At 63.2% G+C, this 57,671-nt stretch carries 40 protein-coding genes and 3 tRNA genes (2 of these 43 only partly in view); 7 read left to right on the forward strand and 36 right to left on the reverse strand.

Annotated elements, in window-relative coordinates; translation table 11 throughout:
• Together P273_RS0102050 and rpsO are read right to left on the reverse strand one after the other, a co-directional pair.
• A protein-coding gene (locus P273_RS0102050; protein ID WP_024626834.1) for a polyribonucleotide nucleotidyltransferase crosses the window boundary here: on the reverse strand, positions 1-1,936 show its 5' portion. The gene continues 818 nt to the left of window position 1, outside the view; 1,936 of the gene's 2,754 nt are visible here — the first part of the coding sequence; it begins with the start codon at positions 1,934-1,936; the stop codon falls past the left edge of the window.
• A 250-nt stretch (positions 1,937-2,186) separates the two neighbouring features.
• Positions 2,187-2,456, reverse strand: coding sequence for a 30S ribosomal protein S15 (gene rpsO, locus P273_RS0102055; RefSeq protein ID WP_024626835.1), 270 nt, complete (start codon positions 2,454-2,456; stop codon positions 2,187-2,189).
• A 318-nt stretch (positions 2,457-2,774) separates the two neighbouring features.
• Between rpsO and P273_RS0102060 the strand changes: the two genes are divergently transcribed.
• Positions 2,775-3,104: a DUF4176 domain-containing protein gene (locus P273_RS0102060; protein WP_051354084.1), complete on the forward strand. Its 330-nt coding sequence runs from the start codon at positions 2,775-2,777 to the stop codon at positions 3,102-3,104.
• Positions 3,105-3,740: 636 nt separating this feature from the next.
• Positions 3,741-4,967, forward strand: coding sequence for a hypothetical protein (locus P273_RS0102065; RefSeq protein WP_024626837.1), 1,227 nt, complete (start codon positions 3,741-3,743; stop codon positions 4,965-4,967).
• Positions 4,968-5,128: 161 nt separating this feature from the next.
• Here P273_RS0102065 and P273_RS0102070 read toward each other — a convergent pair whose 3' ends face one another.
• The 9 genes from P273_RS0102070 to P273_RS0102125 all read right to left on the reverse strand — a co-directional run bounded on the left by P273_RS0102070 (position 5,129) and on the right by P273_RS0102125 (position 24,612).
• The gene (locus P273_RS0102070; RefSeq protein ID WP_024626838.1) at positions 5,129-5,845 is read right to left on the reverse strand and encodes a hypothetical protein; all 717 of its coding nucleotides are present in this window, start codon (positions 5,843-5,845) and stop codon (positions 5,129-5,131) included.
• A 498-nt stretch (positions 5,846-6,343) separates the two neighbouring features.
• Positions 6,344-6,610 (reverse strand): hypothetical protein, encoded by a 267-nt coding sequence (locus tag P273_RS0102075; protein ID WP_229131898.1) that lies wholly within the window; start codon positions 6,608-6,610, stop codon positions 6,344-6,346.
• 256 nt (positions 6,611-6,866) lie between these two features.
• Positions 6,867-7,130, reverse strand: a complete 264-nt coding sequence (locus tag P273_RS0102080; protein ID WP_253269551.1) for a hypothetical protein — start codon at positions 7,128-7,130, stop codon at positions 6,867-6,869.
• A gap of 740 nt (positions 7,131-7,870) precedes the next feature.
• Positions 7,871-8,341, reverse strand: a complete 471-nt coding sequence (locus P273_RS0102085; RefSeq protein ID WP_024626841.1) for a holo-ACP synthase — start codon at positions 8,339-8,341, stop codon at positions 7,871-7,873.
• 291 nt (positions 8,342-8,632) lie between these two features.
• Positions 8,633-8,706, reverse strand: a tRNA-Gly gene (locus tag P273_RS0102090).
• A 2,272-nt stretch (positions 8,707-10,978) separates the two neighbouring features.
• On the reverse strand, positions 10,979-20,332 hold the full coding sequence (locus P273_RS0102110; protein ID WP_024626843.1) for a type I polyketide synthase: 9,354 nt from the start codon (positions 20,330-20,332) through the stop codon (positions 10,979-10,981).
• A gap of 51 nt (positions 20,333-20,383) precedes the next feature.
• Positions 20,384-21,955, reverse strand: coding sequence for an acyl-CoA carboxylase subunit beta (locus P273_RS0102115; protein ID WP_024626844.1), 1,572 nt, complete (start codon positions 21,953-21,955; stop codon positions 20,384-20,386).
• Entirely contained in the window at positions 21,952-23,787 is a 1,836-nt protein-coding gene (locus tag P273_RS0102120; RefSeq protein ID WP_024626845.1) for a biotin carboxylase N-terminal domain-containing protein, read from the reverse strand. The genes P273_RS0102115 and P273_RS0102120 overlap by 4 nt, the downstream gene beginning before the upstream one ends.
• Before the next feature lie 63 nt (positions 23,788-23,850).
• The gene (locus P273_RS0102125; RefSeq protein ID WP_024626846.1) at positions 23,851-24,612 is read right to left on the reverse strand and encodes a biotin--[acetyl-CoA-carboxylase] ligase; all 762 of its coding nucleotides are present in this window, start codon (positions 24,610-24,612) and stop codon (positions 23,851-23,853) included.
• Positions 24,613-25,134: 522 nt separating this feature from the next.
• Here P273_RS0102125 and P273_RS0102130 point away from each other — a divergent pair.
• Both P273_RS0102130 and P273_RS09480 read left to right on the forward strand, forming a co-directional pair.
• A complete protein-coding gene (locus P273_RS0102130; RefSeq protein ID WP_024626847.1) occupies positions 25,135-27,027 on the forward strand; it encodes a DUF6020 family protein in 1,893 nt (630 codons plus the stop codon).
• A complete protein-coding gene (locus P273_RS09480; protein ID WP_024626848.1) occupies positions 27,024-28,256 on the forward strand; it encodes a CdaR family transcriptional regulator in 1,233 nt (410 codons plus the stop codon). Before P273_RS0102130 ends, P273_RS09480 begins: the two co-directional genes overlap by 4 nt.
• A 74-nt stretch (positions 28,257-28,330) precedes the next feature.
• On the opposite strand, the gene rplA is transcribed toward P273_RS09480, so the two are convergent.
• The 12 genes from rplA to dapE all read right to left on the reverse strand — a co-directional run bounded on the left by rplA (position 28,331) and on the right by dapE (position 40,038).
• The gene (rplA, locus tag P273_RS0102140) at positions 28,331-29,020 is read right to left on the reverse strand and encodes a 50S ribosomal protein L1 (protein ID WP_024626849.1); all 690 of its coding nucleotides are present in this window, start codon (positions 29,018-29,020) and stop codon (positions 28,331-28,333) included.
• Between the two features lie 64 nt (positions 29,021-29,084).
• Positions 29,085-29,516, reverse strand: a complete 432-nt coding sequence (gene rplK / locus P273_RS0102145; RefSeq protein ID WP_015022451.1) for a 50S ribosomal protein L11 — start codon at positions 29,514-29,516, stop codon at positions 29,085-29,087.
• A 138-nt stretch (positions 29,517-29,654) separates the two neighbouring features.
• Positions 29,655-30,497: a transcription termination/antitermination protein NusG gene (gene nusG, locus P273_RS0102150; protein WP_024626850.1), complete on the reverse strand. Its 843-nt coding sequence runs from the start codon at positions 30,495-30,497 to the stop codon at positions 29,655-29,657.
• A gap of 30 nt (positions 30,498-30,527) precedes the next feature.
• Positions 30,528-30,752 carry a preprotein translocase subunit SecE gene (gene secE, locus P273_RS0102155; protein ID WP_024626851.1) on the reverse strand — a complete coding sequence of 75 codons (225 nt, stop codon included), beginning with the start codon at positions 30,750-30,752 and terminating at the stop codon, positions 30,528-30,530.
• 44 nt (positions 30,753-30,796) lie between these two features.
• Positions 30,797-30,872 (reverse strand) — tRNA-Trp (locus P273_RS0102160).
• Between the two features lie 129 nt (positions 30,873-31,001).
• Entirely contained in the window at positions 31,002-32,210 is a 1,209-nt protein-coding gene (locus tag P273_RS0102165) for a pyridoxal phosphate-dependent aminotransferase (RefSeq protein ID WP_024626852.1), read from the reverse strand.
• 43 nt (positions 32,211-32,253) lie between these two features.
• Complete coding sequence (gene proB / locus P273_RS0102170; protein WP_024626853.1) at positions 32,254-33,396, reverse strand: glutamate 5-kinase; 1,143 nt, start codon at positions 33,394-33,396, stop codon at positions 32,254-32,256.
• Positions 33,393-35,051: a GTPase ObgE gene (obgE, locus tag P273_RS0102175; protein WP_024626854.1), complete on the reverse strand. Its 1,659-nt coding sequence runs from the start codon at positions 35,049-35,051 to the stop codon at positions 33,393-33,395. The genes proB and obgE overlap by 4 nt, the downstream gene beginning before the upstream one ends.
• A gap of 128 nt (positions 35,052-35,179) precedes the next feature.
• Positions 35,180-35,431, reverse strand: a complete 252-nt coding sequence (rpmA, locus tag P273_RS0102180) for a 50S ribosomal protein L27 (protein WP_015022457.1) — start codon at positions 35,429-35,431, stop codon at positions 35,180-35,182.
• Positions 35,432-35,463: 32 nt separating this feature from the next.
• Positions 35,464-35,772, reverse strand: a complete 309-nt coding sequence (gene rplU, locus P273_RS0102185) for a 50S ribosomal protein L21 (protein WP_024626855.1) — start codon at positions 35,770-35,772, stop codon at positions 35,464-35,466.
• Positions 35,773-35,926: 154 nt separating this feature from the next.
• Positions 35,927-38,524, reverse strand: coding sequence for an Rne/Rng family ribonuclease (locus tag P273_RS0102190; RefSeq protein WP_253269554.1), 2,598 nt, complete (start codon positions 38,522-38,524; stop codon positions 35,927-35,929).
• Positions 38,525-38,808: 284 nt separating this feature from the next.
• Positions 38,809-40,038: a succinyl-diaminopimelate desuccinylase gene (gene dapE, locus P273_RS0102195; RefSeq protein ID WP_024626857.1), complete on the reverse strand. Its 1,230-nt coding sequence runs from the start codon at positions 40,036-40,038 to the stop codon at positions 38,809-38,811.
• A 143-nt stretch (positions 40,039-40,181) separates the two neighbouring features.
• On the opposite strand from dapE, the gene P273_RS0102200 reads away from it, so the two are divergent.
• Complete coding sequence (locus P273_RS0102200; protein WP_024626858.1) at positions 40,182-41,126, forward strand: AEC family transporter; 945 nt, start codon at positions 40,182-40,184, stop codon at positions 41,124-41,126.
• A gap of 22 nt (positions 41,127-41,148) precedes the next feature.
• Here the strand turns inward: P273_RS0102200 and P273_RS0102205 are convergent, their stop codons facing one another.
• The 8 genes from P273_RS0102205 to P273_RS0102240 form a co-directional block, all read right to left on the reverse strand.
• Entirely contained in the window at positions 41,149-42,498 is a 1,350-nt protein-coding gene (locus tag P273_RS0102205) for a Maf family nucleotide pyrophosphatase (protein ID WP_029676030.1), read from the reverse strand.
• Entirely contained in the window at positions 42,488-43,540 is a 1,053-nt protein-coding gene (gene thrB, locus P273_RS0102210; protein WP_029676031.1) for a homoserine kinase, read from the reverse strand. The genes P273_RS0102205 and thrB overlap by 11 nt, the downstream gene beginning before the upstream one ends.
• Positions 43,540-44,880, reverse strand: a complete 1,341-nt coding sequence (locus P273_RS0102215; protein WP_081709211.1) for a homoserine dehydrogenase — start codon at positions 44,878-44,880, stop codon at positions 43,540-43,542. The genes thrB and P273_RS0102215 overlap by 1 nt, the downstream gene beginning before the upstream one ends.
• Positions 44,881-44,975: 95 nt before the next feature.
• Positions 44,976-46,547, reverse strand: a complete 1,572-nt coding sequence (locus P273_RS0102220; protein ID WP_024626861.1) for a diaminopimelate decarboxylase — start codon at positions 46,545-46,547, stop codon at positions 44,976-44,978.
• A gap of 27 nt (positions 46,548-46,574) precedes the next feature.
• Positions 46,575-48,332, reverse strand: coding sequence for an arginine--tRNA ligase (gene argS, locus P273_RS0102225; protein ID WP_024626862.1), 1,758 nt, complete (start codon positions 48,330-48,332; stop codon positions 46,575-46,577).
• Positions 48,333-48,375: 43 nt separating this feature from the next.
• Positions 48,376-48,765, reverse strand: coding sequence for a Rid family detoxifying hydrolase (locus P273_RS0102230; protein WP_024626863.1), 390 nt, complete (start codon positions 48,763-48,765; stop codon positions 48,376-48,378).
• A 103-nt stretch (positions 48,766-48,868) separates the two neighbouring features.
• Positions 48,869-50,623 carry a pyruvate oxidase gene (gene spxB / locus P273_RS0102235; protein ID WP_024626864.1) on the reverse strand — a complete coding sequence of 585 codons (1,755 nt, stop codon included), beginning with the start codon at positions 50,621-50,623 and terminating at the stop codon, positions 48,869-48,871.
• A 286-nt stretch (positions 50,624-50,909) separates the two neighbouring features.
• Positions 50,910-50,985: transfer RNA gene (locus tag P273_RS0102240), tRNA-Arg, on the reverse strand.
• A gap of 359 nt (positions 50,986-51,344) precedes the next feature.
• On the opposite strand from P273_RS0102240, the gene P273_RS0102245 reads away from it, so the two are divergent.
• Entirely contained in the window at positions 51,345-51,986 is a 642-nt protein-coding gene (locus P273_RS0102245; protein ID WP_024626865.1) for a hypothetical protein, read from the forward strand.
• A gap of 12 nt (positions 51,987-51,998) precedes the next feature.
• Here the strand turns inward: P273_RS0102245 and P273_RS0102250 are convergent, their stop codons facing one another.
• The 3 genes from P273_RS0102250 to P273_RS0102260 form a co-directional block, all read right to left on the reverse strand.
• Entirely contained in the window at positions 51,999-52,964 is a 966-nt protein-coding gene (locus tag P273_RS0102250) for a tetratricopeptide repeat protein (RefSeq protein ID WP_024626866.1), read from the reverse strand.
• Positions 52,965-53,081: 117 nt separating this feature from the next.
• Positions 53,082-54,095: a hypothetical protein gene (locus P273_RS0102255; RefSeq protein ID WP_253269555.1), complete on the reverse strand. Its 1,014-nt coding sequence runs from the start codon at positions 54,093-54,095 to the stop codon at positions 53,082-53,084.
• A gap of 14 nt (positions 54,096-54,109) precedes the next feature.
• The gene (locus tag P273_RS0102260) at positions 54,110-55,189 is read right to left on the reverse strand and encodes a hypothetical protein (protein WP_029676034.1); all 1,080 of its coding nucleotides are present in this window, start codon (positions 55,187-55,189) and stop codon (positions 54,110-54,112) included.
• 82 nt (positions 55,190-55,271) lie between these two features.
• Between P273_RS0102260 and P273_RS0102265 the strand changes: the two genes are divergently transcribed.
• A complete protein-coding gene (locus tag P273_RS0102265) occupies positions 55,272-56,210 on the forward strand; it encodes an FKBP-type peptidyl-prolyl cis-trans isomerase (RefSeq protein WP_024626869.1) in 939 nt (312 codons plus the stop codon).
• 94 nt (positions 56,211-56,304) lie between these two features.
• Here P273_RS0102265 and P273_RS0102270 read toward each other — a convergent pair whose 3' ends face one another.
• A complete protein-coding gene (locus P273_RS0102270; protein WP_024626870.1) occupies positions 56,305-57,216 on the reverse strand; it encodes a cysteine ABC transporter substrate-binding protein in 912 nt (303 codons plus the stop codon).
• Positions 57,217-57,302: 86 nt separating this feature from the next.
• Positions 57,303-57,671: the end of an amino acid ABC transporter ATP-binding protein gene (locus tag P273_RS0102275; protein WP_024626871.1), read on the reverse strand. Its footprint extends 504 nt past the window's final position; 369 of the gene's 873 nt are visible here — the last part of the coding sequence; the start codon falls outside the window, past its right edge — the gene reads right to left on this strand; it ends in the stop codon at positions 57,303-57,305.

The raw sequence follows: 57,671 nt of genomic DNA on the forward strand, positions 1-57,671 counted from the left end.
TGACCTCCTTGGCCTTGGCCGCTGCCTCGCCGCCCTCAGAGGCGATGTAGACCGTGCCGTCGTCCTCAATGGAGACGTCGGCACCGGTGTCCTCCTGGATCTGGTTGATCATCTTGCCCTTGGGTCCGATGACCTCACCGATCTTGTCAACCGGAACCTGGGTGGTGATGATGCGCGGCGCATAGGGGCTCATCTCGGCAGGCCCGTCGATGCACTCGTTGATCACGTCGAGGATGGTGGCCCGGGCTTCCTTGGCCTGCTGCAGGGCGGCGGCCAGGATGTCGGCGGGGATGCCGTCCAGCTTGGTGTCCAGCTGCAGGGAGGTGATGAACTCGGAGGTGCCGGCCACCTTGAAGTCCATGTCGCCGAAGGCATCCTCGGCACCCAGAATGTCGGTCAGGGTCTTGTAGGTGGGCCGACCGTCGACCTCGCCTGTGACCAGACCCATGGCGATGCCCGCCACAGGGGCCTTCAGAGGCACGCCGGCAGCCAGCAGGGACAGGGTGGAGGCGCAGACGGAGCCCATGGAGGTGGACCCGTTGGAGCCGATGGCCTCGGAGACCTGACGGATGGCGTAGGGGAACTCCTCGCGGCTGGGCAGAACCGGGATCAGCGCGCGCTCGGCCAGGTTGCCATGGCCCACCTCGCGGCGCTTGGGCGAACCCACGCGGCCGGTCTCGCCGGTCGAATAGGGCGGCATCTCGTAGTTGTGCATGTAGCGCTTGGTGGTGGGGCCGGACAGGGCGTCGATGGTCTGCTCCATCTTCAGCATGTTCAGGGTGGTGACGCCCAGCACCTGGGTCTCGCCGCGCTGGAAGAGGGCCGAACCGTGCACCCGGGGCACCACGTCCACCTCGGCGGACAGGGTGCGGATGTCGCGCAGGCCGCGGCCGTCGATGCGGTAGTCCTGGGTCAGGATGCGGCGGCGGACAATCTGGCGCTGAAGCTCCTTGAAGGCGTTGCCCAGTTCCTTGTCCTTCTCAGCCTCGTCCATGTCGGTGAACTCGTCGGCCAGGGCCTCGCGGACCTTCTCCTTGATCTCGTGGATACGATCCTGGCGGGGCAGCTTCTCCGCGATGGAGAGGGCCTGGTCCAGGTCGGCGTGCGCCACCTGGTCGATGCGAGCGTAAAGCTCGTCAGTGTACTCGGGGAAGAGCTGGAAGTCCTTGGTGGGCTTGGCGGCCTTGGCCTTGAGCTCGCTCTGGGCCTCACACAGAACCTTGATGAAGGGCTTGGCGGCCTCAAGACCCTGGGCAACAACCTCTTCGTCGGGCTTGATCTGGCCTTCGTCATAGATCAGGCTCCAGGCGTTCTTGCCGGCGCCTGCCTCGATCATGGCGATGGCGACATCCCCGCCCTCGACCACACGGCCGGCCACGACCAGCTCGAAGACGGCGCGCTCGCGCTCGCTCCAGCGGGGGAAGGCCACCCACTGACCATCGATCAGGGCCAGACGCAGACCCGAGACCGGCCCCTCGAAGGGCAGTCCGGAAATCAGGGTGGAAGCGGAGGCCGCGTTCAGGGCCAGCACGTCGTAGGCATCCTCGGGGTTAACAGCCAGGATGGTCTCCACAACCTGGACCTCGTTGCGCAGGGTGTGCGGGAAGAGGGGGCGCAGGGGGCGGTCAATCAACCGGCAGGCCAGGATGGCCTCGTTGGAGGGCCGACCCTCGCGGCGGAAGAAGGAGCCGGGGATCTTGCCCGCAGCGTACATCTTCTCTTCCACATCGACGGTCAGCGGGAAGAAATCGTAGTTCTCCTTGGGGCTGGACCCGGCGGTGGTGGTGGACAGCACCATGGAATCGTCATCAAGATAGGCGGCTACTGCCCCATCCGCCTGCTGGGCGAGACGACCCGTCTCGAAGCGCACCGTGCGCTTGCCATATGATCCGTTATCGATCGTGGCTTCTACAGCCGTGATTTCGGGACCCTCCATAGGGTTCCTCCTTTTGTTTACTGCTTGTTTACTACCTGATGTCAGGATGCTCGGCATCAATTGACTGCCGGAGATCCTTCTACTTCGGTCTGGTCCTGCCGAACCCCATGTCCGGCTATCTTCATTCCTTGCGGACCAACCTTGCATTTCAACTCGGCACCATCTTCTACAACCCCATCCCGGGGTTAACGGTGCCTGGTTCAGTCATGCAAAAGCGCCCGAGCGCTAGGCCCGGGCGAAAGCATGCATATTAGTGGCGCAGTCCAAGACGCTCCACCAGGGAACGGTAGCGGTTGATGTCCACCTTCTTGAGGTAATCCAGCAACCGGCGACGATGGCCGACCATGAGCAGCAGACCGCGACGCGAATGATGGTCGTGCTGATGCTGCTTGAGGTGCTCGGTCAGGTCGGAGATGCGCTTGCTCAGCAGAGCCACCTGGACCTCGGGGGAACCGGTGTCACCCTCGTGGGTCGCGTATTCCTTGACGATTGCCTGCTTCTGCTCACTCGTAAGAGCCACGGCTCCTCCTCTTGCATTCTTCCGTTACGCGGTGCACCAGCCCTATGCTGAAGCGCTCTCGATCCGCGGGCGAAACACGCCAAAAGTCCATTATACACATTTTTCGGACCAAGCAAACAGCGACGGAATCAACAAAATGAAGGAAAGCATAACGAAAATTTGATTAGCGCCAATGAGAAATCAGCCATTTCACTCCCATGTAGCGAAGATGTCGCACTGTGTTGCACGAACCGATCGTGATTTACCATGTATCCCTACCATAGGTTTTAGAGAAGTTGAGGGAATGTAACTTCATTCATCCACCAAAGAGGGCACCTAATGAAACAATCCGAGCAGAACTCCATCAAATCAGAAAATACCATTCTTCCTTTGGGATCCGTGGTGAAAACCAGAAGAGACCCGGGTACCCTGCTAGTTATCATCGCCCGTGCTCCGTTGACAGTCATGCATGGAACAACGGGTTACTTTGACTATGGTGCCGTACAATTTCCGTATGGCATGACTGATCCGGCCAAGTTCGTTTTCTTCAACCGCCAAGACGTGACGGAAATAGTGTTCATGGGATATATCAACGCCGAGGAACGATCCTATGAACGAAGGTTTGATGAAGTCACCAAATCAACCTCCTACCCCCACCTTCATCTTTGATTCAGTTACCGGTCACATAGGACATACTCGATAAAAGGGATAGAGGGGAGAAGACCAAAAACGACCTTGACGGATGCGTTAATGAAGCAACCGCCTAGGCTATGCAACTCAACACATTGAACCGCTCTTTCATAGTCGGCGATTTTCTTTCTGGCGGTTTTGAATCATTGAGCGGCATTGCTGATTCCTTCGGCACATACTGACAACAGGCAGCTACCCAAGATGCTATGGCTCATGGCCTGATCACTGCCTCTGGTGGTGTTATCGGTGCTGCAGCATGAGCTGCCGCTGGAGCAGTTGTGGGATTCAATCGCCCCTGGACCAGGTACGATTGTAGGAAGTGGAATTGGTTTAGTCGTAGGATACCTCGGTACAGTAGCCGGCAACACTTTTTACGACGATTCCGCCAATCGCGGGAATGGAGATGACAGTGGGGCCACATGAAGGACAATCTATGGTAGCTTTCCCGCTGTCTTCTGCATCGCCATGTGCGCGGCTCGGATTGAAACCAGGGATGATATTAGTGGGTGCGTACTGATGGTGTACCTATTGATAGATGTCGTATTAGGCTCTCCGGCGATGCTGGTCTGGTTGTTTGTGTTGATGTCGTTCAATGCGTGGAGGTCGAGGCGGCTGATGGACCGCGTCCTGGCGCCCTACCTCCTGGCGCGGGGCCTGTGCCTGCAGACCTTCCAGGGGTATGTGTGGCGGCGGCGCGGCAGGATCGGCCGGCCCCGGCCCGGGCAGGTCCTGCCCCTGGGCTCGCTGGTTGTCCTGGCCGACGGGCCTGCCAGCGTATCCGGGGCCTACAGAGGCACCGGATGGTTCGACGGGCTGGGAGAGGACGGGCTGGTGGTCCGCCTGGTCGGCCAGTACGTGCAGCCACCCGAACAGGCCGCCGGGTCATCCGGTCCATGGTACGCAGGCAGGATCTGCTCCGTGGGCGGCCTTGCCTGCGGACCCGGCGTGGTCCCCGGCGACGACGCCCCCCTGCCCGAGGTCGGCGTCGGCCACACCCCCGACCCCGACCTGGTCATCTTCACCCAGGACCAGGTCAGCCTTCTGGCCTGGAAGGGGCCCGACAACCCCGTCACCAGGCTCCTGCGCGCCCGCCAGGTCCGCGCCCTCGCCCGCGACCACCGGCGTGAGGACCAGGTTCGCCGCCGGGCACGGCCGACACCGAGCTGGCACGCCAGCCGCCCCGCATGGTGGCGCTACGAAGCCATCGGCTTCCTGCCCGACCGGTTCACCCGCGTCTACTGGGACCGCGTCCGCAACCAGCCCGTTAAGGCACCCATGCGCTACCGGACCCCGGAAGCCAGGGAATACAACAGAAGACACTACTCCGTCCCCTTATCCATCATCGCGCTGATCGTCATCATCTTCATATCCGCCTTAAAAATAGCCCACGCATGGCACCGCTTCGAACCGTACCATCCACTCCAGGGCGGCGATGTCCTCCTGGGCATGCCCCGTCGGACCACAGCGATCGTCAGCTGCGTCCTAGGCCTCGCCATCGGCGTCGGCGCATGGGTTTGGGCCACCCACCGGCAATTCCCCCAACACCAAATGACCCCGGCCAGCAGCCGCGAACTCCAAATCGCCCTCGACAATTACTGGATCGGCATGCGATACATCACAGGAACTACCATTCCCTACACCATGCATGTCCTCGGCTACAGCGTTTACATCCTGTTGCCGCTCATGCTCCTCACTGATTTCTTCACCCTTCCCGAATGGGTCCATACCCTCATGGGCTGGCCCTTCGTCGCTCTGTTTGTGACCTGCGGGAGCCTAATCATCATAGATACCTCCTACGCCGAGCGGATAGCCAAACGCCTGGATCGGGAATTAGCCGAGTAAAGCCCATATGCATCAGCCCCCCTCCCCCGTGGTCAATTGCGCTTTGGTCTTACGTTCGCACCTCTTGACAGCGTGCGGACAGGAATCAACCCAAAACCACAACTGACAGTTACCGACACCCATCGTGCAGCATATTCTGGTAAATTCAGCGATCCTATGATTCATGCCGCGGTGATGAGGCCTCCGAAGAGGACGATGGCGATGGCAATCAGTTCAATGATGAAGAACATGGACAGTGCCGACCAGCTGTGAGTCAGCGTGTTCCAGGGGGAATCCTTGCGCACGCAGACCAGGATAGCCACAAAAATAACGGCAAAGACCGCCACGCCCAGCCCGGCCGCGATGATGCCCAAGTTGGCCGCGTTGGCCAAGATGGCCTGATGCTGGTAGACCACGAAGGTGCTGTACCAGAAGTTCATCTTGAGCAGACAGAGGCCGGCGATCAGCTGTTCGGCAGCCAGGCCCAGCACGAAGACCACCCGCCAGAACCAGGAAGACGACTCGATGATGGACATGCCGATGCCCATAAAGGTCAGCACAGTCACGGTCCAGGCAATCAGGGCAATGCCACGCGGATCCAGAACCGAGGCATAGTGAAGCACGCCCTGGGTGTGGTTGATGGCCAGCGAGCGCCCATATCCATAAGGAATGACGATGGCCAGGAGAATCGCCAGCGCGAAGACCACCCAGCGGACCGGGCGAGCACGGCGCTGCTCAATCTCAGCCAGGGAGTATTCAGAGTCCGGAATGGTCGCCTCAGGATGAGCCGAAACCTTGTTCACTGCGGTCGCCTCATCCGGGTGCGGTTGCACGACTGAGGAACCCGTTGCATCGCTTCTTCCGGATTCCGCGCCATCCGCATCGTCGAATTGCTCCATCGGCGACCACACCTCCAAGTCCGCTGCTCGTGGACACATCGCCTACAAGCTTATACCGGGCGACGCACCCGCGCCCAAGAATGCAAAAGGTCAATTCGCAGGCACTCGGCATCCAGGCGTGCCAGACGATAGCGGATAAGTGGAGTCATCCTGCAAGCGGTATAGTTCATCCCCTCAGACGTGGGGAACACCTGATTTCCGCGACCAAAAATGCTGCAGGCCCAAACTCATCCCCCACGTATCCGATGCGCACCCGGGCCGCATCTTCTGACCAGCCGATCATGCGCATCTGGAAACCATGACAATCTGTGTTCAAGCACCCTGCTAGTCATCTGCAAAGCAGACAAAACCCTCAATCAGGGCACACCAATGCGATTACTCCGGCTGGAGAGAATCAAACACTCATGTACGGACTATGAAGCGGTTATGGATTTTCCCCGGCGCTCCAGTGGCGATTCTTTTGCTGATTGCAGCAGCCTGTGGAGCTTGGTGGGTGAATCAGTCGAACTGCCTGATGCCGATGACATCGCGGAAACTCACATACTCGTCACCGGGACCGCAGCCTGTACCGTAATTTGTACCGTAGTACACGCGATCCGACTGGATCATTCTCCTATCCTCATCATCCAGCGAATCCCAGACCCGACGCTCAGCTTCATCCATTTTCTCGGTGATGGGATGCCTCGACGCATAACTGTCGATCAGATCCTGGGGGATGTTGTCATGAGTGGTGCAGGCCTTGTCCTTGGTTGCCATTTCTCTCATGAAATCCTCATCCATGGCCATTCGTCTCCTCTCATCTTTGTGAACCTGCAGGGCATCCATCCGATGTCCCGCAGGATCATCCCCGCACCTTCTGGGGACACAGAGCATTCTCATTTTTCGCCGAACAGATGGCTGGACCATCCCCAGAGAATTAGACACTCATGTAAGAACTATGAAGCGGTTATGGACTCTCCCCCAGCGCTCCAGTAGCGATTCTCTTGGTGATTACAACAGCATAAAGGAATCCGGGGATGAATCAGTCGAACTGCCTGATGCCGAGGACATCGTAGAAACTCACCTTGGTGTCGCCGCCGAAGCCAGCTCCATAGTTTGTCCCATAGTATGTACGATCCGACTGGATCATTCGCCTGTCCTCATCATCCAGCGAATCCCAGACTCTGCGCTCTGCATCATCCATGTCATCAGTAATGGGATACTTTGACGTATAGTCATCAATCCTCTTCTGGGGAATATGGTCATAAGTGCTACAGGCCTTATCCTTGGTTGCCATTTTTCTCATGAAATCCTCGTCCACAGCCATTCATCCCCTCTCATCTTTGCGGACATGAGTGCATCCATCCGATGCCCTGCAGGATTGTCCCCGCATCTGCAGGGAGGGCCAGCAGTATTTCTATACTACGAAAAGTCCCGGTCACTGCTTGGGATCATTCTCGCGAATGCCGGGAGCACAGCACTCTTGCAGCTAGGGACAAGAGAATGGCATAAAAAGATTGACACTATACCGGAGCAGCAACTCATACTCATGTTTAGAAGGAATACAATTCTTAACAGAGTTCTGAGGAAAGAACAGTTTTAATGCATGTTCCCGCTAAAAGACAGTGTTGTCTGGTTGATTCAGAGTAACATAATCGGTTTTCCAATCCAAGCTTCGTACGGGGGGGGGGGGTATACCGCAGGCAGAAAACCATACGTAGTGGCATTCCTAATCCACGCTCCCACGAAGGGAGCGACCGAGAGTTGGAGACCAGCGCCGCCTGCCTTTGCAATTTCAATCCACGCTCCCGTGAAGGGAGCGACGAATGGCGAGACTTAACATGACTAGCATGTTCCAATTTCAATCCACGCTCCCGTGAAGGGAGCGACGAATGATCCGCGTCTCCTCCCGCTGCTCCGCCCCATATTAAACCGTCACGAGCTCATAACGATCTCGCTCTGCGCCGACTACGGTAACTTTTGTCTCAGATGACTAACAAGACAGCTAAGAATTCACGTCTCACAACCGCAGGTTCCAACCCAATTTCAGACGCACCTACACAAAAGCACAACCGCTGAAGCTACTGGCCCATCATGGCTGAGAGCGATATGCCAGAGCAACTCCACCTGGTCGACCTGACTATCGGTCAGAGGCAAAGATTCATGAAGCTTGGCCCGTACGGAGGACTTTAGGTTGACGCTTGGCCGACCCCGACCGTCGTCCAGAATCTCCACCCCGCTCCAGGGGAAATCATCTAAACCATAGGGCGATGGCTCAGGTCCCAGCGCCTGAGACCAGGCCTTGAGCACCGACTCCTTGCCGGCCCAGCGAGCCGCCAAGTGCGCCGCCGTGTCGTCATGCTTGAGCTGGGCCCGTTGCTGGGCCTGCCGCCGCTCCCGTGGCGAAAACAAACTTGTCATGCGCGTGCCCGGCATGGCCAGCTGCCGGCCGAACTCCTTCAGGTCGACCAGGTCATGACCCAGCCCTAGTACCTGTCCAAAACCGGCATCATCCATAGGCCCGAGTATGCCCCTTATCGGCCCCTGCAGCAAATCATCCGATCAGAACTCGAAGACTCCGCAACGTCCCAACTGCGTCAGTAGCAGGAGTCACAACGCTGGCATGACGCTGTTGACCCGCCTGGCAACCGCCACTATCTAACAGTCCTCGACGAGTACCCTATCGTGTACCCATTTAGACCGTAAAGTGCCGAAAACTCGGGAAAATCTCGCTCGGTAAGGCCCGATCCTGATCGCTCCAGGAGGTTAGGAAACCCGCCAAGAATGGCGGAATATCAGCGATTATCGTGGAGCGGGCGACGGGAATCGAACCCGCGTAATCAGTTTGGAAGACTGAGGCTCTACCATTGAGCTACGCCCGCAAAGCCGTTGGCTCGGTACAGAGCATAGCACATGGGCCGGCCGGAACATGCAGCACATCGGTCATCGCCCGGTTGAACTTGGCAATAAACGTACGTATACATCACTGTGGAGAACCCCTCGGCGCCATGGAAACCGGCGCTGATTACCCCTGCTCTGCGAATAATCGTGAAGATCCGTACAGAAATTCTGATCCCTCGGCAGGTGGACTAGTCTCAGGCGGTTCATCCACCTTGAACAAGAGATCGCGCCGTCGCCAGTATCGCTTCTTTGCGTATCCATGGATCAATCCCGTGGATCCAAGGAACACCTTGTGCGTACCAGTGACTGCCGGAGTACTGCGGGATCATCCATGCTCACGCGGTGACCACTCCTTTCGAAGGATATGCATGGAAAGAATAAACGTTCTGCACGGAACTTGGCTGACAGATTTCCGCAAGATTATTCATTCTTGCAGAGCAAGGGGGAATCAGACTGATAACGTGCTGCCATCCGATGTTAGAGAACGAAAATCAGAGATAATTGACATTGGCGTCGACAAATTCTCCACACACAACAACTTTATCTTTCGAGAATGGGAGTTCCACTATGCCCGAGCATTGATTGCAAAAGTTAAAATCACGTTGGCGGTAACAGGATGAGCATGAATTCTTCTGATAGCATTTACAGCAACATCAGTAGATATCTATTATGCGGTTCTCAAAAACGAGAATGGCAGAAAACAAGTAGTTGACCATAGTCGAGAAGGGAACTATAGCCAAACATAATTGACGAGAAGTTAGCCAGGTTCTTCTGCTTTTAATAATGAAGAGATGAAATTTGTTTGCAGATAAGGTCAGATGCTAGCTTGCTGATGCGGAGCTACCACCATAACCTATGCCACGACTTGTTCTGCTTTAGCGTCGACGATTTGACCCTACCTATTTTGACAGTCTTGCATCTTGCAGCTCCTTCTTAAGAAAGGGAATGAAATGATATCGGTGATTAAACATTGTCTGTCAGCATGTTCGGATGACCTCAAAAACAATTGGGGCAAGCCGGATTACATGAAGCAACTCGCTGGGGCTACGATATTCGGATTGTGCGGTGTCGCTTTCTGTATCGCGATGTTCCTTGTATTCCCTTAGACATGAACGATAACTTGCTGCAATATGACTATGCACGCGAGTGCAGTGAGCACCGATGAGTGCGGTTCCTGAGCGGAAACGCTCGGTCAGTACGAGTTACCCTTATTCACTGGCTGCCGCTTCCCATGAGGGGCACCTATCCGTGTGGCGTCAATAATTAGTGAGAGCTGGGCGACAACATCGTGCATACGCGGGGTATTATGCCTGCCTTTGTTCCGAATAATAAAGCGGTACTCCTTACAAATCACTCCATGCAGCATAGGTGCCTTCCATTCCCAGGACCTGGCTGCAGGCATAAAAACTCATGTCCAGGAAATCAATCCGAATAGACCACTAGAAACAGGCAATCCCCTCAATGCAGTCAATCGCTTTACCGCCGCAATTCCTTTTCTCTACAAGCGGTGTGTCCGCTGAGATGCTCCTTGAGCAGAAGCAGAGAACCTGACTGATACGAAACGGCGATGACACCTGGAATGTCACCCCCAACCCCCGCATACAACCAATTATGGCGACAGTGGCCATCCGCTAAACGTTCAATTCGATCGACCGATCCGGCGACATCAACAACCAGCGACTCCCCCTGACTGTAGGCGTCCTGCCCACAGCTGAAGGGGAAAATATCGGCGTGGCTATGATAATCGGGCTTCTTGCCATGAGTATTATGGCAGCAAACCTCAGCAGTAGGAATTCCATTACAGCGATCACTAGCACTAAAACTTCGCACGAGTAAGAGGCCGGACACTCCCCCAAGACGAGTTCGGCCATTTGGGTGGCCCAGCAATAATCCCAAGTAAAATCTGGGTCACCCATCTACTTTTTATACCTTTTTGCGAAAAGGCTCCAATCGCAGCCTGGCAATAGCACACCGCCGGTTGAGCAACATACGGGCAATGCTCAGACAAAATCCCTTATATGCGGCCAATACGACAGCTCTGATGACCAATAAGTCCTGACGACCAGATAGCTCGCATACCTGCAAGGGAGCCCTTGTACATAAGGCATGGAGACAAGGGACAGCCACACCCAATGGCAAGACAATAAGGGAGGCGAGCCGTCTGGCCCACCTCCCCGATCATCGCAATGACTGTTCCCTCACCGGACTCCCGCCTATTGCTTCAGACGGAAGTCCAGCTGGTTCACGCCGCTCTCATCCCCGGTCGTAGTAGCCGTCGGCACCCAGGCGAGCCTGGGGATCCAGCAGCATAGCCTTCTCAATCTCGTGGCCCACATACCCGTGTCCGTCCTCATGGAAGCGGCGGTTGTCGATGGGCTCATAGAGCGGGGCCCGACCCATGCGGCCCTCCTCCAGATGGCGCTGACCAGCGGCCAGACGGTCGTTGGCCCGGCGACGCCACTCATCCAGAGCCTCCTGGCCAGAGGTCTGGAGCACGGCTGCCTCAAAGGCTCCAGGGCTGACGATGACTCCGATGCCGGAGACATGGCCAAAGCCCAGGGAAGTAACCAGCCCAGCCTTGATCCTGCCCACCTTCAGAGGCTGCTCCAGCCAGACCAGATGGTCGTCACGCCTCAGGACCGGATCCACGCAGTCCAGGGAGGCATTGGCCGGGATGACACCGGACCGGAAGAGCTGGGTGAGTCCGTTGATCTGGAAGATGCAGGCACCACCCTTGGCATGGCCGGTCAGGCTCTTCTGGGAGATGACGTAGAGCGGGTTGCCGTCCGTCCGCCCGATGGCGTGGGCCAGGGTGTTGTGCAACTCGGACTCGTTGGGGTCATTGGCATTGGTGGAGGTGTCATGCTTGGAGACCACGGCGATGTCGTCGGGGCTCACGCCCAGCTTGGCCAGCGAGCGCACCAGATCCGAGTCCTTGCCGCCCATACCCGCGGCCAGAGCCCCCAGCCCGGGTGCGGGGATGGAGGTGTGGGCACCATCCGCGAAGGAGTGGATGTACCCGACCACGCCGGCCACAGGCAGACCCATGCGCAGGGCGATGTCGCCGCGGGTTAGCAGGATGGTCCCGCCGCCCTGGGACTCCAGGAAGCCCCCGCGCCGACGATCGTTGGCCCTGGAGAAGAACCGGGGCTGGATGCCCTTGGCGTACATCTCGGCGGAGTCGGCTGTGGCGTTCATGTTGCCGAAGCCGATGACCGACTCCACGCCGATGTCGTCGATGGCGCCCGTGACTACGAAGTCCGCCTTGCCCAGGGCGATCTTGTCAGCGCCCTCCTCAAGGGAAACCGCAGCCGTGGCGCAGGCCGAGACCGGCTGGACCATGTTGCCGTATCCGCCGATGTAGGACTGCATGACGTGCGCAGCCACCACGTTGGGCAGGGCCTCCTGGAGGATGTCCGTGGGGATTTCCTTGCCCAGGAACCGGTCCAGGTAGAGCTTGCGCATGGAGGCCATGCCGCCGAAGCCGGTTCCCTGGGTGGAGGCCACCTTGGAGGGGTGCACGGCCTGCAGGATCTCGACCGGGGTGAATCCAGCCGACAGGTAGGCATCCACGGTGGTCACGATGTTCCAGAGGGCGATCTGATCCACGTCCCCGACCATGGAGGCGGGAATGCCCCACTTGACCGGGTCGAAGCCCTTGGGGAACTGGCCGCCCACGGTCCTGGACATGGTGGCCCGGCGCGGCACGCGGATGCGGGAGCCGGGCAGGCGGGTGACGGTCCACTCGCCGGACTCCTCGTCGCGGGCGATGCTGGTGTGGTCAGGATCCTGGGCCACGTACTCCTCGGCCATGTCCTTGGTGGGCACCGAGAAGGCCACGTCGTGATCCAGGAAGACGTCCACCTCCTCCTCGTTGGTGCCTTGGCGGTAGTCAGAGCCCATGCCGTCGTCGAAGGGACGGATGCCGGAGCGGGCCACCACCTGGTCGTGGTAGCGCTCGGCGATGTCCTGCTCGGGCACCAGCTCGCCGTCCGTGTCGTACCAACCCGGCTTGGGGCTGTCCTGCCACTCGACCAGACCCATGTTCCAGGCCAGCTCGAGGACAGCGGCGGCGCTCAGGTCAACCTGGCCATCCGAGTGGATGCCCATCTCGGCCTCGAAGCGGGTGCGGCCGGAGCCCCAGGGACCCATCTCGCCAATGGAGACAATGACGATCTGATCCTCGGGTCGAGCGGTCACGCCCTGCCAATCCTGCATATCCACCGGGGCCTGGGCGGGCACCCGGGGTGTGGGCAGGGCTTTGATGACCCGGTCCGGATCCTTGTCGGCATCTGCGGGCGCATCACCGGGCTTTCCGGCTGGAGCCGGTGTCGACGCATCGTCATCCTGGGCAGCCTCAGCTTTCAGGGCCTTCAGGTCCAGCGGACTGGAGCCCAGGCCACCGGTCAGGTCGGCCTTAAGCGGGGCCTTGAGAGCCTGCTGGCGGGCCTGCACAGTGCAGAGCTCCAACAGGGAATCAGCCATCTGCTCAGTGGAGTAGGTGCGGATGCCGTGGCGCTCCACCACCTGGACCAGCGGGTCGTTGCCGCCCATGAGTCCGGTGCCACGGACCCAGCCGATCAGCGGGTGGGCAAAGGTGACCCGGCCGGACCAGTCCTGCTCGGGACGGGACCGGTTGACGATGGCGTCCAGGGCGGCCTTGACCTCCCCGTAGGCTCCGTCGCCGCCGAACATGCCACGGTTGGGCGAGCCAGGCAGGACCACATGCAGACGGTGATCAACGTCGGTATCCGCCCCGATGCCGGCGAACCCGGCGATCTGGCGTTCCAGGCTCCAGAGCATGAGCCGGGCCTGGGACTCGAAGAGCCTACCAGAGTCGGCCATGGTCCCGTGCATGGCGGGGGCTGCGAAGGGCAGCAGCAGGGTGGGCTCGTAGGCGGGCTTGAGCACGGTGGTCGTAGCCCCCGTGGTCTTGCGCTGCTCATTGCCGACCCAGTCGACCAGGGCATCCACATCCCGGTAGCTGGACAGGTTGGCGGGCACGATCCAGAGACGGGCACCACCTACGGCATGGCGACGGTAGAGGTCGCGGGCCCAGATCACGGTCTGCGGCTTCAGAGAATGGCAGACGGCGATGACCGTCGCCCCGCCCTCCAGCAGGCCCGCAGCCAGAGATCCTGCGATGGACTTGGGGGCTACGCCGGTGACCACGGCCACATCCTTGGCGAATCGTGCGGCGGTCTGGTCCGAGTCGGCAGGGGTCATGGCCTGGTCAGCTATGCCGCTGAAGACCTGGGCCAGATCCTGCTCGCCGCGGTTGCGCGCCTGTTCGGCGTACCAGACGGCCTGATCATGCACCTCGCGTCCAGCTCCTACGAAGCTCAGGCGGCTGCGGTCGTCGTCATGCTCGTGGTAGATGTGAGCCAGATCCTCGCGGGCGCTGGCCCAGCGATCGTCGAAGAGGACGGCGCGCGAGGCCTCGAACCGTGGCGCCACCTGCTCGGGCCAGTCGCTGCCCAGCTCGGCATCGACGGCGGCCACGACGGCAGCGTCCTCATTCTCGCCAGGCTGGACGGTCGGAGGCTTAAGCCCCAGCTTGTCCAGGAGGAATCGTGCAGTAGAGGCCAGCACACCCTCAGAGCCGGTCACCTGGGCCGCGAAGGCATCCAGGGCGGCGGAGTCAACCACGGCACCGCCGGCAGCACCACCTGCAGAAGGCATGGAGACCGTGACGCCGTGACGCTGGGCCACCTGCTGAACGGCCTGGTCGATCAGCGCATTGGCTGCAGGCACAGTGGAGACGGCTTCGGTGGGCAGGAGCGCCAGGTCGCCGCCACGCGAAGATGCACCCTCACGGGTGTCCAGGACCAGGCTGGCCACGGTGGCCGAAACCCAGCCCGCACCCAGCTGCCAGACATCGGAGACCCGCTGCTCAACCTGCTGCAGCTTGAGGCCGGAGGGGCCGAAGAGGTCGCGGATGCGCTCACGAACGATGTCGGAGAGCACCGGGCCGAAGGGCCGATAGTTGGGGGCCACCTTGTTCACCAGGGCGCTCAGGTCGGTCATGCTGGCTTCGGCTGCGCCATCCACGCTGGCCACGCCCAGCTCGGAACTGATGTCCATCAGCAGCTGGTTGCGCCTGGAGGAGACGCCGTTGGTCAGGGTGTCGGTGGTGTCGGTCTGCCCGATCTGCTCGGGACGGATCTTGGTGGAGTAGGCCAGCAGGACGGCGATGGCATCCGAGGCCTTGAAGGGCAGGTCGGCTACATCAGCACCCGATGGACCGCCGGTCGCCGGGGCCGGAGCAGGAACCGAATCCTCGGATGCTGCAGGGGCCGGAGCCGGAGCTGGAGTCGATGCAGGTGCGGGCGCAGCAGCCTGAGCAGGTTCAGGGCTGGAGACCTGGACTGGAGCTGCGGGCTCCTCCTGAACCGGGGCCATGGGATCAGTGTCGGTCAGATAGACCCGGCTCTCGTCCCTGCCCAGGTTGTAGACGCTCACATGACGCTCGCGGAAGTCGGGCAGCTTCAGGGTCTTGGTGCCCAGGTTGGCCAGGGTGGGCGAATGGCCCAACCCTACCTCGATCAGCTGCTCCACGCCCAGGCCGCCCTGCTCGGGGGCATCGAACATGATCGCCTGGGTCTCGATCCAGCGCACAGGAGAGGCGAACTGCCAGGAGAGCAGCTCGGTCAGCAGCAGACGGCCCAGCTTCTGGTCGTCGGCCGCGTACTGATCCCAGACCTGGGGATCATCCAGCGCCTGCTTGATGCGCTCGGAAGGAACCACCTCCAGAATGGAAGCCGCGAACTCCTTGGTCATCTGGAAGGGCCGTGCAACCAGGTTGGGTATGTAGCGACCCTCCAGGCGGGAGTAGTCGATGTGCTCGGGCAGCAAGGCATCCAGGGTGTCGCGGAACTCGGGCACCCCCTTGCGCAGCAGGGTGGAGTGGAAGGGCACGTCGATGCCGGGCACGTACATGAAGGCCGGCTTGCCACCTGCCTCCTTGGCCCGGCGGTTGGCGTCGGCACGCAGATACTCCAGACCGGCGATGGTTCCGGCTATAGCATACTGCTGGCCGGCCAGGTTGTAGTTGACAATCTCCAGGAATTCGCCGCACTCCTTGGATACGGACTCCACATACTGCTTGACCCCGGAGTCGCCCACGCCGAACTGGTTGGGACGCAGGGCGCCCATCCGGTAGTTGCTGCGCCCCTGCTCGTCGCGTTCGATCAGGGAGTGCATGGTGGAACCGCGGTGGAAGACCAGCTCCAGAACCGTCTCCAGGGACATGACCCCGGCGAAGGAGCTCAGGGCGTTGTACTCGCCCAGGGAGTGGCCGGCGAAGTAGGCGGGCCAGATGTCCATGCCGGACTCGCGCAGGCGGGCGGTTTGGGCGAAGGCCACGGTGGCCAGGGCCACCTGGGTGAACTGGGTCAGATTGAGCAGACCCTCCGGATGATGATAGGTGACCCCCTTGGCCGTCAGGGTGTGCGGGTTATCACGTACCACGGCCAGGATGGAGAACCCCAGCTTGCTGCGGGTCAGCGCATCGGCCCGTTCCCAGGTCTCACGGGCGGCCGGCGACTTGGCCCGCTCGTCCAGGACCATGCCCTGCTGCTGAATCCCCTGGCCGGGGTAGACGTAGGCGGTCCGTGGTGCGCGCGCAATCGCCGTGCCGCGGGAGACCAACTGGCCGTCGATCCTGCAGGTGACCTCCAGGACCAGGCCGCCATGGCGAACCTTGCCCACACGCTCCAGGCTGATCTCCACCTTGTCGCCCAGTTGGACCATGCCATACATGTTGTAGGTCCATCCGGCGATCTCGTAGTGGACGCCCTGCTCGTCAGTGGCCTGGGCCGCGTACTGGGCGGTGGCCGACAGCCACATGCCATGCACCAGCGGTGCAGACAGGCCGGAGACCGCGGCACCCCGCTTGGAGGTGTGGATGGGGTTGAAGTCCCCGGAGGTGCGCGCGAAGGCGGTCATGTCCTTGGGAGCGGTGACAGTGACACGGCGCAGCAGCCTGCGGGGTGTGTCCACCGTGTCGGCGCTGATGCCGCCGTACTCGGGAGCCTCCTGGGGCAGCTGGTCGCTGTAGGCGCGGCCACGGATGGCGAAGCGCTCGACCTCGCGGGCCAGCACCGTCCCGTCCTGGGCGGCGTGGACCACATGGATGGTCACCACTCGGCCGGAGGCGGACTCCTGGTAGGGCTCGGCCCAGCTGGTCAGTTCAATCCGCTGGCCGGTATGCTCCAGCAGGCGCTTCTCGCTGACCTCCAGCTCGATCAGGTGGTCCAGATGGACCGCGTTGAGCAGGCCCTCGATGATGGGGAAGCCATCCACATAGACGGATCCCAGGGCTGCGTAGATGGCCGGCCAGGCCGGACCCACCAGGGCATCGGGGGCGAAGCCGGAGGGGATCAAGGCATCGGGTAGGGCACCTCCGGTGGCCGCCTCATGGTCGAAGCCCAGGTTGGATGCCAGGGTGTAGCCGGTGTGGGCCAGACCGAAGGGGTGGTCCTGGTCGTCATCGTCCTTCTCGATGACAGGCATGGCCTCCAGCTTGTCGCCGGTGATGGTGGTATTGCCGATGCCGGCTGTGTCGGCCAGCATGGCGTAGACATCCTTGGGCAGGCGGCTGCGGTCGACCACCGGGAAGAGGCCGACCTGGTCGCTCTTGATGGTCAGCGGCACGACGATGTCGCGCACCGCATGCCGGTCCAGGCCGCCGTCGGGATCGTCGTCCCAATAGGTGTCCAGGTGGATGTCCAAGTCGTAGTGCTCACCCTGGTCGTCCTGACCAGTGGCGGTGATGGTGTAATTGGGGTCGTCCATGGCCGTCCCGTAAGCCGGATTGGCCATCAGATGGCCCACCCAGGAGATGTTTGGGCTGCGGCGGATGAACTCCTGCGCATCAGCGGCGCCTGCCAGCTGGCTGTAGGCCTTGGCGGGACTGCTGTCCAGGCCGCGCACCCGGTCTATGGCCGCCTGCTCGAACCGTCCCAGAATGGAGGCCACCGGCTCGTCCACCGTGGTGATTCCCGCCACGGAGATGGGTCCGGGGATGGCCCTGACCGAGTCGGCGCCGTAACGGGGGTCCTCGGACTGCCAGAGCTGGTCCTGACCCCACCAGCGCAGCAGATCGTTGTCGATGACCGGCACGAAGGGCATGGGCTTGGGGTACTCGCGCACCAGAACGGGGAACCAGGCCACATCAGTGGGCACCACCTTGAGCTCTGCCGCTTGGGGATAGGCCTCATGCAACCGACGAAGCGCCTGCTCGGGCTCGGCCACATCCTGCCTGGAGGCGAAGATGGAGTCGAACTCGCCACTCTGACGATCGCAGACACGGGCCTCGATCCGCCGCAGCAGATGCAGGAAGCGGTCGATGTAGGTGTCGTCGGCCCAGGGGTAGGCCAGGTCGGCGAAGCGCTGGGCCCAGTCCTGGTAGGTCATAGTCTCCAGATCGCCGAAGTAGGGCTTGGCGGTCTTGTTCAGAGCCTCGATGATCTCCCCGCGACGGGTCTCCAGCTCCTCGGGGTGCTTCATGACCCGAACCAGCAGACGGCCGCACTCAGCGGAGGAGTTCTCCATCTCGTAGATGTCGGCATGCAGATGGCTCAGACCAGAGCCCACGCCTCCCACGGACTTGCCGCTGGGCACCCACTTCTCGCCCATGGGGGCGAAGGGGTCCGGATCGGGGGTGGAACTGTCGATGCCGGGGGTGGCCACCAGAGCCCGCTTGATCTCGGGATTGGTGTGGGCCTCCTTGGCGGTCATGGCCGCTGTGCCGATCATGACACCGTCCACGGGCATATCCGGCAGGTGGTAGGCGCGGGACCACTGGCCGCTGATGTAGTCCGCCGCCCGCTCAGGCGTGCCGATACCGCCGCCGGCCACCAGAACGATGTTGGGGCAGGCACGGACCTCGGCGTAGGTGGTCGAGAGCAGGTCGTCCAGGGACTCCCAGGAGTGATGTCCGCCGGCGGCTCCGCCTTCGACCTCCATGAGAATGTGGGTGGGGGCGACCTTGCGGGCGATGGCCACGACCTGGCGGATCTGATCCACCGTGCCGGGCTTGAAGGCCACGTAGGGGAAGCCCTCCTCGTTGAGCTGGCGGATCAGGGTCACGGCCTCGTCCAGCTCAGGGATGCCGGCAGAGATGACCACCCCATCGATGGGGGTGCCGGAGGCGCGCTTTTTGGGCACGATATGCTGGCTGCCGAACTGGAGGTTCCACAGGTAGCGGTCCATGAACATGGCATTGAACTCGACCGTGCGGCCCTCCTGCAGCTGGTCCTCCAGCTGAGACACATGGCGGTCGAAGACCTCGGCGGTCACCTGGCCGCCGCCCGCCAGCTCGGCCCAGTAACCGGCGTTGGCGGCTGCGGCCACGATCTCGGGCTCCACGGTGGTCGGGGTCATGCCGGCCAGCATGACCGGGGGCTTGCCGGTCAACTTGCTGAAAGCGGTCTCCACACGGGGACCTGCCGGGGTCTCAAGCAGACGGGGGGCCAGCTTGGACCAGTCCTGGGTCCGGGCCGGATCCTCCTCCATGGTGGAAAGCTGCGCGCGCCGGGCCTGGTTGGAGGCCTCGACCACCCCCACGCCGGTGCCCTGGACCAGGTTGTCCACCAACTTGCCCAGGGTCTCGCCCGGGCCCAGATCCACCAGCCAGAGGGAGGCGGCATCCTGCTGGTCCATGACCTCGGCGATCCGGCCGGCCCAGTCGGCATGGTTGAGCAGAACCTCCTCAGCCAGAACCCGGGCACGCTCGGTGTCCAGGCCGCAGCGGGAGGCCCAGTCCACGCTCAGATCCACGGCCTCCTTCATGAGCGGCGAGTGGAAGGGCAGGGTCACATCCAGGTACTCCAGAACCGGCGAGAAGGCGGTTCCACCACGGACCTTGTCTTCGCGCAGTTGGCGCTGGTGCTCACTCTCCTTGCTCGCCTCGATGGCGAAGGCGGCCAGATCCTCCGGATAGCCGGACAGGACCAGGTTGCGATCCGAATTGGTCACGGCCACGCTGATGGGGCCGCGAGCGCCAGGCACCCGGTCGACCAGGACCTCCACCTGATGACGGGTGGCGCCGCGCACCGAAAGCATGGGGGTGGCCTCACCCTGGCGGTGGATGCCCAGACGACGGGCCTGACGGGTGCCGGCCGCGCCGATCAGCATGGCGGTGGCCAGGATCTGGTCGATGGCACCCTGGGCAGCCTTGAGGGATCCGTCAGCTTGGATCTCCTGTACCATGTGGACGCCGATAATGCCCTGGGAGTGCCCCAGCAGGGCCACAGGACGGGCCTGGGCTGCGTCGTAACCCAGCTGATCCATGTCCATAAGGGCGCCCAGCTGTACCAGGGCGATGCCGGGCACGCTGACCGCCGCGTCGGCAGCAGGCCCCAGCCTGACCGGGTCAGGCTTGTAGCCAAACAGGTCCAGCTGACGGCCGTTGGTGGCCAGCAGGTCGGGCTTGACCGCCCTGAGCAGGTCGGTGGCCGCCGCCATCCGCTCCCTCAGGGCCTTGTCGATGTCGGGATCACCCTGCAGATCGGCCAGGGCCACGGTCCAGGGGTTGGACTGGCCGGCGAACATGAGCGCGTGCGGTTGCTCAGCGAGACGGTTGATGAAGAATGTACTGGTCATGATGTCCTATTCATAGAGAGTTGGGAATTGCTGATAATGACGAGGGGAAGCTCATAGAGGCTGATTGCCGTGGTGCTTGTCGTTGACCCTGACACGTTGCTTGTCCGCCAGGAGGTCCATGGCCTGAATCAGGACCGGTCTGGTCTGCTCCGGGTCGATCATGGCGTCCAGCTCGCCCATCTCCAGGGAGAGATTGGCGTTGACAGTGCTGGTTTCATACTCCTGGGCCAGCTTGTTTCGCAGCTCATCCACATCCCGACCGGCCTCCTTGGCCTCCTGCAGGTCGCGCCGGTGGATGATGTTGACCGCGCCCTGGGCTCCCAGCACGGCGATCTGCGAGGAGGGCCAGGCGTAGTTGAGATCCGCGCCGATGGCCTTGGAGCCCATGACGATGTAGGAGCCGCCAAAGGCCTTGCGCAGCACGATGGTGACCATGGGCACCTGGGCGTTGGCGTAGGCGTAGATGACCTTGGCCCCCCGGCGGATGATGCCGGCGTGCTCCTGGTCCGAGCCCGGCTTGTAGCCAGGGGTGTCAACCAGGGTGATGACCGGCAGGTTGAAGGCGTCGCAGAGGCGGACGAAGCGGGCCAGCTTCTCGGAGGACTCCACATCCAGGCTGCCTGCATCCACCATGGGCTGGTTGGCCACGATTCCCACCGGCCGGCCCTCCAGGCAGGCAAAGCCCACCACGATGGACCGGGCGTAGAGTTCCTGGACCTGAACCAGTTCGCCGTAGTCGACGATGGCGTGGATGACATCCAGCACGTCGTAGGGCTGCCGGTCGTTCTCGGGGATGACCGTGGCCAGTCGTTTGGCGGCCTGACGCTCGGCATGGCCGGAGATGAAGGCATAGCGGGGAGGCTCCTGGCCGCTGTTGGCGGGCAGATAGGCCAGGACGGTCCTGGCATAGTCGATAGCGTCGGCCTCGTCCTCACCCAGGTAGTGGGCCACCCCGGAACGGGTGTTGTGCACGTAGCCGCCGCCCAGCTGGTCCATACTGATGGTCTCGCCGGTGGCCGCCTTGACCACGTCGGGACCGGTCACGAACATGTCCGAGTTCTCCTTGGTCATGATGATCAGGTCGGTCAGGGCAGGGCAGTAGACGGCACCGCCGGCGCAGGGTCCCAGGATCAAGGAGATTTGCGGAACGAAGCCGCTGGCCTGGCAGGTCTTGCGGAAGATTCGGCCGTACTGGGTCAGGGCAGCCACACCCTCCTGGATGCGGGCGCCTCCCGAGTCGATCATGGCCACGATGGGGACCTTGATCCGCAGAGCCATGTCCATGAGCCTGCAGATCTTCTCACCCTCGGCCCGGCCCAGGGTGCCGCCCCGAACGGAGAAGTCCTGGGCGTAGACGCCGACCTTGCGCCCGTAGACCAGGCCGAAGCCGGTGATGACCGCAGAGCCCGCCCGGTCCCCGGCGATGTCGCCGCCGGCGAAGCGGCCCACCTCCTCGAAGGTGTCCTTGTCGAAGAGCAAGTCCAGGCGCTCACGGGCGGTCTGCTTGCCCTTGGCATGCTGACGGTCACGGGCGTGCTCCTCGGCCTGCTTGGCCAGGGCGGCGGCCCGGTGGATGCCCTGGCGTACCGGCTGGGCGCCCAAGGTGGATTCGGTGACGCTCATGCCTGCTCCTCCCCGCCCAGATCCAGGGTGACCAGGGTCTGGCCCGGATCCACCCCCTGGGCCACGGATACATCGATGGTCTTCACGCGACCCTTGGCCGGGGCATAGACGTAGTTCTCCATCTTCATGGACTCCAGTACCACCAGCAGGTCGCCCTTGTCTACCTCCTGGTCGGGGGCCACGTTGATGCGGGTGACCACCGCCTGCATGGTGGCCACGATGACGCCGGACCTGGCCGCATCCTGCCGGGGTGCGCCGGGCTCCTGATCGCGCAGCCCGCGCCCACGCAGGGGCTGCCGGGGCCTGGCAATGCCGCCGTGGCCGCCCATGCCGCCCATGCCGCCAAGCAGCGACTGGGGCAGGGCCAGCCTGACCCGCTTGTCGTCGATTTCCACGTTGTAGGTCTCCATGGGATCGCTATCCCGATCCTGTTCCTGGGCGGAAGCACCGGAGACCGAGGCGGGTTGGCCGCTGCCGTTGGAGGCAGGCTCCACATTCAGGTAGACCCGTTCCAGCCACTTGGTGGACACGTCGAAGGAGTGGCCATCCTCGGCGGTGAACTCGGGGTTGGTGAAGATCTTCTGGAAGAGGCCGGCCGGGGTGGGGACCCCGCTGATGCTCATCTCGCGCAGGGCCCGACGGACCCTGGCCACGGCCGCCGGGCGGTCCTGGGCGGTCACGATCAGCTTGCCCATCATGGAATCGTCCCTGGGCGAGACCGTGTCGCCCACCTCGACGCCCGAATCCACGCGGATGCCGGGACCGGAGGGCCACTGAATCGACTCGATGGTTCCTGAGCTGGGGGTCAGGTTGGTGGCCGGGTCCTCGCTGGTGATGCGCAGCTCGAAGCTGTGTCCACGGGGCGGAGGCGCCACGTTCAGGGAGCCGCCGTCGGCGATTCGAAGCTGCTCACGGACCAGATCCAGTCCGCAGACCTGCTCGCTGACCGTATGCTCCACCTGCAGCCGGGGGTTGACCTCCATGAAGTAGACGTCGTCCCTGGGGGTGACCAGAAACTCGCAGGTGCCCAGGCCCACGTAACCCACCGTGTCGAACAAGCGGCGGGAGAATCCCTCCAGCTGGGCGATCACGTCGTCGGACAGGAAGGGGGCCGGAGCCTCCTCCACCAGCTTCTGGTTGCGGCGCTGGACCGAGCAGTCCCTGGTGGAATAGACAGTGAACTGGCCATGGCTGTCCCTGCCGGACTGGGTCTCCACGTGCCGGGCCCGATCCACGAACTTCTCGATGAAGTAGTCGCCCAGGTCGCCGCCCTGAAGGGCATCGTGGTTCATGTAGAAGGTGCGCAGCTCGTCGCTGTCGTTGATCAGGGTGATCCCCCGGCCGCCGCCGCCGTCAGCCTTCTTCATCATGACCGGATAGCCGTGCTCGTCGGCGAAGTCCAGCAGGGGGCGCATGTCGGTAACGGGTTCGCTCAGGCCTGGCACCACGGGCACCCTGGCCCGCTCGGCCACCTTGCAGGCGGTGATCTTGTCGCCCAGCTCGTCCAGGACCTCCGGGTCCGGACCCACCCAGGTGATGCCCGCCTCAATCACCTTTCGCGCAAAGGAGGAGAACTCGGACAGGAAGCCGTATCCCGGGTGGAGGGCGTCAGCGCCGGCCCTGCGGGCGATGGAGACGATCAGGTCCTCGTTCAGATAGGTCTCCATATTGGTGTCCCCAGGCAAGAGGTAGGCCTCATCCGCCATCTGGGCATAGGGGGCGTCGCGATCCTGGTCGGCGTAGACGGCCACGGTGGCGATACCCATCTCCTGGGCGGTGCGCACAACCCGCAGGGCTATCTCGCCGCGGTTGGCGATCAGCAGTTTTTTCATTCCCCTCTCCTCACTGGTTGATCAAGGGTGATTGGACTGACGGAAAGTATGAACAGGATGGTGTTAGGCCCCCACAGCAGCCACTTCGGGCAGGACGCCCACGTCGGCGGTGGACACGTCAACCTGGCCGCCATCGGGCAGCCGCACCCGCAGGGAGGCATCCGGATTGATTTGCAGGGCACGGCCCTCCACGGGCTCACCGGCTACGGGAACGACCCTGACCCGCCTGCCCAGGGTCCAGCTGAGCGCGGCAATCCGCGAGCGCAGCCCCTGCGGCCCGCTCAAGGCCCTGTCCAGCGACCCGTCGAGGCCAAGGGGGGCCATCTCCCCACTCAGGTGCCAGCTGATGGCATCGACCAGGTCGTCGCGCAGGGTCTGGTAATCGGGCAGGTCCCGGTAATGGAGCTGCAGGGAGGTGGACTCCGCAATAGGCAGCGCCTGCCGGGGCAGGAAGAGGTTGATGCCGATGCCGACGGCCAGGGCCGACCAGTCCTGATCCACCCGGACCAGCTCACAGAGGATGCCCCCCAGCTTGGCCCCGCGGCAGAACAGATCGTTGGGCCACTTGAGCGTCAGAACCCGTTCAGGGTCGCCGCCGTCGGTCAGCGGGCAGCCGTGGTACTCGAGCACATCCTGCAGACCCTCCAGAGCGGCCAGACCCGCCACCATGGGCATCCATCCGCCAAAGGGCCCAGTCAGCAAGCTTGTGGGCAGCGGCAGAGCCCAAGTGGCCAGCAGGGAGCATCGGGGCTGATTGACCCAGGTTCGGGCAAGACGACCGCGGCACCGGGACTGCGCATCGGCAACCGCTACGCTCAGCGGCATGGTGCTACCCCCGGCGCCCGGCCATCGCCGAATACCTTTACTTGCGACTCTTCCCTCGTACCGTGTAGTCGTAGAAACACCCTGACGGGCATTTTTTCGAGGCGTATTTTCGGCTTTTCCCCTTGTGCCAGAGGCCAATCCCTTCACGGTCTCCGTGCTCGTTGTCGGTTCACCGCCCCCAAACAGCCGTTCGACCCGGTCGCGCGCATCCGAATACGTCGAGGCTTCCAGAGCATGAGCCACGAGCGTATTGGTCGAATCGACGGTGTCGAGCACCACGATCGAGGAGAGTACGCCACTATCCAGCGATGCCGATGGCTGCCACTTGATATTCTGATGAGGCACGCGTTCCACTATACGGCACAAGGGGTCAGCCCCGGTAGCGAACCATCCACAAAAGCGGCGGCCGGTTTTTGTATCTTTTCACAGGAGACCCTTGGACAGGTCTGAGCGCATCCTCGGATGGGCACTGGATAAAATGGGGAAACCGTACACCAGGAATGGCCCGCGAAAGGGGTTCTTTTGAGCGCAGACAGCGGAAGGGCGCAAGCGAGAGAGGCAGGCGAGCAACCTGCGCAGACTTCGGCCCTGCAGACCGTCAGGCCTGGGTCTCGTGCATCCCGGACCGTCGGCCTGGTCCTGGCCCTGCTGGCCTGTCTCTGGATTGCCTGCTGCACCGGGCTGGGCCCCATCTACCGTCAGGAAGGTTCGATAACAGAGGTGGGCCTGTTCCATGTGCTGATCATGCTGGGAACCCTGGCCGTCTGTTTGGCTCTGGTTCTGGCCTGCCGCCGGATTCTGCTGGGTTGCGAACCCCTACGAATGCCACAGCGGCTGACCGCCTTGGCGCAGCGCCCACGGATGCGTGCCTACGCGGCCTTCATCACCCGGCAAACCAGCGGCTGGCGGCCCATCATGCGCCTGCTCCTGCTGGGCTGGGCCTGGGCCTTTCTTACCCTGCTGGCCGCTTACGGGGCCGACCTGTACGCCCAGGCCCAGGAATGCGCCAACTTCCTGGCCCAGCTGCAGGGCGATCAACCCCCCTACGGCAGCAATGCCTTCACCCAGATGGACGTCTACCCCATCGGCCACTACCTATTGCCGGGACACCCGGTATTCTTGACCGACCAGCACAACATGGTGCTGACTCTGGTCTACGGGATGACCATCATGGCCTCCAACCATCTGACCGGATCCTATGATGCCGGCATCGTCCTCCTGGCAGGGCTGCAGGTGATCTTCGCGGCCTTCTGCTGCGCCGTCACCGCCGACCGCTTCCTGCGCGGCAAGGGAACCGAACAAGTCGGGGCTCTGGCCCGCACTCTGGTCATGCTCTTCTTTCTCTTCTCCCCCTTTGTGGTCTTCAGCACCTTCAGCCTGACCAAGTCCCCCCTCTTCGCCTTCGCCTTCATCTGGTGGTTCGGCATCTGGCACCAGCTGGAGTCAGAGGACAGGGACTCGCCTCACTATGCCAGCCAAGCGGCCCGGTTGCGGCCTGCCCTGGCCTTGAGCACCCTGATCATGCTGATCAGTGCCAAGTACGCCCTCTACATCGTTCTGGCCCAGCTGATCCTGGCCCTGATCATCCACCGTCGCCAATGGGCCACCATCCTTATTGGACTCCTGTTGCCCCTGGTCCTGTTCACGGGGGTGACCGGGACCCTGACGGCCACAGGAACGGTCATCCAGGGTGACCCTGTGGAGAGCCGCAGCATCCAGCTGCAGCAGATCGCCCGGGTGGCCCAGCGCAATCCCCAGGGGATTCCGGCCCAGGCAAGGGCCGACCTTGAGCCCATCATGGATCTGGACAATGCCGCCATCCAGTACACCCCCTGGGAGGCCGACCGGGTCAAGTCCTCGGGCAACCAGCCCAAACTGATCGTCTATCGCTGGAGAACCGTCACGCCCGAGCAACTGTCCCGGCTGAACCGGGCCTGGCTACAGGTGGGACTGCGCAACCCGGTGATCTACCTGGATGCTTTCATGGCCGAGTCCTACGGCTACTTCGACCCCGGTGACCCCGCCTACGTGGCCATGTCCTATTACCTGAACAATGGCTACGTGCAGAACTCAGGCTCCTGGCTGGCGGCCTGGTGCCATGACTGGCGCAACGGGGTGACCGGATTCGTCAGAACCTGGGCCGACACCCCTCTGCTGGGCCTGGTGGCACGGGCCAACTTCTGGGTGGTGGCCGCCCTGCTGCTGATCGTCGCCCGACTGGCAGCCGGCCACTGGCGCGGGATGCTGTGCTGGTTCCCCCTCCTGCTGATCATGGGGGTCATGATCACCGCCCCAGCCAACAACTTCGAACGGCACATGCTGCCGGTGGACATGGTGGTGCCCTTCCTGATCCTGGACATGGTCCGGCAGAGCCGCCGCGCCCGCGCCGAAAACCTGATGGACCAGCCGTCATGATCGGCAAGTCGAAGCGGCCCAGGCCGCAGGACGACGACCCTGCTGAGGCGCAGCAAGCTCACTGGGCACCTGCCGCTTCCGATACCGCCATGGAGCAGATTCTCCGGAAGACACTGGACCATCTGGATGAGACACTGCCTTGGGCCAGGTCCCTGCCCGCCGATGGCCGCAGAACCTTGGAGGGGGCCATTCGAACAGCTCTGGATGACCTGCTCTCCCGACTTGACGCCCGAGGCACAGAAGGCAGTGAAGTCCCCTCCCCCGTACCAGCCGAGCTTTCCCGGAGCCTGGGCCCGCACCGGGCCATGGAGTTGACCCGGGTCATTCTGGACATGCTTGAGGAGGCGGGCCGGACCATGGGGACCGAGGGGGAACGGTCCACGCTGGTCTACATCCGTCATGCCGCCACCGCAGCAGCCGCTCTCTACGCCGACCTGGCTGAAGCAAGAAACGGACGCAAGGCCGCAACGGAGTCGAGGATCATCCGGCATTTGATTGAGCAAACGGCGGATACACGGACCGTTGACGATCTGGCACGGCTGGGCTGGCCGACCGAATTCGACTGCTTCGCCGTCGTCGGCGAGGCCCAAGGCAACGATGAGGGGCAGGGCATGGAGAACGCCCGTCATCCCATCCACACCACGGTGGCCCGTCAAGGCGGCAGGGCACTGGTGGGCGAGAACGAGGGGCTCATGGTGGTTCTGATCGACCCAAACCGCTCGGGCACCCCGGTCGACTTCTGCGCATCCATCCTGCACTTCTTTGCTGAGGAGTCAGCTGTCTGCCTGGGATCTCTCCACCATGGGATCTCCGGTGCGGGCGCCTCAATACGAGCCGCCCTGAGCACACACGAAGCAGCCCCGGCCGTGGCCGATCCCATCACCTCCGCCCTGCCCAGGCCACTGCACGCCGACGACCTGCTGCCCGAACGAGCCCTGAACGGGGACAGGGACGCTGCCGACCAGCTCTACCAGGAGGTCTACCTGAGCCTGGCCGGCCAGGATCCGGACGGGCCCCTGCCGACCACCCTGCTCACCTTCCTGCGCTCGGGCAACTCGCTGGAGGTCACCGCCAAGAAGCTGGGCATCCATCCCAACACCGTGCGCTACCGGCTCAGGCGCTGCGTGGAGGTGACCGGCTGGGATGCCATGGATCCGCGTGAGTCCTTCGTCCTCCAGGCAGCCCTGATCATCGGCAGGATCCGCAGGTCGCACCCGGACGCCGACTGACTGGTGCCGAACCAGGATATAAAAAGAGCGGGGACCCGAAGGTCTCCCGCCCAGAAATATACAGCCGAACCGACTCAGAGCACCGCGATGTCCAGGGGAACACCCGGGCCCATGGTGGTGGTGACGGTGGCCTTGGTGATGTAACGGCCCTTGACCGTGGCCGGCTTCAGACGCTTGATCTCCTCGTCGACCGCGTGGAAGTTCTCCTCCAGAGCCTGCTGCTCGAAGGAGACCTTGCCCACGGGGAAGCTCAGGTTGCCGTTCTTGTCCACACGGAACTCGATACGTCCGGCCTTGATCTCGGTGACCGCCTTGGCCACATCCATGGTCACGGTGCCGGTCTTGGGGTTGGGCATGAGGCCACGGGGACCCAGGACACGGCCCAGACGGCCGACCTTACCCATCATGTCGGGGGTAGCCACCACGGCATCGAAGTCCAGGTAGCCGCCGGCGACCCTGGTCACCAGCTCGTCGTCGCCCACCTCGTCAGCTCCGGCCTCGGCGGCTGCGGTCGCCTGGGGACCACGGGCGAAGACCAGGACGCGCACGGTCTTGCCGGTGCCGTTGGGCAGGCTGACGGTGCCACGGACCAGCTGGTCGGCCTTACGGGGATCCACGTTCATGCGGTAGACGGCCTCTACGGTCTCGTCAAACCCGCGCTTGGGCATGCTCTTGAGTAGAGCGATACCCTCTTCGGGGGTGTACAGGTTGGTGCGATCGACCTTCTCGGCCGCCTCGCGGTACTTCTTGGAACGCTTGGTCATCTGCTTCTCCTATCAGCAGTCGCGGTGCGGGCAAGCGTATGCCCTACCGCTCACAACGGAAATTTCAGTCGGTGACGGTGATGCCCATGGAACGGGCAGTGCCTTCGATGATCTTCATACCGGCCTCGACGTCACGGGCCGACAGATCCTCCATCTTGGTCTGGGCGATCTCACGAACCTGGGCCTTGGTGACGGAACCCACCTTGGTGGTCAGCGGGTTGCCTGCACCCTTGGAGACACCGGCGGCCTTGCGCAGCAGGTCAGCTGCCGGCGGAGTCTTGGTGATGAAGGTGAAGGAACGATCCTCGTAGACGGTGATGATGCAGGGGATGACCTGGCCCATCTTGTCCTTGGTGGCATCGTTGTACTGCTTGCAGAAGTCCATGATGTTCACGCCGTGGGAGCCCAGTGCAGGACCCAGCGGGGGTGCAGGGTTGGCCTTGCCGGCCTCAATCTGCACTTTGATCAGCGCGGTGACTTTCTTCTTTGCAGCCATATGCTGGTTCTTCTTTCTACGAAGCGGTGATGTCGGAGACCGTAAGTCCCCTCCCGCAACCTGTTCTTTCCAAATGCGCTCCACAAGGGGGCACAAGCTTGACGATTATCGCATCGACCGAGGACCGGCCGAAAGCTTTCAGACGATCTTTTCGACCTGGTCGAAGCCCAGCTCCACAGGAGTGTCCCTGCCGAAGATGGAGACCAGTACAGTCAGCTTCTGGGTGGTGGGCTCCACATCGGAGACCACGGCAGCCATAGTGGCAAAGGGCCCTTCGGTGACGGTGACCTGATCGCCGACGGCGTAGGAGACCTCCACCGTGCGCTTCTTGGCGGCCTCAGGCTTGTCCCCAGCGGCCTTCAGCGCCTCGGAGGCAATCATGGGGGCCATCATCTGGACGACCTCCTTGCGGGTCAGCGGAGCCGGTTCCTTACTGGGGCCGACGAACCCGGTGACGCCTTCGGTGTCGCGGATGATGCGGCGGGCGTTCTCGTCGGGCCACATGCGAATCAGCACGTAGCCGGGCACACGCACACGGGTGACGACCTTCTTGCCCTTGTCGGTGTGCTTCTCGACCTCCTCCATGGGGATCTCCACCTGGAAGACCTTGTCCTCCAAGCCGAAGGAGGCCACACGGGACTCCACGTTGGCCTTGACGCGCTTCTCATAGCCTGAGTAGGTGTGCAGAACGTACCACTTGCCCTCAAGAGTGCGCAGCTTCTTGGAGAACTCGTCCACGGCACGCTGACCGGGATCCTCCTGGTCGGCCTGATCGTCGGAATCGGAAGAATCGTCCTGAGTGTCCTTGGCCTGGGCGGATTCGGCAGGGGTGCTGTCCTGCTCGGCCTGCTCCGAAGAGGTTCCGAGCTGCTGATCCTGAACCTGGGTATCCTCCTGCGTGGGGGCATCATTGGATGCCGACGGGGCCGACTCAGCGGCCTGATCGGGGTCCAATCCCTCTCTGGTCAGATCATCACTCATGGATCACTCCACCTTCTACCTTGTCACGGCTCAGCCAAATATCAGGAAAGCCAGTTTACCCAGCCCGAAGTCCATCACGGTCACGAAGATCATCAGCAGCAGCACAAAGATGAAAACGGCCACGGACCAGCCCACCAGCTCCTTGCCTGTGGGAGTCACCACCTTGCGGATCTCATCGATGACCTGCTTGATGAAGAGCCCGATACGCATGAAGAAGTTCGGCCTGGCTTCCTCAGCCCCATCCTTCTGTGCCATGGTCATCCGTCCTTCGTTTGTTCTGCATCATCTGCTGCAAGCCTTGGCAGGGAAGGCGGGACTCGAACCCACAACCTACGGTTTTGGAGACCGTTGCGCTACCAATTGCGCCACTTCCCTATCGGAACTTCCCACCAGCTTACTCGGCAGGGAGGAAAAACCGCCAAATCGCAAGTTTAGCCTAAAGGGCGGATTGCGTCCAACCGTGTTGCCCCGACAGCATTTCGTCCAAGAGTCGGATGAGCCGGATCAGGCGCTGACCCAGTCCGCGAGGCGCCGCATACCCTCAGCCAGGTCGTCGTCTGCCAACGCGTAGGAGAAGCGCAGACAGCCGGGCGCGCCAAAGGCCTCACCGGGCACGGCAGCCACCTGGATCTGCTCCAGGATGACCTCGGCCAGCTCACCCGAGGTAGCACAGGCCGTGCCTTGCGGGCCCACTGGCCGATTCAGCAGACCGGTCACGTCGGCGAAAGCATAGAAGGCGCCCAGGGGTTCAGGGCAGGTAACCCCCTCCATGGCATTCAAAGCATCCACGATGGCCCGCCGACGCAGGGCGAAGGCCGACCGCATGGCTTCCACGTCCTTCAGGCCGCCGGTCAGGGCAGCCAGAGCCGCCTGCTGGGAGACGTTGGCCACGTTGGAGGTCATATGCCCCTGAAGCTTGGCGGCCGCCTGTGCCACCGGCAGTGGGGCAACCAGCCAGCCCACCCGCCAGCCGGTCATGGCATAGGTCTTGGCCACACCGTTGACCACGATCAGTTGATCGCGTACCTGCGGCACCAGAGCGCCCGGATAGGGGGTGTGTGCCCCCTGGTAGGTCAGATGCTCATAGATTTCGTCACTGATCACCCAGATCTGGTGCTCCATGGCCCAGCGGTCCACGGCAGCCACCAGGTCAGCGGGCCAGACAGCCCCGGTGGGGTTGGCAGGCAGGTTGAGAATGATGGCACGGGTGCGCTCGGTTCGGGCTGCCTCCAACTGCTCCAGGCTGGGGATATAGCCTTGGTCGGCTCCGCTCAACACCGGGACCGGCCGACCGCCAGCCAGCAGAACCATCTGGGGATAGCTGGTCCAGTAGGGCGCAGGAATAATAACCTCATCGCCGGGGTTCAACAGGATCTGGAAGGTCTCGTAGACGGCCTGCTTGCCGCCGTTGGTGACCACCACCTGATCCGGGTCGATCTGGTAGCCCGAATCGCGCAGGGTCTTGTCGGCAATGGCCTGCTTGAGTTGGGGCAGACCCGCCGTGGGCGTATAGCGGTGGTTGCGCGGATCCAGACAGGCGCGGGCCGCCGCCTGCACGATGTGGTCAGGCGTGGGAAAGTTGGGCTCGCCGGCGCCGAAGCTGATCACATTCATACCCTGGGCCTTCATGGCCTTGGCCTTTGAATCCACGGCCAGGGTGGCACTGGGGGCCACCGCATCTATGCGTCTGCTCAGGGTCTGCCATTGCGCCATAGTCATGTTGCCATGGTACCGCCCAGCACCCCCAGGGCTGTGCTCAGACCAGAACCAGAGAGTCCCGATGCACCAGCGGGTGGGCATAGTGGGCACCCAGTCGGCGGCGGAGCTCCTTGGTATTGAGACCCAGCATGTCCTGAGCCTCCTCGGAGTCGTAGCCGGACAGGCCCTTGGCCACCTGGCGACCAGACTCATCGTGGATCCAGACCGGATCCCCGGCCGAGAACTCACCCTGGACCGATCTGGCACCAGCCGCCAGCAGACTGGCCCGACCGCCACGCAGGGCTTCGACAGCCCCCTGATCCACCAGATAGCCACCCCGGGGACGGGAGGCGAATTTGATCCAGAGCCGGTGCGAGGAGCCCCGCGGACGGATGGGGGCGAAGAGGGTGCCTACACTGTCACCGGCCAAGGCAGGACCTGCAAGGTCGGCGCGGGTCAGGACCACGGGCATGCCGGAGGCCGCAGCAATTCGTGCCGCCTCCAACTTGGTGGACATGCCCCCGGTCCCCAGCCCGGAGACGGACCCCTGGGCATCTACCTGATCCATGATGGCTGCCACATCGGGCACGAAGCTGATTCTGCGGGCACTCGGCCGTGATGGAGGCTCGGTGTAGAGGGCATCCACATCAGTCAGCAGGACCAGAGCGTCGGCGCTGACGATGTTGGCGATCAGGGCCGAAAGATGGTCGTTGTCGCCGAAGCGTATCTCGTTGCTGGCCAGGGCATCGTTCTCATTGACGATGGGGATGACCCCCAGATCCAGCAGACGGCAGAGGGTGCGCCGGGCGTTGCGGTACTGAACGGCATGGGTGGTGTCACGGGCGGTGATCAGGATCTGGCCAACCCGCAGGCCATAACGGGCGAAGGCAGTCTCGTACTGGGCCATGAGCAGACCCTGGCCCACCGAGGCCGTAGCCTGCTGGGTGGCCACGTCATCAGGGCGTTGGTCAAACCCCAGGGTGCCGAAGCCGGCTGCGATGGCCCCGGAGGTGACCAGGACCAGGCGAGCACCATTGACGGCCGCAGAGGCCAGGGCACCCACTAACGAACGCAGGCGGTCAAGGTCCAAGTGCCCGTGAGGATCGGTCAGGGAGCTGGATCCTACCTTGACCACCATGGTGCGGGCCTGGGCCACCCGGGAGCGGACCGCGGCCTCGTCGGATTCCTCCCCGCCGGTCATTGCCCAGCCTCCTCCGAGCGCCCCAGCAGACCCTGCCTGTCGTGGGGATCATCGTCCACGGAAGGATCGGCCCAGTGTCCCTGGCGCCGCTCCTGCTCCATGACCTGACGCACCGCCTGCCGGGCATCCATCATCTGGTGGTACTGGCGGCGGCGTTCGCTGTTGGTGCGGCGGCGGTTGAGCCCCTGGCTCTCCTCCAGACGCAGGTCACGGCCCCGGGCCACCTGGGGAGTGCCGTCCAGCATTTCGGCGCCGGCCGCCACGCTCGGATCCCAGTCGAAGGCCACCGCATCATCGCCAGGACCGATGCGGACCTCGTCCCCAGGTCTGGCTCCAGCCTTGCGTAGGGCATCCTCCACACCCATCCGGGCCAGGCAGTCGGCCAGGTATCCCACGGCCTCCTCGTTGTCGAAGTTCGTCTGGCGAACCCAGCGCTCGGGCTTGGCGCCGCAGACCCTGAACCAGGTCTGTCCGGACCTGGTCTGGTGTCGCTCAAGGGTGAAGTCCCCGGACTGGTCGGCATTCCTGCGCCGACGTTCCAAGGGACGGATGACCACGCGTTCCTCCTGCCTGGCCTCCTGCTGCTCCCGCAGCTGCCTGCGCAAGCGGTCCACCAGACCGGCCAGGTAGTAGCCCAGTTCCTTGAGCCCCTGATGCGAGGCTGTTGAGACCACGAAGACCTTGAGGCCCAGGGCTTCGAAGTCGGGGCGGACAAATTCGGCCAGTTCACGGGCCTCCGGCAGATCAGCCTTGTTGAGGATGATCACCCTGGGCCGCTCGGCCATGGGGATGACCCCCAACGGAAGCTCCAGGCGGTCGGCATAGCGGGAAAGCTCCTCCTCCAGGGCTCGGTAGTCGCTCATAGGGTCCCGTTCGGGCTCCAGGGTGGCGCAATCGATGACGTGGGCGATGATCTCAGTGCGCTCGATATGCCGCAAAAACTCCAGCCCGAGGCCCTTGCCTTGGGAGGCCCCCGGGATCAGCCCTGGCACGTCGGCCATGGTAAAGCGGCTCTCCCCTGCCTGGACCACGCCCAGGTTGGGCACCAGGGTCGTAAATGGATAGTCGGCGATCTTGGGCCTGGCCGCGCTCATGGCCGCCACCAGGCTGGACTTGCCTGCGCTGGGGAAACCCACCAGAGCCACGTCGGCGATGGATTTGAGCTCCAGCACCAGGTCGCGCTCCTGCCCGGGGTCCCCCAGCAGGGCGAAGCCGGGAGCCCGCCTGGCCTTGGTGGCCAGGGAACGGTTGCCCAGGCCTCCCACGCCGCCCTGGGCCGCCACGAACCGGTCGCCTGCATGAGCCAGGTCAGCCAGGCGCTCACCAGGTTGCTTGCGCTCGCCCTGGCCTCCCTTGGCGGTGAAGACCACAGTGCCCACCGGCACTGGCAGAATCAGATCCTGGCCGCGGCTACCGTCCTTGTCGCCGCCCAGACCCATGGTGCCCGATTCGGCCTGGCGGTGCGGCAGGAAGCGGTAGTCAAGCAGACTAGTGGCGTTGGCATCGGCCTGAAGAATGACCGAACCGCCCTGGCCGCCGTCGCCCCCATCGGGCCCGGCCAGGGGCTTGTATTTCTCGCGGCGGATGGAGGAAGCCCCATTGCCGCCATCGCCACCCTTGACATGGACGGTGACCTGATCCACAAATGCGCTCATAGGGGCCCATGGTACTCAATCCGGCCTGACATGCGGCCCCTGAGAGCTGAATGCCCGGCATCTTCATACATATGCAAAAAGGCCACCCCATGACAGGGATGGCCTTTGGCTGATGCCTATAAAGGCAATCAGGCGGTAAGCACGTCAACGACCTTGCGGTCACGCCGGTTGGCGAACCGAACCGTTCCGTCCGTCAGGGCGAAGAGGGTGTGGTCCTTGCCCAGGCCGACGTTCTGGCCGGGATGGAACTTGGTGCCACGCTGGCGAACGATGATGTTGCCGGCCACTACGGCCTCGCCGCCGAACTTCTTGACGCCCAGGTACTGTGCATTCGAATCGCGCCCGTTGCGTGAGCTGGACGCGCCCTTCTTATGTGCCATGTCTGGTTCCTTTCCTGCCTCGACCTAGGCCCTCAGGCGATGGCCGTGATCTTGACCACGGTCTGCTTCTGGCGGTGACCCTTGCGGCGCGCCACGCCGGTCTTGTTCTTGAACTTCTGGATGTTGATCTTGGGGCCCTTGGCCTCGTCGTCCACGACCTCGCCCTTGACGGAGATCTTGGCCAGATCCTTGGCGGCCATGGTCACCTTGGATCCATCGACAACCAGCGCGACCGGAAACTCGACCGACTCGCCCTTCCTGGCAGCCAGACGGTTGACCGTGATCTGGTCACCGACCTCGACCTTCTCCTGATGGCCTCCGGCCTTCACAATCGCGTACATAGCCCTACCTTGCCTGTTGTCCAAAGCTGTATGCGCCCGGTATCCGAGTCCCGCCTTGCAATTGACGGACCCGTCCAGACACCAGCTAACCAGTATAGAAGCAAACACACCGCGTCGTCAAATGTGCCTGCCCCGCCGACAAAACGAAATTAGTCTATGACTCCTTGACGACATCCGCCGACTCAGCCTGGGCCTCGTCCTCGTCCGATGCCGCCTGGGCCGCCGCAGCGATCCTGGCCAGCTTGGCCTTGACCGCAGGCGTCGAGCCGGTGGACAGGGTCTCCTTGGCAGAGGAGCCATGTCCATGCTTGTTGGTCTTGACGAAGGGGTCGCCGCCCTTGACCGCATAGGGGTCGGCATAGGAGGCGGAGATGGTCGGCTTGTCATGGAGGATGAAGCCTCGGCCGTGGCAGGTGGGGCACTCCTCGGAGAAGGCCTCGACCAGCCCCTGGCCCACCCGCTTGCGGGTCATCTGCACCAGACCCAGGGAGGTGACCTCCGCCACCTGATGCTTGGTGCGATCCCGGGCCAGGCACTCCACCAGGCGGCGCAAGACCAGGTCACGGTTGGCCGGCATGACCATATCCACATAGTCGATCATGATCATGCCGCCGATGTCGCGCAGGCGCAGCTGCCGGGCGATCTCCTCGGAAGCCTCCAGGTTGCAGCGGGTCACCGTCTCCTCCAGGGACTTGCCCTTGCCGATGAAGCGGCCCGTGTTCACATCGATGGTGGTCATGGCCTCGGTACGGTCGATGACCAGGGAGCCGCCGGAGGGCAGGTAGACCTGACGCTCCATGCCCTTGCGCAGCTGGCTGTCGATGCTCCAGCGGTCGAAGACATCCTTGCCCTGGTGCTCGGCCGGGTCCCAGTGCTCAAGCTTCTCCTCCAGGTCGGGGGCCATGGTCTCCAGGTAGTTACGGACCCGCTCATAGACCCCCTCGCCCTGGACCACCAGCTTGGCGAAGTCGTCGTTGAAGATGTCACGGACCACGCGGATGGCCACGTCCGGCTCGCCCTGCAGGAGCTTGGGGCGCTTACCGTGCAGGAACTCCTTGCGCTTGTCCTCGATCTTGCTCCACTGACGCTGCAGGTTCTCCAGGTCCTTGGTCAGGGCCTCCTCGCTGGCCCCCTCGGCCGCCGTGCGGATGATGACCCCCATGTCCTTGGGAGCCACCCTGGAGACGATGCTCTTAAGGCGGGAACGCTCGCGGTCGGGCAGCTTGCGGCTGACGCCGGTCATGCCGCCCGAGGGCACCAGAACCAGGAAACGGCCGGCCAGCGTGACCTGCGAGGTCAGCCGGGCGCCCTTATGGCCGATGGGATCCTTGGTGACCTGAACCAGCACGGGGTCGCCGGACTTGAAGGCCAGCTCAATCCGGCGGGGCTGGCCCTCCAGACGGGTGGAATCCCAGTTGACCTCGCCAGCGTAGAGCACACCGTTGCGGGCCTGGCCGATGTCCACGAAGGCAGCCTCCATGCTGGGCAGGACGTTCTGGACCCGGCCCAGGTAGATATTGCCGACAGTGGAGACCTCCTGAATGTCGGAGACATAGTGCTCCACCAGGATGTCGTCCTCAATGACCGATATCTGGGTGTGGTGCTCCTTCTCACGCACCACCATCAGACGGTTGACGTTCTCACGGCGGGCCAGGAAGTCCTGCTCGACCAGCTGGGACTGACGCGAACGCTCGCGGCGGTTGTCCCGCCGACGCTGCTTCTTGGCCTCCAGACGGGTGGAGCCCTCCACGTCAGTGATCTCGTCAATGTATTGCTGCTTGCGGGAACGGCGAGTGCCGGACACCTCCGACTCGCCCTCTGCGGACTTGGAACCCCTGCGACGGCGGCGACGACGGGTCAGCGGGGCCTCATCCTCATCATCCTTGTCCTTGTCCTGCTCGTGCCCACGACGGCGACGACGGGTGGAAACGGATTTCTCGGAGTCCTCCTCATCGCTCTTGGCACGGCGGCGACGACGGGTGCGGGTGCCGGACTCCTGCTGATCCTCGTCCTGCTCCTGGTCCTCGTCGTTCACGAAGGTGATGCCCTCGTGGTCCAGATCCTCCTCGATGCGCTCCACCTCGTCGGCGGCCCTACGCTCCTCAGCGTTGAGCCTGCGGGAACGGCGCGAACCGCCCTCAGAAGTGTTCCTGGACCTGCTCCGGCGAGAGACCTTGGGCGATTGTTCGGCATCCTCGTCCTCATCATCCCGCTCGTCGCGCTCATCGTGCTCAGGCCGGGTGGCGGGTATGACGGGCTCCTGGAAGAGCAGGGATGTCATAGGACGGGGGCGGGAGGCGCGCGGACGTTCATCCTGCTCTTCAGCCATCCGACCTGCCCTCTGGCTGCGGCCCGAGGTCAGTGCCTCCACAGCCTCAATGGCACGCTCCTGACGCTCCTGATCAGCCTCACCCTCCTGGGTATGCTCCTCGGTGCGTCGGCGGGCAGCAGTTCGGGTGCGACGACGAGTGGTCGTCCTGGTCGGCTTGGTCTCACTCTCATCCACCTGGATGTCCTGATCGGCCGCCTGATCCTCCTTGGGCTTGCGGGCGCGACGGCGACGGGTGGCGGAGGGCTTGGACTCGTCGTCTTCCTCCTTGGCCTTGCGGGAGGCCTTGCGCTTCTCGGCCTCGACCTTCACAGGCACGTCGGCACCAGCAGCACCGGCCACTCTGACCACGCGCCGTCCAGCGCGGCGACGGGTGCCGGAACCAGCGGTCTGGTCGACCTGCCGTTCCTGTCCATCCCTGATAGTGGACCTATTATCCTGGGTATCCTCAGTATTCGTTTTTTCGGGCACAATGCTCCTTGCGGCACGCCGCCTCGCACCGCTCTCACGGTTCCGATCCGTCCTCACGCTGCACTCTCACTGCAGCCGCGCACCTGCGTACGCCCGATCGAAACGCCTTGGCAAAAAGTCTTCCTGACGCAGGCGGACACCGACGCCCGCACGGATCACTGGGTCTCCGTCCGGGGGGATCAACGCCTACGCTGCAAGTGGTCAGGCAGAACCACCGTCCTCTAGTATGTCACAGATCAGCGGCTATCAGGTCCATTGAGCCATTCGACCAGTATGGCTTCCAGCCGAACCAGGTCATCCAGGGGCACCTGTTCGTCGGCCTTGTGGGCTAGTAGGGGATCCCCCGCCCCCAAATTGACGGCTGGTAGGCCAAGGGCTGAAAACCGCGCCACATCGGTCCATCCCAGCTTGGCGCGAGGCTGCTGACCCGTGGTTCGGGCGACCAGGTCCGCCAGCGAACGCGCCCAAGGCGAGTCCAGACCAGGACGGGCCGCAGGCGATTCGTCGCACATGCGCACCGAAAATCCCTGGAAGACTCCGCCCAGGGCCATGTGTTCACCATTGCCCAGCTCAGCGCCCGTCCCCTGACCCATCATCAGCTCCTTGGCCTGGGCCAGGCTCTTGTCGGGGGCGAACCGGTAATTGACATGCACCCGACAGCGGTCGGGGATGACGTTGGTGCCCAGGCCGCCCTCGATCATGGTGGCGTTAAGCCCCTCCCGATAGTCCAGACCATCCACCTTCACCGTGGCCGGATGGTACTGCTCCAGCCGGTCCAGAATGGGCGCTGCAGCGTGGATGGCGTTGCTGCCCATCCAGGCCCGGGCGGAGTGTGCCGCGGTGCCGTGGGTAATCAGGTCGAAGCGCATGGTTCCGTTGCAGCCGGCCTCGATGGTGCAGTCGGTGGGTTCGCCGATGATGGCGAAATCCCCCTGTACCCAGTCGGGGTGGGCGGCCACCACACGGCCCAGCCCGTTCAGATCGGCCCGGACCTCCTCATGGTCGTAGAAGATGAAGGTCAGGTCATAGACCGGCTTCTGCAGGGTGAGCGCCAGGTGGAGGAAGACGGCATCCGAGGCCTTCATGTCGGCGGTGCCCCGGCCATAGAGCACCCTGGATCCTGGGTGGGCGGCAGCCAGGTCGGCGCGGATGTCCGGGTCGCCCGGCTCCAGCCAGCGCGGGGGCAGGTTCCCATCCACGGGGACGGTGTCCAGATGACCGGCAAGGACGATGCGGTGGGGGCGGCCCAGCTGGGTTGAGGCCACGACCGTGTCGCCCAACCGTCTGACCAAGAGGTCAGCCCTTGACGACAGGGCCCTCTGGACGGCATCAGCCAGGGCGCTCTCCTGGTCGCTGACCGAGTTCAGGGCGGTCATGGACTCCAGTATCCTTGCCAGGGCCTGTGCAGGTTCAGCCTCCTGCACGCCGGCGAGAAGATCAATATCGGTCTGTGTGTTCTTGGCCATAATGCCATGCTAGCGGGCCGGGAATCGCAGGTGGACTCGCAGCCGCAAGCATGAAGCCCGGGTGGCACAATGGGGACGACAGAAGCGGTGGCACTCCGCCTGGGAGACCGCCGTCCACCATGCGAGACGAGGAGGATGCCGGAGTGCCTGGACTGCTCAGTGCCATGGAAGGATTCTTCATCATCGGCGTGGTCATCGCCGTGGGCTATGTGGCCGCCCGCTTCCATGTCGGTGGTCCCACGGCCCAGCTGGTACTGAACAAGTACTCCTTCTTTGTGTCAACGCCCTGCCTGATGTTCGCCATCCTCTCCAAGCAGAAGCTGTCGGTCATCTTCCACCCCAGCATCATCGTGGCCTTCCTGTCGGCGGCGGCTGTGGGCCTGCTCTTCGTGGTCCTGAACGCAGCCAGCTTCCACCTGCCGGCCGCCGAAGCCACCATCGGCGCTCTGGACTCCCTGTATTTGAACTCAAACAACATCGGGCTGCCTGTGGCCACCTATATTCTGGGCAATCCCACACTGGTGGCGCCCATCCTGGTCATGCAACAGGCCCTGTTCACCCCCATCGGGCTGACCGTCCTGGATGCGACCACCTCCGGCAAGCTCTCGATCAAGACCATCCTCAAACAGCCCCTGAAGCAGCCCATCCTCATCGGCTCCATAGGCGGCATAGTGATTTCGGCCATCAGCGCCCAGGCCGGTCATTTCGTCATCCCCGACTTTGTCTACAAGCCCATCGACATGATCGGGCAATCTGCCGTGCCCATGATCCTCATGGCCTTTGGCATGTCCCTGCGGGGTTCGCGGCCCATGGGCCGGGGCACCGACCGTCGCGCCACCCTGTGTGCGGTCATCCTGAAGAATCTGGTCATGCCCATCATCGCCTACCTGCTGGCCCGGTTCATGATGGGTTTCAGCGGTGCGGAACTGTACGGGTGCGTGGTTCTGGCGGCCCTGCCCACCGGCCAGAACGTCTACAACTATGCGGCCCGGTACGAGGTGGGAACCACCTTCGCCAGGGACGGCATCCTGCTGAGCACGATCAGCTCGCCCGTAATCATCGCCCTGGTCGCTGTGCTTCTGAGCTGATGAACCCGATCGGGCCTTCTGTTCAGCCTTCGGCCGCCAGAGTCTCCAAGCGTTGCCGGAAGTGCGGCCAGTCCTGACCGAAGGCCTTCAGAAGGGGCAGGTCCGCGACCTTGTCCAGATCCACCCATTCCAGGGCAATGCTCTCATCGTCATTCATGCGGGGCTCGACCTGATGGCCAGGACGCTCAAAGGCCAGGATGGTCGTGTAGCCCCAGGGTCCATGATCCTCCAGGTAGGAGCCCACCACCTGAATGTCCTCCGGACGGATATTGGCCTCCTCATAGCTCTCGCGCAGACCGCCCTCCAAGGGGTTCTCCCCGTCGGAGATGGCGCCGCCCGGCACACCCCAGGTGCCGCCCTCGGCGCTCCAGCGGGCCCGGTGCTGCAGAAGCACACTGACCGGCGCGCCCGTGTCGGCATCACGCCGGGCCAGCAAGACGCCGGCAGCCCCGTTGAGCCCCCAGTGACGTCTGCCGCAAGCGCAGTCCACCCACCCGTCGCCAGGCTGGTGGACGTTCTCCACGGGGGCGACCAGTCCTTCAGGACCATGCGTCGTTCCGGCTGTCTGCTGCCGCTCAGGCATGACTCGTCCCGCCCACAGTTGAGGCCAGGAGACACCCAGCTCCTGGGCCAGGGCGCGCAGAGTGGGCATGCTCAATCCCATTACCCCGCTGGGATCGCCTTGGATGCCCTGGATGAAGGCACTGCCCAATCCCTCCAAGGTGAAGGAGCCGGCCACCTCCAAGGGTTCGCCGGTGTCCACATAGGCCTGCATGACGGCCCTGTCATAGTCTCCAAAGGTCACCTGAGCGCTGCTGACCGCTCGGGCCCGTCGGCCGGTGGCCAGATCGATCAGACAGTGGCCGGTGACCAGGGTGCCGGTTCGGCCACGCATGGCCATCAGCCGCTCCAGAGCACGCTCCGGCTGGTGAGGCTTGCCCATGACGGCGCCGTCCATGCTGAACAGTGAGTCACACCCCAGCAGGAGGGGTCCGCGCCCGGCGCCGAGCATCCCGCCCCAGACCCCAATGACCTGGCTCATGGGATCCCTGGAGGATGCATCCGAATCGCCCTGGCTCAGAGGTCTAAACGTGACCAGATCGCCCCGCGAGCGCCTTTCGGCATCCTTGACGGCATCCATGGTCGCTTGGACAGCCGAAGCCTTGGCCTCAGCCAAAACACTGACCCGTTCGCGCACATCCAGGTCCTCCAGGTGGCAACCCAGTTTACGGGCCCGTTCCGCCAGGACGGCCGGCTCATCCGCTTTCGAGGGTCGGATGATGGGGTCGATGCCCGCCTGGACCAGAAGCCGGCGCCTGGAAGGAGAGGATGAGGCCAGAATGAATGGGATATGCCTGTCTTCAGTGTTCACGATAGCCTTCCTGGTCCCCTTCCACCTGAACCCCCTTGCGGTCCACGTCCAACGACAGGATCCGCCAGCGGCCGGAATCCAGATAGTCCTTGGCAAGGGTCTGCAGCTCATTTTCGGCATCACCGTAATGCAGGACGATAATGCAGGGCCCGGCTCCAGAGACGGCCGCCGCGTAACCCTGACGGCGCAGGAGCTGCAGGAGCTTGGTTGAGGAGGGCATGAGCCCGGCCCGATATGGCTGATGGAGCCGGTCCTGGGTGGCTACGAAGAGCAGGGCGTTGGATCTGGCAGCCTGCTCATTTGCCTCGGCTCCCTGGTCATCCAAGGATCCAGGGTTCAGAGCGCCAGGAATCAGGGCCGCCCGTGACAGGTTGTGAACGGCATCCGCGTACGGCACCCGGTTGGGCAGGGCCTGCCGTGCCTTCTGCGTGGACAGATGAGCGCCGGGAACGAAGACTGTGGCTTTGATGGCCGGATCCACCTTGTAGCGCAGGGTGTGGTAGCCACCCTCCAAGGGCGCCCCCCCGGCTATGGGCAGGGAACCCACCCCCTCGCCAGTGGCCAGATCATAAGAGACGGTCAGCCCACCGTAGACAGCAGGCGCCACATTGTCGGGATGCCCCTCGATTTGGGCTGCAAGGGAGAAGACGGCATCACGGCGCAGTGGGCCCTTGTGGGCGAAGGCCGCAGCCGCCGCGATTCCAGCCACGATGGCCTCGGCGCTGGATCCCAACCCTCTGGCCTGGGGGATTCGGTTGACCGCGCGCATGATGAAGCCGAACCTTGGCAGTCCGAAGACCTGGCAGGCCCGCCTGAAAGTAGAGACGACCAGGTGGGTCTCGTCCCGGGGCAGGGTCCGCTCCCCCTCGCCCTTGATCACGACATAGGCGGTGGTGTCGCCCGGGTCCACGGAACGGGTGAAGACGATCTCGTCATGGTAGTCCAGCGCCAGACCGACCGCATCGAAACCTGAACCCAGGTTGGCGCTGGTAGCTGGCACCCGTACCCGCACAGTAGACGGACCCTCTGCAGCAGCTGCCATCATTGGGCCTGCCGATCGAAGACGCGCAGGATGGAGGCCTGCCCGGTGACCGAGTCGAAGGTGGAGATTCGCTCGACCACCTGCCGCAGGGTCACCTCATCGCACAGGTGGGTGACCACGCGAAGCTGCTGGATCTCGCCGCTATAGCCCGGGTCATGCAGGGTGGGCTTGATGTCCTGGTTGACGCCGTTGATGGAGATGCCCGCCTCGGAAAAGACCTGGGCAATGGCTGCCAGCACGCCAGGCTTGTCGTGGATCAGGAAGCGGACGGCAAAGGCGGCCCGGGACGCATCCAGCGGGGCCATGGGGATGTTGGCGTACATGGGGATTCCCGGACCCATGCCATGCTGGACGATGTGGCGGGCCTCGGTGACCACATCCCCCAGAACGGCTGATGCGGTGGGTGCCCCGCCGGCACCCCGACCGTAGAACATGAGGTCGTCGGCGGCCTTGGCAGTGACGAAGACGGCGTTGAAGCTGCCATGGACCGAGGCCAGAGGATGGTTGTCTGGGATCAGCGCCGGGTAGACCCGGGCGGAGATACCCTGTTCGCCGCGTTCAGCCACGGCCAGAAGCTTGATGACCCGGTGCTCGGTCTGTGCGGCCGCAATATCGTCGGCGGTGATGGCGCGGATGCCCTCGACGGGTACGTCATCCATGCGCACATCAGTGTGGAAGGCCAGCGTGGCCATGATGGCGGCCTTGGCGGCTGCATCCAGCCCGTCCACATCGGCAGTGGGGTCCGCCTCAGCAAAGCCCTTGGCCTGGGCGTCGCGCAGGGCCTGATCGAATTGCAGACCCCTGGTGGTCATTTCATCAAGAATGTAGTTGGTGGTCCCGTTGACAATGCCCACCAGGCTGGTGATGCCGTCGCCCACCAAGGACTCACGCAGGGGCCGCACGATGGGGATGGCCCCGCCCACGGCCGCCTCGAAGTAGATGTCGACACCCCGCTCTTCAGCAGCCCGGTAGAGTTCAGGGCCATGCTGGGCCAGGAGGGCCTTGTTGGCGGTGACCACGCTGGCACCGGACTCGATGGCCTTGAGCAGCAGGGTGCGGGCCGGCTCGATGCCGCCGATCAGTTCGATGACGATGTCCGCCCGGGTGACCAGGTCGGCTGAGTCTGTGGTCAGCAGGGACGGATCGATCCAATCAGCCTTGACCTTGTCAGGATGGAGGACGGCGATGCCCACCAGCTGCAGGGGACGGCCCACTCGACTGGCCAGGTCCTGGCTCTGTTCCACCAGGAGGCGGGCAGTCTGGGAACCCACGGTCCCGGCCCCCAGAAGTGCTATGCGGATGGGCCTGACGGCCTTCTGCTGCTGCATGCGTTCAGGCATATGGATCCTCCATCCGCCCCATCGGGGCCTGTCGCAGGGTGTTGCTCCATCTTAGAAAGCCAATCCGACACCCGCATCCGCCAAGGCGAAGCACATCATCCCTGATCCAAGGCCAGCAGATCATCCATGGTCTGCCGCCGCAGCATCAGATGGGCACCGGACTGGTCCAGACCCACCACGGGAGGGATCAGAGCCTGGTTGTAGTTGCTGGCCATGGTCCGCCCGTAGGCGCCGGTCACCGGCACCAAAAGCAGATCACCCCGGCGGATGTCCGCAGGCAGGGGCACATCCTGCACCAGGATGTCTCCCGATTCACAGTGCTTACCCACCACACGGGCCTGGATCCGGTCCGCACTGCCCTCCCGGTTGGCCAGAACAGCCGTGTATTCGGCTCCGTAGAGGGCCGGACGAATGTTGTCGCTCATGCCGCCGTCAACCGAAACGTAGGTGCGCACGCTTCCGTCAGACAGGGGGACGGGCTTGACGGTGCCCACCCGATACAGGCTCATGCCGCAGGGAGCCACGATCCAGCGGCCGGGCTCGAAGGCGATGACCGGCATAGGCATGCCCAGACGACGGTTGATGGCGACCATGTCAGCCCCAAGACTGGTCAGGGTCTGGTCCAGGTCCATCCGATCCTCATCCGAGGTGTAGGGCACGGAGAAGCCGCCGCCCAGATCCACCTCGGGCATCAGGTATCCGTCAGTGGCCCAGAAGGTGTGCCGCAGCAGCATCATGCGCCGGGCGGCCTCGATGAAGGCCGAAGAGTCATGAATCTGGGAGCCGATATGGGTGTGGATGCCCACCAACTCCAGTTCCCGCTCGTGGGAGCGAATCTCCTTGAGCAGGGCGATGGCCGGTCCGTCAGCCAGGGCGGACATGGCTTTGATCCGGGCGGGATCGGCAGGTTCAGCAGGCCCGTTGGCAGCTGAATACAGGGCCGAGGAGGACGGGGAGACCACAGAATCGACAGGAGCCAAGGGGGTGCCATTCTTCACGGCCGCCGAAGTCGCTGCTCCAGCCTGTCCGGAGGATCCAGGCTCAGGTCCAAGGTCCAGCAGGCCCACGTCAGTGCCCTGGGGAAGCAGAGGAATGCCGAACTTCTGATCCTCGTGTGCAGTGGAAATGTACTCGTGGCCGCCGGCGTGCACACCCACGGTCACCCGGAGCATGACCTTGGCGCGACGTCCCTGGGCCCTTGCAGCAGCGGCGATTCGTGCAGGCTCGTCGGGCGCGTCGATGACGATGGCCCGGTAGCCCTCCCTGACAGCCAGGTCGATCTCCTGGTCGGACTTGTTGTTGCCGTGCAGGACCAGACGACGGCCAGGGGCGCCGGCAGCCTGGGCAATCAGCATCTCACCCAGGGAGCAGGTGTCGATATCCAATCCCTTCCTCAGCATGATCCGCACGGTCTCCTTGCTGAGGAAGGCCTTGCCCGCGTAGCTGACCCTGGTGGTCGCACCGCCCAGGTCTCGCAGGGCCGCCTGACGGAAGGCCGAGGCTCGTTCCACCATCATCGCAGTGTCCATCAGATACGTGGGGGTGCCGTAACGCTTGGCCAGGTCCTCCATGGAGCACCCGTGCATGGTCAGCATGCCCTGGTGGTTCCGCTGCAGAGCTCCGGGCCAGAACCCGTCGGGCCCCAGCCCGCACATCCCTGTTTCCATCAACGACCTCCCGGTGACCTTGAGGGTTTACATACGGTCCGGAGCCTGGACGCCCAGCAGCCCCAGACCGTTGGCGATGACCTGCTGCACGGCATCATTGAGCCGCAGACGCGCTGCCGCACGGGCCGGCTGTGGATTCCTGTCCTCGTCCTGATCCAGATCCTCACGGCCGGTCGGCTCCATGGGCACCACGCGCTCCAGGTTGTACCAGCGGTGATAGACCCCAGCCAGCTGCTCCAGGTAGTGGGCAACCCGGTGGGGGGCCTTCTGATCGCCTGCAGTCTGAACCACATTGGGATAGAGTGCCAGGACGCCCAGAACCTCGTTGTCAGCCGCAGTGTCCAGCAGGGACAGGTCGGCCGCGTACGGGTCGATGCCAGCCTGGGCTGCGTTCCGATCCACATTTTTCGAGCGGGCGTGCGCATACTGCACGTAGTAAACGGGGTTGTCATTGGTGTGCGAGGCCAGCAGGTCCAGGTCGATGTCCACGCTCTGGTTGTAGTCGGTGCGAGCCAGGGAGTACCGGGCGGCATCCACGCCCACGGCATCCACCAGATCGTCGATGGTGACCACGTTGCCTGCCCGCTTGCTCATGCGCACGGCCTGGCCGTCCTTGATGACGTTGACCAGCTGGCCGATCAGGATCTGCATGTTCACCCCGGGGGTGTCTCCGAAGGCCGCGCAGATGGCCATCATCCGGCCGATGTAGCCGTGATGGTCGGCACCCAGCATGTAGATGGCTTCGTCGCAGGGATCCTTGGGCCTGCGCCGCTTATTCAGATAGTAGGCGATGTCGGCCGCCACATAGGCTGCGTGGCCGTCGGACTTGATGATCACCCGGTCCTTGTCATCGCCGTAGGTGGTGGAGCGGAACCAGGTAGCCCCGTCCTTCTCGAAGATGTCGCCCTTGGCCCGCAGTTCGTCAATGGCCCGGTCCACCTGGCCGGACTCATACAGGCTGTTCTCATGGAACCAGACATCGAAATTGACCCGGAAGTCACGCATGGACTGCTGGATCTCGGCGAACATCATGGGCACAGCCCGAGTGCGGAAGGCCTCACGCTGGGGGCTGTCCCCCTCTGCACCATCCTCGTCGCGCACCCTGGGCATGGCCAGGATGTCCTGCCCCTGGTCGGCGGCCTCCTTGACCACCCGCGAGGCGATCTCATCAATGTAGGAGCCCTTGTAGCCGTCAGCAGGCACGGGCTCGCCGTGAGCCGCCGCCACCAATGAGCGGGAGAAGCGGTCGATCTGCGTGCCATGATCGTTGAAGTAATACTCCCTGACCACCTTGGCGCCGTTGGCCTCCAAGACCCGGGCCATGGAGTCGCCCACGGCCGCCCACCGCGTGCCTCCGATATGGATGGGACCCGTGGGATTGGCCGAGACGAATTCCAGATTGAGCGTGCGCCCGCTCAGGTGATCGTTGCTTCCGTAGGCGGAGCCCGCCTGCAGGACAGCATCGACCACAGCAGCCGCCGAGGCCGAATCCAGGGTTATGTTGATGAAGCCTGGGCCGGCCACATCCACCTGGGCGATCCCGTCGGCCTCTCGCAGGGCTTCGGCCAGGACCTGCCCCAGTTCCGCAGGCCTCATGCCGGCCTTCTTGGCCAGCTGCATGGCTATGTTGGTGGACCAGTCCCCGTGGGAGCGATCCTTGGGGCGCATGACCGCCAGATGGGCGGCATCAGGAACCATGTCGGGCTCCAGACTTCCCAGGCGGCCCGACTGGGCCATCTGGACGGCGGTCGAAGAGATGATACGGGCAAGTGCTTCAGGACTCATGCCCCCAAGTCTAGCGACGGCGACGACCAGCAGCCGGCCTGTCTCAGGCCAGAGCTACAACCTCGATCTCGACCAAGGCCCCCTTGGGGATGTCCGCGCCACCGAAAGCCACGCGGGCCGGCCGCACCGAACCGATGAAAACCTGGGAGTAGGCCTGGTCCACCTGGGTGAAATCCTCCACCCGCCGCATAAGAACAGTGGCCTTGACCACCTTTTCCATGCCGCTGCCGGCTGCATCCAGGATGTTCTTGACGTTCTTCAGGGCCTGGGTGGCCTGATCAGCCGCAGTGCCCTCCACCAGATCGCCAGTGTCCGGGTCGATGCCCAGCTGTCCGGAGACAAAGACAAAGCCGCCGGCCTTCACAGCCTGACTGTAAGCCCCCAAGGCCTGGGGCGCATATGGCGTACCGATCTCTTCTGGTCCATCTTCCATGGATCCGTCCTTTCTTCAGGTCCGCCGCACCTATGCCAGGCCGAAGCCCCGGGCGGACACCGTCCACTATAGGAGTGCCCGCCCGGCGCAAGCGGTACCGGTCTCAGCCCTTGCGAGCCTCCTGACCCATCCAGTAGGCCAGGGAGCGTAGATCGCCAGCCTCGTAGGTCTTGACGAATTTCTCAACCTGGTCCGGATCCGAGCAGGTCTCCGGGAACCGCATATAACGGGTGTCCAGGGGGCTGGCCTTCGTCAGCTTGATGTCGATGACCGAAGACCTGTCGGCCTTACGAGCCTCGGAGAAGGCGTGACGGGCATCGTCCACCGTGCGCACGGTGAAGCCCAAGGCACCCATGCCCTCGCCGACCTTGGCCCAGTCGGTGTCGGGCAGGTCCACTCCGCTCAAGGGCTGATGGCTGTCGTCGCGCTGCTCGGCCTCGATGTAGCCCAAGGACTGGTTGGAGAAGACCACGTTGATGACCGGTGCATGGTACTTGAGCTGGGCCAGCACCTCCTCGCCGAGCATGGCGAATCCGCCGTCGCCGCTCAGGGAGTAGACGGTCGATTCCGGATGCTCCAGCTTGGCAGCCAAGGCAGCCGGCACGGCGTAGCCCATGGTGGCGTGCTTGCCGGAGACAGTCCAGCGGTTGGTGGGCTTCAGATGCAGCAGACGCAGGAAGTCGATGTCCACATTGCCCACGTCGGGGATGACAATGTCATTGTCCTCAAGCTGCTGATCGATGACGTGGAAGACAGGCTCGGGCCTCAGGGGCGTGCGGGTGTCCTCGTTGAAGGAGGCCAGCCACTGGTCCCAGTTCTCCTTGCTGCGCAGGCAGGCCCTGTAGAAGACGGACTCCTCCTGATCCTGGCCGGCGGCGGTTATAGCCTTGAGGGCCTCGCGGGCATCGGCCTGGATGGCCAGGACCACATTGGCCTGGAAGCGCTTGCCCAGCTTGACCGGGTTCAGGTCGATCTGGATGACCTTGGTGTTGGGAGTGACGAACATGGACCCGAAGGGGTTGTCCGAACCCACCCAGACCGTCAGATCCGAGGTGTAGATAGCCTCCGTGGCAGTCTTGGTGGCCACACGTCCGGCCGACTGCAGGTAGGCAGGATAGGTGTCCTCCACGATACCCTTGGCCGGGAAGGTGGAGACCATGGGCATCTTGAAACGCTCGGACATGGCGACCAGCTCATCACGGGCCCCGGCAGCGCCCTGACCGAAGTAGAGCAGCGGCGCCTTGGCGGACTGAATGATCTCCACTGCCTTGTTGACCTGATCTGCCGCAGGCTTTAGCGGCTCCGGCTTGCGGAAGTTAGGCGCAGATGCCACCGGGCGGTCGTCGATCTCAGCCCAGGCCAGATCCTTGGGAATGATGACCACGGAGACCCCGTGGTTGGCATAGGCGCGGCGGATGGCCTCGTCCACCAGGGTCGGCAGCCCTTGGGCGTTGGTGGCAGCCCGAGCGAATACGGCCACATCGGTAAAGATAGGCACCTCGTCCATGGCCTGGAAGAAGTCCATGTTCATAAAGGCCTGCGGCACCTCGCCCACCAGGGCCAGCACCGGCACACCGTCCTCACGGGCATCGTAGAGGCCATTGAGCAGGTGGACCGCCCCGGGACCCGACGAGCCGAAGCAAACACCGATCCGACCGGTCAGCTTGGCCTCGCCGGCGGCGGCCAGGGCTCCGGCCTCCTCATGACGGACCTGGATGAAGTCGATGCGCTCGCGCTCGTTGTGGATGGCGTTCATCATGGAGTCGAAGGAACCGCCGGGCAGGCCATAGATGCGCGGCACCCCCCACTGCTCCAGGACGTGAAGGACAGCATCCCCTGCATTGATTCGATTGGCCATGTGAACTCCTTTGCTTCACCGGGGAAAGGAGGCTCCGCCACAACGCGGAAGCGTCGGCCCTCCCCGACGTTCGGTCTTACCCTTTCACTATGGCACCTGAGAACGAGGACACAAGCGGGCCAAGGGTCATGTTCCTCAAAAGCTTAGTGATTCACCACACATATCTTGACGCATCGCATGCGCTTATTTCATCCAGTGAGTGCCATGATCATAATCCCGGACATAATGACAGACGGGAGTCATATATAAAAAAATCCCTGTACTTTTGACCGCAGAGATTTCACCTTGGTGGGCTCGAAGGGATTCGAACCCTCGACCTTCTGTTCCGGAGACAGACGCTCTATCCGCTGAGCTACGAACCCGACAGCCACTTTCCAGTGGACAACAGAGACCATACTAGGACACTTTGTGCATTTTCGCACCCATGCGCGTCCTCACGTGTCGGTCCAGCTCACGCTGTTCCCGGCGTGTTGCCCCAAGATTTCAGGCGTTTCGTAGGTATTGTGATGGCATGGCTTCGTGTCACCGCCCCGGTTGCGCCATTGCATCCTCATGCGGTGGCGCGAAGCCGCCAACATTCCCGGATGATCTTCTCTCGGGATGATTCACACTCTAGTTCCTTCACCCGGCCATCACAAGCGACCTTCACATACCTGGACAACTCGAATGGGCTGTGGACGGCAAATGGTGGCCGCACCCGGCCTACCGTACCATGGGATGCATGGCCATGAATGAGGACGAGAACGAGGACGATTTCGAGTTCGAGCGCAGATTCTTCTGCCGAAACCTTCCCCGGGAGCTGCTCGGGGAGAGTCGACCTACCCTGATCGTGCAGAGCTACTACGTGCATGAGGACAACTTCGCCCTGCGTGTGCGCCTGCAAGGCCAGGTGGACCCGGTGGTTCCCATGACGACCCGAACCGATGCCCTCCACACCCTGCTTGAGGAAGGCGACCACTTCGAGGCTGCCTCAATGACCGCCAAGGGACCTTCCGTCGGCGGCACACGCTACGAGGCCGAAAGGGCCATCGACCCGGGCATCGCCCTGGAGCTGATCCTGCGAGGCGGCATTCCCATCGTCAAGAACCGGTATGGAGTCTGGCTGGACGAGGACTGGTGGAACCTGGATGTCTTTGGGGACGGAAACGCCCCCTTGGTGGTGGCCGAGGTGGAGCGGACCGGGCCGGTGACCGACCTGACCATCCCTGATTTTTGCGCCACGGAGATCACCGATGACCCGAGATTCTCCAACGATGGGCTGGCCGACCATCCCTTCGGCGATTGGGCGACCAACTTCGACCGGGAGCTGAAGGCCAGCGGACCGCGCTTCCTGACCAACTTCGACCAGAACCGAGATTCCTGACCCAGGAGCGGTTCAGTACATCAGCGTGGACAGACGGCGTCGGGCCTTGGCCAGCCGAGGATCGGTAGGCTCAGGAATGACGAAGTACTCCAGCAGACGGCGGCGGATGGGATCGGTCTGATCCCGGTGCCCGGCCAGAAAGTCCAGCAGACGATCAAAGGCATCCTGGATCTGGCCGCCGATCATATCCACATCGGCCACATCCAACTGGGCCTGCAGGTCGTCAGGGGCATCGGCAGCCGCCTGACGGACCTTGCGGACATCGGCCGTGGCTGAACGAGCCATCAGCAGGCACTTGGCCTGTTCCCGCTTGGCCAGATCGTCGGTCGCGTCGGCCTGGACCAGCTTGCCATAAGCTTCGGCCGCAGCTGCATAGTCGCCTTCCTGGGCCAGCCGGTGAGCCTCTTGATGGGCAGGAGGGATGGCATCAGCCGCTGCCTGGCCGGCTTGCTCATCTTGGCCCTGGTCGTTGGTCTCCTGGTAGGGGGCGCTGCCGGTGATGCCGGCCTTCTGTGCCATCTGAACCACCTGCGGGATGAGCTGATCGATGATCTGGTTCATCTCCTCATCGGTGGGCAGCCCCTGCAGGATTGGCATGGGTCGGCCTGCCAGCAGGGCAAAGAGGGCCGGCGCGCCCTGCACCTGGAAGGTCTGGGCGATCTGCGGATTGGAGGCGATGTCGATGCGGGAGAGCTGAATGCGCCCCTCCTGGGCATTGACGGCCTGGGCCAAACGGGTGGCCAGGGGAAAGAGGCGGTCGTCGGTGGGGACCCAGAGCAGAACCAGAATGGGGAAGGTGGCCGAGGTCTGGACCATAGCCTGGAAGCTGGCCTCCGTGGTATCGATCACGTAGCCGCCGGCAGCGGGTGCGCCTCCCTGCTGGCCTGGCTGAGCATCGACCTGATGCTTGAGCGCGCCCAGGTCGACCGCTCCTGCCAGCGAGACACCCGGCTGCCCCTGCCCGTTCTTGTTCGCCATGTCAGTCCTCCTAAACCTCGCGGCCGCCGACTGCAGCTTCGGCCCGCCCTCGATTGCATACTCCTGCAAGCCAATCTAGTCCAAGGATCGGGCGTTCACCCAGCGCAATCCCGCCCTTCAGACCGCTTCCACCTTGATGGGTTCACGCTCGGCGCCCACGGCCCTGATGGGCTCATGCGAGTCCGCTGAAGGTATGTAAAGGGCGATTACGTTGACATAGGTGACCTTCATGGTGCTGGTAGGCTTGCCCTGTCCGAAGAGGGCCTTCTCGGCATCCGAGGCCGGCGAGGACTCGCGACCCTCACCCGCCTGCCTGGTCCAGACCGAATCGATCCGGGCCACGACCAGATCGCCTCCATCGGAGGAGTGCATGACCCGCAGTTGCCCCTGTGCCGGGGTGAAGGTCTGCGACTGGCTGCCCTTGTTGGCTTCGATCCCCTGCTGAACCACCTGAGTCAGCGTGCCCAAAGAGTTGCGGAAGTCATCCTGGGCGAACTCCTTGGCATACTTGCTACCCTGGGGATTCTGCAGGAGGTCGGCATAGCGGCGCACGGCCTCCACCGGCGTAGCCTTGAGCCCTTGATCGTCGCCCTGCCCCATCCTGGCGCCGATGGTGGCCACCGGGAACTTGGGCAGCTGGGCCCCCTGGAAGAGCCGGGCCACCCCCCAGAGCTTGTAGTTCTCATGGGCGGACTCCTGGTCCAGAACCAAGAGGCGCTTGGACTGCTGATCCTGCGTGGTGGTGGTAATCGAAAAGACCGAGCGCGGCCAGCCCGGATCGCCGGGGATGACCGTCTGAGCGATGGTGGTAGGGATGGTCGTCTTGGGATCCAGCTGCCCGGTGGCCTGGGCAATGGTCAGTTCGCTGGTGCGGATCTCCAACTGGGGGCCGCTGACCCGCTGGTCCAGCCCGGCCGGATCCTTGGCCTCGTTGGCCTGGTCCAGAACAGCCCCGATGCTCTTGCGTATGCGGGCCTCCTGGGCAGGGGTCAGATTGGGCTCAGGGGCGGTGGTCGCAGTGCTCTGAGGCTCGGTCCGGCGAGCTTGGGGAACCTGCCCCTCGCAGGCAGACAGTCCCGGCAGGAGGATCAAGGTCAAGGCCAGTGCCGCTGCAGCCGTCACCTTGTTCATCGGCTTATTCATACTCATCGGCGCTCCTCCTCCCCTTCGTGGGCAAGCCTGGCCAGGTAAGAGGCCATCTCCTGGCTGCTGATGACCCTGGTGGACGACACATCGTCGGCTCCCCGATCACCGCTGACAGTGCGGCCGTCACTATCTTCCTGTTGGTCGGCGACCAGATTCCGATTGCGCGGATCAATCACCACGGGCGGCCTGGGCGGGGGACCTGGATCCCCCTGACGCGCCTGGCCGCGGGCATGACGCCGACGCCGACCCGAGGTCGAGCTACGCCGTTGCCCCAGCCCAGGCAGAATGGCGCTTCCCAGGGCCTGGGCCACACTGACCTCGGGAGTTTCCTCAGACTCCTGCTCGGGCTCTGTCTGCTTGCGGCGCTTGGCCGGCTCCATGGCGAAGACCGTAGCCGAAAGAACGGCCAGCAGGGCCAGCAGCCCACCGGCGAAGTAGAAGGGCATGGCAAAATTAGGCAGCTTGTCCCGCTGCCAGAGCATCTCCAGCCCCAGGGAACGGGAACCCTGGGGGACCGCCACCAGCAGGACGGCCTGCGGGTCGTCGGTCTTCAGAGACATCGACACGCTGCTGTCAGAACAGGTAACCTGTTTCCACATATCCGAATCCTGAAAGGCCACGCCCTGATCATGTTTGACGGCCTTGCCGGGGCTGGTGTCCCTGCCAACGGACAGGGTCTGCCAATCATCCAGGCCACGCACCCGGGCCACATCCTGCCCGGCCGTCCAGCCGGCCGCATCTTTAGCCGTGGTCAGGGCCATGCAGATGGTCGGCTTCTGCGACTTATGCGCTGTGGACCCCGAGGCCCCGGTAGAGGCCGCATCCACACGCATGGTCACTCTACTGTCCACCAAAGGAAGCACACCTGGATCGGTCACCACATAGGCTGCCTTCGTGCGCGCATGCGCATCCACGTGGGCCGAAGGCTTCCAGACCGTGGCGTTCATAATGCCCAGCACGATGGCCGCCACAGCCAGCAGTCCGAAGATGGGGGTGACGATGCCGCGCATGATCATGCTGTGACGCGAGGGCTTGTCAGGCCGCGTCATCTCATCGGTTTCTTCGGGTACTTGCTCCATATTATCGACATTCTACCGTCGGCTCCCTATGATCTGGTTTCCGGCACCGGGAAATCACCCATAAGCCCTAAACTGGTCTTCTATGACCATCATCGCAAAACAATCAGGCAGCAAGCGTCTGCTGGGCGCCATGACCGCTCTGGCCCTATGTCTTGGACTGTCGGCCTGCGGCGGGAATTCTGACGAGGACGGGCACTCGGGGGACACCATGCAGGGCGTATCAGCCAGTGGCAAACTTGGCAGCAAGCCCGACATCAGCTTCAAGACTCCCTTCAAGGTCGAGAACCAGACCCATCAGGTCATCCAGAAGGGCGATGGCGAGGTCATCCGCGACGGGGATCGCGTATGCACCAGGAGCCTGGCCCTGGATGCAAAAACCGGCAAGGTAATCAACTCCACCTGGGACAAGAGCAGCCCGGAGTGCTCCATCGTCATCAACAAGAAATCCATCCCGGCATACTATGACACCTTCAAAGGCCTCAAGGTCAACTCCACCGTGGCCGTGGGCATCGATGAGTCAAGCTCCGGCAGCAGCAGTCAGGCGACCAGCTCCTATATCATGGCCCTGACCTTCGTCTCTCGGTCCAAGAACCTGACCCGCGCCGAGGGTCAGAAGGTGACCGACCTGCCCAGCGACCTGCCCAAGATCAGCCTTGACAACAAGGGCAAACCCTCCCTGGATCTCAACGGCTACCAGCCCAAGGGAGGACTGGTCGTCCAGCCGCTAATCAAAGGCAAGGGGGCCAAGGTCGGCCAGCATCAGAGCGTCAGTGCCAACTACACCGGCTGGCTGGCCTCCAACGGCAAGCAGTTCGACTCCTCCTGGGACCGGGGGCAGGCCAGCGACTTCAGCCTGGACCAGGTGGTCAAGGGCTGGCAGCAGGGTCTGGCCGGCCAGACGGTGGGCTCTCAGGTTCTTCTGATAGTTCCGCCCGAACTGGGCTATGGCAGCCAGCAACAGCAGAAGATCCCGGCCAACTCGACCCTGATTTTCGTGGTTGACATCCTGGCCGCCTACTGACCTGTCAATTCACCAACTCAGGCAAATAGGGGCCCGTGCTCATCCAAATGCGACTGGATGGGCACGGGCCCCTGTCATAAGCGAGACGACCAGTTCAGTCCTTGCCGCCTTCGACTACGATCTCGTCGGGGTTGGCCGCACTGCCGTAGACCGGCTCCAGGGTCTTGCGGTAGTCCTCATGGAAGAACTGCTCCTGGCCCAGCTTGACCAGCTCCTTGTTGATGTAGTCCAGCAAGGGCTTGTTCCCCTTGCGCACAGCCGGGGCGATAACCGCCTCGTCCCCGAGCTTGGTGATGCCCACCGAGAAGCCCTTGTTGGCCTTGGCCCAGGCCAGCACCTCGGTGTTGTCTGTACTCATAGCATCGCCACGGTGGTCCAACAGAGCGTTGTAGGCATCGGCGTACTGGTCGTACTTCTGCAGCTTGACCTTAGGGTAGTGCTGCTCGAAGTAAGGCTCAGCCGTTGTCCCCTTGGCGATGATCAAAGTCTTGCCCTCCAGATCCTTCACATCTTTGATCAATGCTGAATCCGGGGAGACCACACCCAGAAAGACCTTCATATAGGGCTTGGCGAAGTCCACCTTGCGAGCGCGATCATCAGTGACGGTGAAGTTGGCCAGAACCACGTCCACCTTGTTGCTGGACAGCACATCCACACGGGCGGCCGGGTCCACCGAGGTGTATTCGGGCTTGACGCCCAGGTCCTTGGCCAGGCGCTCGGCCAGTACCACGTCGTAGCCCTGGTTCTTGCCGTCCTTGTCCACGTAGCCGAATGGGGCCTTGTCGGTGAAGACCGCCACCTTGAGCTTCCCGGACTTGGTGATCTGCTCCGGAGTACGCGCAGACCCGGATGCTGCCGAGGAGCCGGAGTTGCTTGCCGAGCCGCTTCCAGCGTCACTGGGGGTGGCCGCCGAAGGGCCGCAGGCCGCTATGGAAGCCATCATCGCGATCGTCGCCCCCGTGGCCAGCGCCGCCCGTATCAATCGGTTCATTACCCTTGCGGTCATGATCCCTCTTTTCCTGTTCTCTTTCCTATGGCCGCCCCTGGGGACGGTTCCGGCGAAGGCCGCCGGACGAATATGCGAAGTCCTCATCAGGACTTCTGATCCTGCTCCTGATCCCGCCTGCGCTCATAAGTGAAGGTGGACAGGAAGCGTTGGGCCCGGTCAGTGGCCGGGTGGGTGAAGAAGGCCTCTGGGTCGTCGGACTGCTCGACCAGGGTGCCTCCATCCAGGAGGACGATATGGTCGGCAATGCCCCTGGCGAAGGCCATCTCATGGGTGACGATCATCATGGTCAGCCCCTGGTCGGCCAGCTCCAGAATGACCTGGAGGACCTCGCGTACCATCTCTGGGTCCAGAGCCGCGGTCACCTCATCGAAGAGCATGATTTCGGGATGGAGGATGAGCGCCCGGCAGATGGCCACCCTTTGCCGCTGACCACCCGAGAGCTGGCTGGGCCA

This window comes from Bifidobacterium sp. A11 (genome assembly GCF_000499185.1).
Lineage (GTDB): Bacteria > Actinomycetota > Actinomycetes > Actinomycetales > Bifidobacteriaceae > Bombiscardovia > Bombiscardovia mizhiensis.

What these genes read in the sequence shown, in the direction of transcription:
- P273_RS0102255 (WP_253269555.1), bottom strand. Translation starts at nt 54,095, where the DNA reads ATGAACAAGGTGACGGCTGCAGCGGCACTGGCCTTGACCTTGATCCTC.
- P273_RS0102115 (WP_024626844.1), bottom strand. Translation starts at nt 21,955, where the DNA reads ATGAGCGTCACCGAATCCACCTTGGGCGCCCAGCCGGTACGCCAGGGC.
- thrB (WP_029676031.1), bottom strand. Translation starts at nt 43,540, where the DNA reads ATGGCAGCTGCTGCAGAGGGTCCGTCTACTGTGCGGGTACGGGTGCCA.
- P273_RS0102075 (WP_229131898.1), bottom strand. Translation starts at nt 6,610, where the DNA reads ATGAGAGAAATGGCAACCAAGGACAAGGCCTGCACCACTCATGACAAC.
- P273_RS0102085 (WP_024626841.1), bottom strand. Translation starts at nt 8,341, where the DNA reads ATGGATGATGCCGGTTTTGGACAGGTACTAGGGCTGGGTCATGACCTG.
- P273_RS0102270 (WP_024626870.1), bottom strand. Translation starts at nt 57,216, where the DNA reads ATGACCGCAAGGGTAATGAACCGATTGATACGGGCGGCGCTGGCCACG.
- P273_RS0102265 (WP_024626869.1), top strand. Translation starts at nt 55,272, where the DNA reads ATGACCATCATCGCAAAACAATCAGGCAGCAAGCGTCTGCTGGGCGCC.
- obgE (WP_024626854.1), bottom strand. Translation starts at nt 35,051, where the DNA reads ATGAGCGCATTTGTGGATCAGGTCACCGTCCATGTCAAGGGTGGCGAT.
- P273_RS0102245 (WP_024626865.1), top strand. Translation starts at nt 51,345, where the DNA reads ATGGCCATGAATGAGGACGAGAACGAGGACGATTTCGAGTTCGAGCGC.
- P273_RS0102165 (WP_024626852.1), bottom strand. Translation starts at nt 32,210, where the DNA reads ATGGCGCAATGGCAGACCCTGAGCAGACGCATAGATGCGGTGGCCCCC.
- P273_RS0102250 (WP_024626866.1), bottom strand. Translation starts at nt 52,964, where the DNA reads ATGGCGAACAAGAACGGGCAGGGGCAGCCGGGTGTCTCGCTGGCAGGA.
- P273_RS0102260 (WP_029676034.1), bottom strand. Translation starts at nt 55,189, where the DNA reads ATGGAGCAAGTACCCGAAGAAACCGATGAGATGACGCGGCCTGACAAG.
- dapE (WP_024626857.1), bottom strand. Translation starts at nt 40,038, where the DNA reads ATGGCCAAGAACACACAGACCGATATTGATCTTCTCGCCGGCGTGCAG.
- argS (WP_024626862.1), bottom strand. Translation starts at nt 48,332, where the DNA reads ATGAGTCCTGAAGCACTTGCCCGTATCATCTCTTCGACCGCCGTCCAG.
- P273_RS0102110 (WP_024626843.1), bottom strand. Translation starts at nt 20,332, where the DNA reads ATGACCAGTACATTCTTCATCAACCGTCTCGCTGAGCAACCGCACGCG.
- proB (WP_024626853.1), bottom strand. Translation starts at nt 33,396, where the DNA reads ATGACCGGCGGGGAGGAATCCGACGAGGCCGCGGTCCGCTCCCGGGTG.
- P273_RS0102125 (WP_024626846.1), bottom strand. Translation starts at nt 24,612, where the DNA reads ATGCCGCTGAGCGTAGCGGTTGCCGATGCGCAGTCCCGGTGCCGCGGT.
- P273_RS09480 (WP_024626848.1), top strand. Translation starts at nt 27,024, where the DNA reads ATGATCGGCAAGTCGAAGCGGCCCAGGCCGCAGGACGACGACCCTGCT.
- P273_RS0102080 (WP_253269551.1), bottom strand. Translation starts at nt 7,130, where the DNA reads ATGAGAAAAATGGCAACCAAGGATAAGGCCTGTAGCACTTATGACCAT.
- P273_RS0102070 (WP_024626838.1), bottom strand. Translation starts at nt 5,845, where the DNA reads ATGGAGCAATTCGACGATGCGGATGGCGCGGAATCCGGAAGAAGCGAT.
- nusG (WP_024626850.1), bottom strand. Translation starts at nt 30,497, where the DNA reads ATGAGTGATGATCTGACCAGAGAGGGATTGGACCCCGATCAGGCCGCT.
- P273_RS0102220 (WP_024626861.1), bottom strand. Translation starts at nt 46,547, where the DNA reads ATGGAAACAGGGATGTGCGGGCTGGGGCCCGACGGGTTCTGGCCCGGA.
- P273_RS0102065 (WP_024626837.1), top strand. Translation starts at nt 3,741, where the DNA reads ATGGACCGCGTCCTGGCGCCCTACCTCCTGGCGCGGGGCCTGTGCCTG.
- P273_RS0102120 (WP_024626845.1), bottom strand. Translation starts at nt 23,787, where the DNA reads ATGAAAAAACTGCTGATCGCCAACCGCGGCGAGATAGCCCTGCGGGTT.
- rplU (WP_024626855.1), bottom strand. Translation starts at nt 35,772, where the DNA reads ATGTACGCGATTGTGAAGGCCGGAGGCCATCAGGAGAAGGTCGAGGTC.
- rplK (WP_015022451.1), bottom strand. Translation starts at nt 29,516, where the DNA reads ATGGCTGCAAAGAAGAAAGTCACCGCGCTGATCAAAGTGCAGATTGAG.
- P273_RS0102060 (WP_051354084.1), top strand. Translation starts at nt 2,775, where the DNA reads ATGAAACAATCCGAGCAGAACTCCATCAAATCAGAAAATACCATTCTT.
- spxB (WP_024626864.1), bottom strand. Translation starts at nt 50,623, where the DNA reads ATGGCCAATCGAATCAATGCAGGGGATGCTGTCCTTCACGTCCTGGAG.
- P273_RS0102230 (WP_024626863.1), bottom strand. Translation starts at nt 48,765, where the DNA reads ATGGAAGATGGACCAGAAGAGATCGGTACGCCATATGCGCCCCAGGCC.
- secE (WP_024626851.1), bottom strand. Translation starts at nt 30,752, where the DNA reads ATGGCACAGAAGGATGGGGCTGAGGAAGCCAGGCCGAACTTCTTCATG.
- rpmA (WP_015022457.1), bottom strand. Translation starts at nt 35,431, where the DNA reads ATGGCACATAAGAAGGGCGCGTCCAGCTCACGCAACGGGCGCGATTCG.
- rplA (WP_024626849.1), bottom strand. Translation starts at nt 29,020, where the DNA reads ATGACCAAGCGTTCCAAGAAGTACCGCGAGGCGGCCGAGAAGGTCGAT.
- P273_RS0102215 (WP_081709211.1), bottom strand. Translation starts at nt 44,880, where the DNA reads ATGCCTGAACGCATGCAGCAGCAGAAGGCCGTCAGGCCCATCCGCATA.